At 70.3% G+C, this 57,671-nt stretch carries 51 protein-coding genes (2 of these 51 cut by a window edge); 21 read left to right on the top strand and 30 right to left on the bottom strand.

The features are described 5' to 3' along the window. The 4 genes in view from B118_RS0100875 to B118_RS0100860 are tightly spaced (at most 36 nt apart) and all read left to right on the top strand, a layout consistent with a single transcriptional unit that may run on beyond the window. Positions 1-849: the 3' portion of an AlkA N-terminal domain-containing protein gene (locus B118_RS0100875; RefSeq protein ID WP_028192264.1), read on the top strand. It extends 594 nt beyond the left edge of the window; the window shows 849 of its 1,443 coding nt (coding positions 595-1,443); its start codon lies beyond the left edge, outside the window; the stop codon is at positions 847-849. Continuing rightward, complete coding sequence (locus B118_RS0100870; RefSeq protein WP_028192263.1) at positions 846-1,358, top strand: methylated-DNA--[protein]-cysteine S-methyltransferase; 513 nt, start codon at positions 846-848, stop codon at positions 1,356-1,358. The genes B118_RS0100875 and B118_RS0100870 overlap by 4 nt, the downstream gene beginning before the upstream one ends. 36 nt (positions 1,359-1,394) lie before the next feature. Beyond that, positions 1,395-3,212, top strand: a complete 1,818-nt coding sequence (locus B118_RS0100865) for an ABC transporter ATP-binding protein (RefSeq protein WP_027647257.1) — start codon at positions 1,395-1,397, stop codon at positions 3,210-3,212. Continuing rightward, positions 3,209-5,107, top strand: a complete 1,899-nt coding sequence (locus tag B118_RS0100860; protein ID WP_028192262.1) for an ABC transporter ATP-binding protein — start codon at positions 3,209-3,211, stop codon at positions 5,105-5,107. The genes B118_RS0100865 and B118_RS0100860 overlap by 4 nt, the downstream gene beginning before the upstream one ends. Before the next feature lie 156 nt (positions 5,108-5,263). On the opposite strand, the gene B118_RS0100855 is transcribed toward B118_RS0100860, so the two are convergent. The 4 genes from B118_RS0100855 to B118_RS0100840 are packed head-to-tail and all read right to left on the bottom strand — an operon-like array spanning position 5,264 to position 8,716. After that, on the bottom strand, positions 5,264-5,974 hold the full coding sequence (locus B118_RS0100855; RefSeq protein ID WP_018222699.1) for an ABC transporter permease subunit: 711 nt from the start codon (positions 5,972-5,974) through the stop codon (positions 5,264-5,266). Positions 5,975-5,977: 3 nt separating this feature from the next. Further along, positions 5,978-6,934, bottom strand: coding sequence for an ABC transporter ATP-binding protein (locus tag B118_RS0100850; RefSeq protein ID WP_018222698.1), 957 nt, complete (start codon positions 6,932-6,934; stop codon positions 5,978-5,980). Beyond that, positions 6,931-7,809 carry an ABC transporter permease gene (locus tag B118_RS0100845; protein WP_018222697.1) on the bottom strand — a complete coding sequence of 293 codons (879 nt, stop codon included), beginning with the start codon at positions 7,807-7,809 and terminating at the stop codon, positions 6,931-6,933. The genes B118_RS0100850 and B118_RS0100845 overlap by 4 nt, the downstream gene beginning before the upstream one ends. Continuing rightward, positions 7,802-8,716, bottom strand: a complete 915-nt coding sequence (locus B118_RS0100840; RefSeq protein WP_018810141.1) for an ABC transporter ATP-binding protein — start codon at positions 8,714-8,716, stop codon at positions 7,802-7,804. The genes B118_RS0100845 and B118_RS0100840 overlap by 8 nt, the downstream gene beginning before the upstream one ends. A gap of 126 nt (positions 8,717-8,842) precedes the next feature. On the opposite strand from B118_RS0100840, the gene B118_RS0100835 reads away from it, so the two are divergent. Further along, positions 8,843-9,421, top strand: a complete 579-nt coding sequence (locus tag B118_RS0100835) for a DM13 domain-containing protein (protein ID WP_018810142.1) — start codon at positions 8,843-8,845, stop codon at positions 9,419-9,421. A gap of 90 nt (positions 9,422-9,511) precedes the next feature. Beyond that, complete coding sequence (gene cysC / locus B118_RS0100830) at positions 9,512-11,038, top strand: adenylyl-sulfate kinase (protein ID WP_028192261.1); 1,527 nt, start codon at positions 9,512-9,514, stop codon at positions 11,036-11,038. 265 nt (positions 11,039-11,303) lie between these two features. Here cysC and B118_RS0100825 read toward each other — a convergent pair whose 3' ends face one another. The 3 genes from B118_RS0100825 to B118_RS0100815 all read right to left on the bottom strand — a co-directional run bounded on the left by B118_RS0100825 (position 11,304) and on the right by B118_RS0100815 (position 14,612). Beyond that, positions 11,304-12,518 (bottom strand): NADP-dependent isocitrate dehydrogenase, encoded by a 1,215-nt coding sequence (locus B118_RS0100825; RefSeq protein WP_018222693.1) that lies wholly within the window; start codon positions 12,516-12,518, stop codon positions 11,304-11,306. Between the two features lie 160 nt (positions 12,519-12,678). Then, a complete protein-coding gene (locus tag B118_RS0100820) occupies positions 12,679-13,629 on the bottom strand; it encodes a malate dehydrogenase (protein WP_018222692.1) in 951 nt (316 codons plus the stop codon). Positions 13,630-13,751: 122 nt separating this feature from the next. Further along, the gene (locus B118_RS0100815) at positions 13,752-14,612 is read right to left on the bottom strand and encodes a bifunctional methylenetetrahydrofolate dehydrogenase/methenyltetrahydrofolate cyclohydrolase (RefSeq protein ID WP_018222691.1); all 861 of its coding nucleotides are present in this window, start codon (positions 14,610-14,612) and stop codon (positions 13,752-13,754) included. Positions 14,613-15,044: 432 nt separating this feature from the next. Here B118_RS0100815 and B118_RS0100810 point away from each other — a divergent pair, with 432 nt between their 5' ends. From B118_RS0100810 to B118_RS0100790, 5 genes are all read left to right on the top strand, one after another. Further along, positions 15,045-16,646 (top strand): peptide ABC transporter substrate-binding protein, encoded by a 1,602-nt coding sequence (locus B118_RS0100810; protein ID WP_018222690.1) that lies wholly within the window; start codon positions 15,045-15,047, stop codon positions 16,644-16,646. An 89-nt stretch (positions 16,647-16,735) separates the two neighbouring features. Next, entirely contained in the window at positions 16,736-17,674 is a 939-nt protein-coding gene (locus B118_RS0100805; protein WP_026185704.1) for an ABC transporter permease, read from the top strand. Next, positions 17,667-18,635, top strand: a complete 969-nt coding sequence (locus B118_RS0100800) for an ABC transporter permease (RefSeq protein ID WP_018222688.1) — start codon at positions 17,667-17,669, stop codon at positions 18,633-18,635. The genes B118_RS0100805 and B118_RS0100800 overlap by 8 nt, the downstream gene beginning before the upstream one ends. 5 nt (positions 18,636-18,640) lie before the next feature. Further along, complete coding sequence (locus B118_RS0100795; RefSeq protein ID WP_026270425.1) at positions 18,641-19,726, top strand: ABC transporter ATP-binding protein; 1,086 nt, start codon at positions 18,641-18,643, stop codon at positions 19,724-19,726. After that, a complete protein-coding gene (locus B118_RS0100790; protein WP_018222686.1) occupies positions 19,710-20,750 on the top strand; it encodes an ABC transporter ATP-binding protein in 1,041 nt (346 codons plus the stop codon). Before B118_RS0100795 ends, B118_RS0100790 begins: the two co-directional genes overlap by 17 nt. 123 nt (positions 20,751-20,873) lie before the next feature. Here B118_RS0100790 and B118_RS0100785 read toward each other — a convergent pair whose 3' ends face one another. Next, positions 20,874-21,275: an ArsR/SmtB family transcription factor gene (locus B118_RS0100785; RefSeq protein ID WP_018222685.1), complete on the bottom strand. Its 402-nt coding sequence runs from the start codon at positions 21,273-21,275 to the stop codon at positions 20,874-20,876. Between the two features lie 45 nt (positions 21,276-21,320). Here B118_RS0100785 and B118_RS0100780 point away from each other — a divergent pair, with 45 nt between their 5' ends. Beyond that, positions 21,321-22,085 carry an SDR family NAD(P)-dependent oxidoreductase gene (locus B118_RS0100780; RefSeq protein ID WP_018222684.1) on the top strand — a complete coding sequence of 255 codons (765 nt, stop codon included), beginning with the start codon at positions 21,321-21,323 and terminating at the stop codon, positions 22,083-22,085. Positions 22,086-22,091: 6 nt separating this feature from the next. Here the strand turns inward: B118_RS0100780 and purH are convergent, their stop codons facing one another. Both purH and purN read right to left on the bottom strand, forming a co-directional pair. Further along, positions 22,092-23,663, bottom strand: coding sequence for a bifunctional phosphoribosylaminoimidazolecarboxamide formyltransferase/IMP cyclohydrolase (gene purH / locus B118_RS0100775; RefSeq protein ID WP_018222683.1), 1,572 nt, complete (start codon positions 23,661-23,663; stop codon positions 22,092-22,094). Then, entirely contained in the window at positions 23,660-24,280 is a 621-nt protein-coding gene (gene purN, locus B118_RS0100770; protein ID WP_028192260.1) for a phosphoribosylglycinamide formyltransferase, read from the bottom strand. The genes purH and purN overlap by 4 nt, the downstream gene beginning before the upstream one ends. A 212-nt stretch (positions 24,281-24,492) precedes the next feature. Here purN and B118_RS27755 point away from each other — a divergent pair, with 212 nt between their 5' ends. After that, entirely contained in the window at positions 24,493-25,050 is a 558-nt protein-coding gene (locus tag B118_RS27755; protein ID WP_018810147.1) for a DUF4190 domain-containing protein, read from the top strand. Positions 25,051-25,063: 13 nt separating this feature from the next. On the opposite strand, the gene B118_RS0100760 is transcribed toward B118_RS27755, so the two are convergent. Then, the gene (locus B118_RS0100760) at positions 25,064-26,332 is read right to left on the bottom strand and encodes a cell division protein PerM (protein WP_026270426.1); all 1,269 of its coding nucleotides are present in this window, start codon (positions 26,330-26,332) and stop codon (positions 25,064-25,066) included. A gap of 223 nt (positions 26,333-26,555) precedes the next feature. Here B118_RS0100760 and B118_RS0100755 point away from each other — a divergent pair, with 223 nt between their 5' ends. Beyond that, positions 26,556-26,807: a hypothetical protein gene (locus B118_RS0100755; protein WP_018222679.1), complete on the top strand. Its 252-nt coding sequence runs from the start codon at positions 26,556-26,558 to the stop codon at positions 26,805-26,807. A 60-nt stretch (positions 26,808-26,867) separates the two neighbouring features. Here B118_RS0100755 and sucD read toward each other — a convergent pair whose 3' ends face one another. The 3 genes from sucD to B118_RS0100740 all read right to left on the bottom strand — a co-directional run bounded on the left by sucD (position 26,868) and on the right by B118_RS0100740 (position 29,754). Next, entirely contained in the window at positions 26,868-27,755 is an 888-nt protein-coding gene (gene sucD, locus B118_RS0100750; protein WP_018222678.1) for a succinate--CoA ligase subunit alpha, read from the bottom strand. 2 nt (positions 27,756-27,757) lie between these two features. Continuing rightward, positions 27,758-28,936, bottom strand: coding sequence for an ADP-forming succinate--CoA ligase subunit beta (gene sucC, locus B118_RS0100745; protein WP_018222677.1), 1,179 nt, complete (start codon positions 28,934-28,936; stop codon positions 27,758-27,760). A 413-nt stretch (positions 28,937-29,349) separates the two neighbouring features. Next, positions 29,350-29,754, bottom strand: a complete 405-nt coding sequence (locus B118_RS0100740) for a coenzyme B12-dependent isobutyryl CoA mutase small subunit (RefSeq protein WP_018222676.1) — start codon at positions 29,752-29,754, stop codon at positions 29,350-29,352. Between the two features lie 419 nt (positions 29,755-30,173). Between B118_RS0100740 and B118_RS0100735 the strand changes: the two genes are divergently transcribed. Both B118_RS0100735 and B118_RS0100730 read left to right on the top strand, forming a co-directional pair. Beyond that, on the top strand, positions 30,174-30,887 hold the full coding sequence (locus tag B118_RS0100735; RefSeq protein ID WP_033662193.1) for a M23 family metallopeptidase: 714 nt from the start codon (positions 30,174-30,176) through the stop codon (positions 30,885-30,887). Between the two features lie 274 nt (positions 30,888-31,161). After that, positions 31,162-31,986, top strand: coding sequence for a M23 family metallopeptidase (locus B118_RS0100730; RefSeq protein ID WP_028192259.1), 825 nt, complete (start codon positions 31,162-31,164; stop codon positions 31,984-31,986). Positions 31,987-32,037: 51 nt separating this feature from the next. Here B118_RS0100730 and pcrA read toward each other — a convergent pair whose 3' ends face one another. After that, a complete protein-coding gene (gene pcrA / locus B118_RS0100725; protein WP_026270428.1) occupies positions 32,038-34,425 on the bottom strand; it encodes a DNA helicase PcrA in 2,388 nt (795 codons plus the stop codon). 326 nt (positions 34,426-34,751) lie between these two features. On the opposite strand from pcrA, the gene B118_RS0100720 reads away from it, so the two are divergent. Further along, positions 34,752-35,090, top strand: coding sequence for a chorismate mutase (locus B118_RS0100720; protein WP_033667974.1), 339 nt, complete (start codon positions 34,752-34,754; stop codon positions 35,088-35,090). Between the two features lie 74 nt (positions 35,091-35,164). On the opposite strand, the gene B118_RS0100715 is transcribed toward B118_RS0100720, so the two are convergent. The 7 genes from B118_RS0100715 to B118_RS0100685 all read right to left on the bottom strand — a co-directional run bounded on the left by B118_RS0100715 (position 35,165) and on the right by B118_RS0100685 (position 43,120). After that, a complete protein-coding gene (locus B118_RS0100715; protein WP_018222671.1) occupies positions 35,165-36,175 on the bottom strand; it encodes an ABC transporter ATP-binding protein in 1,011 nt (336 codons plus the stop codon). Next, on the bottom strand, positions 36,168-37,205 hold the full coding sequence (locus B118_RS0100710) for an ABC transporter ATP-binding protein (RefSeq protein ID WP_018222670.1): 1,038 nt from the start codon (positions 37,203-37,205) through the stop codon (positions 36,168-36,170). The genes B118_RS0100715 and B118_RS0100710 overlap by 8 nt, the downstream gene beginning before the upstream one ends. Positions 37,206-37,210: 5 nt before the next feature. Further along, positions 37,211-38,128 carry an ABC transporter permease gene (locus B118_RS0100705; RefSeq protein WP_018810153.1) on the bottom strand — a complete coding sequence of 306 codons (918 nt, stop codon included), beginning with the start codon at positions 38,126-38,128 and terminating at the stop codon, positions 37,211-37,213. Positions 38,129-38,202: 74 nt separating this feature from the next. After that, a complete protein-coding gene (locus tag B118_RS0100700) occupies positions 38,203-39,213 on the bottom strand; it encodes an ABC transporter permease (RefSeq protein WP_018810154.1) in 1,011 nt (336 codons plus the stop codon). Between the two features lie 107 nt (positions 39,214-39,320). Further along, entirely contained in the window at positions 39,321-40,946 is a 1,626-nt protein-coding gene (locus B118_RS0100695) for a peptide ABC transporter substrate-binding protein (RefSeq protein ID WP_018810155.1), read from the bottom strand. A 240-nt stretch (positions 40,947-41,186) separates the two neighbouring features. Continuing rightward, complete coding sequence (locus tag B118_RS0100690) at positions 41,187-41,873, bottom strand: response regulator (protein WP_027647263.1); 687 nt, start codon at positions 41,871-41,873, stop codon at positions 41,187-41,189. Next, the gene (locus tag B118_RS0100685) at positions 41,873-43,120 is read right to left on the bottom strand and encodes a sensor histidine kinase (protein WP_018826232.1); all 1,248 of its coding nucleotides are present in this window, start codon (positions 43,118-43,120) and stop codon (positions 41,873-41,875) included. Before B118_RS0100685 ends, B118_RS0100690 begins: the two co-directional genes overlap by 1 nt. Before the next feature lie 195 nt (positions 43,121-43,315). Between B118_RS0100685 and B118_RS0100680 the strand changes: the two genes are divergently transcribed. The 3 genes from B118_RS0100680 (at position 43,316) to B118_RS0100670 (ending at position 46,363) form a co-directional block, all read left to right on the top strand. Next, complete coding sequence (locus B118_RS0100680) at positions 43,316-44,671, top strand: PspC domain-containing protein (RefSeq protein ID WP_027647264.1); 1,356 nt, start codon at positions 43,316-43,318, stop codon at positions 44,669-44,671. Continuing rightward, a complete protein-coding gene (locus B118_RS0100675; protein WP_027647265.1) occupies positions 44,668-44,937 on the top strand; it encodes a hypothetical protein in 270 nt (89 codons plus the stop codon). Before B118_RS0100680 ends, B118_RS0100675 begins: the two co-directional genes overlap by 4 nt. Before the next feature lie 172 nt (positions 44,938-45,109). After that, positions 45,110-46,363, top strand: a complete 1,254-nt coding sequence (locus B118_RS0100670) for a phosphatidylserine decarboxylase (protein WP_018810159.1) — start codon at positions 45,110-45,112, stop codon at positions 46,361-46,363. 73 nt (positions 46,364-46,436) lie between these two features. Here B118_RS0100670 and B118_RS0100665 read toward each other — a convergent pair whose 3' ends face one another. The 3 genes from B118_RS0100665 to B118_RS0100655 all read right to left on the bottom strand — a co-directional run bounded on the left by B118_RS0100665 (position 46,437) and on the right by B118_RS0100655 (position 49,753). Beyond that, positions 46,437-47,339: a CDP-alcohol phosphatidyltransferase family protein gene (locus B118_RS0100665; protein ID WP_018810160.1), complete on the bottom strand. Its 903-nt coding sequence runs from the start codon at positions 47,337-47,339 to the stop codon at positions 46,437-46,439. 438 nt (positions 47,340-47,777) lie between these two features. Further along, positions 47,778-48,728 carry an NUDIX hydrolase gene (locus B118_RS0100660; protein ID WP_018810161.1) on the bottom strand — a complete coding sequence of 317 codons (951 nt, stop codon included), beginning with the start codon at positions 48,726-48,728 and terminating at the stop codon, positions 47,778-47,780. A 77-nt stretch (positions 48,729-48,805) separates the two neighbouring features. Then, positions 48,806-49,753 (bottom strand): NUDIX hydrolase, encoded by a 948-nt coding sequence (locus tag B118_RS0100655; RefSeq protein WP_018222659.1) that lies wholly within the window; start codon positions 49,751-49,753, stop codon positions 48,806-48,808. 143 nt (positions 49,754-49,896) lie between these two features. On the opposite strand from B118_RS0100655, the gene B118_RS27750 reads away from it, so the two are divergent. Beyond that, positions 49,897-50,208: a PspC domain-containing protein gene (locus tag B118_RS27750; RefSeq protein WP_018222658.1), complete on the top strand. Its 312-nt coding sequence runs from the start codon at positions 49,897-49,899 to the stop codon at positions 50,206-50,208. A 7-nt stretch (positions 50,209-50,215) separates the two neighbouring features. On the opposite strand, the gene guaA is transcribed toward B118_RS27750, so the two are convergent. From guaA to guaB, 5 genes are all read right to left on the bottom strand, one after another. After that, positions 50,216-51,769 carry a glutamine-hydrolyzing GMP synthase gene (gene guaA / locus B118_RS0100645; RefSeq protein ID WP_018810163.1) on the bottom strand — a complete coding sequence of 518 codons (1,554 nt, stop codon included), beginning with the start codon at positions 51,767-51,769 and terminating at the stop codon, positions 50,216-50,218. A gap of 99 nt (positions 51,770-51,868) precedes the next feature. Next, on the bottom strand, positions 51,869-53,560 hold the full coding sequence (locus B118_RS0100640; RefSeq protein ID WP_018222656.1) for a GMC oxidoreductase: 1,692 nt from the start codon (positions 53,558-53,560) through the stop codon (positions 51,869-51,871). A gap of 43 nt (positions 53,561-53,603) precedes the next feature. Next, complete coding sequence (locus B118_RS0100635) at positions 53,604-55,022, bottom strand: M1 family metallopeptidase (RefSeq protein WP_018810164.1); 1,419 nt, start codon at positions 55,020-55,022, stop codon at positions 53,604-53,606. 49 nt (positions 55,023-55,071) lie between these two features. After that, a complete protein-coding gene (locus tag B118_RS0100630) occupies positions 55,072-56,235 on the bottom strand; it encodes a GuaB3 family IMP dehydrogenase-related protein (protein ID WP_018222654.1) in 1,164 nt (387 codons plus the stop codon). Between the two features lie 30 nt (positions 56,236-56,265). Further along, a protein-coding gene (gene guaB / locus B118_RS0100625; RefSeq protein ID WP_018810165.1) for an IMP dehydrogenase crosses the window boundary here: on the bottom strand, positions 56,266-57,671 show its 3' portion. Its footprint extends 157 nt past the window's final position; 1,406 of the gene's 1,563 nt are visible here — the last part of the coding sequence; the start codon falls outside the window, past its right edge; the stop codon is at positions 56,266-56,268.

Genomic DNA, 57,671 nt, shown 5'->3' with positions numbered 1-57,671 from the left:
ACGGTACGGCTGGCCTACCGCCCCCCACTGCACGTCGGGGCGCTGCTGGACTTCCTCGCCCCGCGGACACTGCCCGGGGTGGACGAGGTGCGCGCCGGTACCTACCACCGGGGCCTGCGGCTGCCCCACGGCACCGGCACGGCGGCGCTGACCCCGACGGAGCGGCACGTGGTGGCGACCCTGCGCCTGACCGACCTGCGGGACCTGGCACCGGCGGTGGCCCGGTGCCGGCGGCTGCTCGACCTCGATGCCGATCCCACCGCGGTGGACGCCGCCCTGGCCACCGATCCCGCACTGGCCCCGATGGTCACGGCGGAACCCGGGGTCCGGGTGCCCCGTGCGGTCGACGGTTTCGAGGTGGCCGTCCGTGCGGTCGTCGGCCAGCAGGTCTCGGTGGCCTCCGCCCGCACCACGCTCACCCGGCTCCTGCGCCAGCTCGCCACCCCGGTATCCGAGGCGGGAGGCGGGGAGTTGTCCGGGTTCCCCGCCGCCGCGGAGGTGCTTGCCGCGCCGGATTCGGCCTTCCGGATGCCGGCCGCCCGCCGGGAGACGCTGCGTCGGCTTGCGGCGGCGGTGGCCGCCGGGGAGATCGACCTGGAGCCGGGTGGGGATCGGCAGGAGACCCGGCGGCGGCTGCTGACCCTCCCCGGGATCGGGGCGTGGACCGCGGACTACGTCGCGCTCCGCGCGCTCGGCGACCCGGACGTCCTACTTCCCACCGATGTGGCCGTTCGCCGGGGCGCCGCCGCCCTCGGCCTCCCCACCAGCCCCGACACCCTGTACTCGTACGCCGACCGCTGGCGCCCCTGGCGCTCGTACGCGCTGAGCCGACTCTGGAGAGCAGCATGAACATGATCGACGCCACCGTCGCCGACACCCCGGCCGGCCCGCTCGGCATCCTCGCCGGACCGGACGGGGTGGTCCGAGCCGCCGGCTTCACCACCGACCTGCCCGCCCTGCTCACCCTGGTCCACCCACGCCTGCGTGGCCCGTTGCGCCAACGACGCGACCTCGGCCCGGTCACCGCCGCCGTCACGGCGTACCTGGATGGGGAGCTGACCGCGGTTGACGGGGTTCCGGTCGAGCAGCACACCGACGGCGCGTTCCTGGCCCACGCCTGGAACGTGCTGCGGGACCTGAAGCCGGGCGATCCGGTCACCTACACGGAGCTCGCCGGGCTGGCGGGTCGCCCAGCAGCGGTCCGCGCCGCCGCGGCGGCCTGCGCCCGGAACGCTGCCGCGCTCTTCGTCCCCTGTCACCGGGTGCTACGCACCGACGGAACGCTCGGTGGCTACCGCTGGGGCCTGGATGTGAAGGAGTGGCTGCTGAATCATGAGCGGCAGTTGACAACAAGCTGACACCGGCGACGGTCCTAAAAGACGTAACGTCGGGTAGTGCCCGCGGAGGTTGACGGTTATCCGGGCCCCACCACGGGCCGACATCCGCTCGACAGCCTCTGGCGGCTGCGGCACTACCTGCGCCCATACGCACCGGAGTTCGCCTGGCTCTTCCTCGCCGGCCTGGCCGCCGTGGCGGCGGGGATCGCCGTACCGCTGGTGGCCCAGCGGGTGGTGGACGGTCCGGTCGCTCGGCAGGATCCCGCCGGGCTGTTCCGCCTCGCCGGCCTGGCGCTGCTCTTCGGGCTCGCCGAAGCAGTGCTGATCTTCATCCGCCGCTGGGTGCAGTCCTCCTCCTCGCTGGGGATCGAGACGGCCATCCGGGCCGACATCTACGCCCACCTGCAACGGTTGCCGGCCAGCTTTCACGACCGGTGGCAGTCCGGCCAGCTCCTCTCCCGGATCACCACCGACCTTTCGGCGATCCGTCGGTTCCTCTCCTTCGGCCTGCTCTTCCTCGCCCTGAACCTGGTCACATACACCGTGGTGGTGGCGCTGCTGATCCGGCTACACCCCATGCTGGGCCTGGTCGTGGCGGTCAGCGCCATCCCGCTGTTCCTCGTCGCCCGGCGGTTCGCCCAGGCGTACCACGCCGCCTCCCGACGGATGCAGGACCAACAGGGCGACCTGGCCACGCTGGTGGAGGAGACCGCGCAGGGGCTACGCACGGCGAAGGCATACGGGCGCGGGCCGGAGCTGGCCGCCCGATTCGCCGTCAGCTCCCGAGCGTTGCACGACACCGCGGTCGGCAAGGGACGGCTGCTCGCCGACACCTCCGCCCGGCTCGACCTGGTGCCGAACCTGACCCTGGGCATCGTCCTCGTCGCTGGCGCGGGCGCCGCCGCGGCCGGCACGCTCACCATCGGCGAGCTGGTGGCCTTCGTCAGCCTCCAGCTCCTGCTGATCTGGCCGGTGCAGGGCCTGGGGTGGATCATCGCGGGCGGGCAGGAGGCGGCGACCGCGGCTGACCGGATCCGGGAGGTGTTGGACACCCCACCCGCGATCCTGGACGCTCCCGACGCCGCCGCCCCACCCCGCGCCCAGCTCCGCGGTCGGTTGCGGTTCTCCGGTGTCTCGTTCCGGTACCCGGATGCCCGCGAACCCGTGCTGCGCGACGTTGACCTCACCATCGAGCCGGGCGAGACGGTGGCGCTGGTCGGCGCGACCGGCTCCGGCAAGAGCACCCTGCTGTCGCTGGTGCCCCGGCTACACGACGTGACCGGCGGCCACATCACCATAGACGGGTACGACGTGCGGCACCTGCAGCTGGCGACGCTGCGCCGGCTGGTCGGGGTGGCCTTCGAGGAGCCGACGCTCTTTTCCATGTCGGTGTGGGAGAACGTGACCCTGGGCCGACCCGACGCCGGCGACGAGGAGGTCTGGGCCGCGCTCACGCTGGCGCAGGCCACCTTCGCCTACGACCTGCCGTGGGGGCTGGCGACCCGGGTCGGCGAGCAGGGCCTGTCCCTCTCCGGCGGGCAGCGGCAGCGGCTCGCGCTCGCCCGGACGGTGCTCAGCCGCCCCGCCCTGCTCCTGCTCGACGACCCCCTGTCCGCCCTCGACGTGCACACTGAGGCGCTGGTCGAGACGGCGCTCCGCCGGGCCCTGCCCGACACGACAACACTGGTCGTGGTGCACCGACCGGCCACGATCGCGCTCGCCGACCGGGTCGCCCTGCTGGAGGCCGGCCGGATCACCGCGCTGGGCCGGCACGCTGACCTGCTCGCCACCGTGCCGGCGTACCGTGCCCTGCTCGCGGCCGAACCGGGGCCGCCGGCGGGCGATCCGACCCCCAACGGCCTGGTGCGCTCGTGACCGACGGCGACAATCCGGGCGGTGACCCGCGGTCGGCCGTCCCCGTGCGGAGGCCACGGCCGGCCCAGGAGAACTGGCGGGGCATCGCGGTCGACCCGGACGCCGATCGCAGCCGCGCCGAAGACACCGATCCGGCGGCGGTGGCCCGGCTACGCGCCCGCAGCCGGGCGCTGCTGCGCAACCTGCTCCACCCGCACCGCCGACAGCTCGCCGTCGCCGTCGCGCTGCTACTCATCCAGAACGTGGCGGGAATGGCCGGACCGTATCTGGTGATGCTCGGCATCGACCGGGCCATTCCGCCGCTGCAGGCAGGTGACGCCGGACCGTTGACGTACATCGCGGCCGCGTTCGTCGTCGCCACGGTCGCCGAGTACGCTGCCCGCCGCGGCTTCCTGGTCCGCTCCGCCCGGATCGGTCAGGCGGTGCTACTCGACCTCCGACGCCGGGTGTACCGGCACTTCCTGCGCCTGTCGGTCACCTTCCACGAGCGGTACACCTCCGGGCGGATGGTCTCCCGGCTCACCAGCGACCTGGACTCCATCGGCGAGTTGGTCGGCGGCGGCATCGACAGCCTGGTCCTCGCCGCCCTGTCAATCCTGTCGGTGGCGGCGATCCTGCTCTGGCTGGACCTTCCGCTGGCCGCTGTGACACTACTGGCGTTCCCGTTCCTGTTCTGGCTGTCCCGCTGGTTCGCCCGCACCTCGGCCGTCGCGTACCGGTGGACCCGGGACACCATCGCCCTGGTTATCGTGCACACTGTCGAGTCGCTGCGCGGGATCCGGGCGGTGCAGGCGTTCCGCCGCGAGCCGCGCAACCAGCGGATCTTCACCCGGGTCAACGACGACTACCGACGGGCCAGCCTGCACGCGTTCCAGCTGATCGCCACCTACTCACCCGGGGTCAAGCTGATCGGCAACGTGACCATCGCGGCGGTGCTCTGCTACGGCGGGTGGCGCGTCCTCAACGGTCACGCGGAGGTCGGGGTGCTCGCCGCCTTCCTGCTCTACCTGCGTCGGTTCTTCGAGCCGATGCAGGAGCTGAGCCAGTTCTACAACTCGCTGCAGTCGGCCACCGCGGCGCTGGAGAAGCTCGCCGGGGTGCTGGACGAGCGACCGGAGGTGCCGGAGCCGGCCCGCCCGGTGCCACTGCCGGCCGTCGGGCGCGGTGCGGTCACCTTCCACTCGGTCTCCTTCGGGTACTACCCGCAGTCCCCGATCCTGCGCGGGCTGGACCTGGACATCCCCGCTGGACAGACAGTCGCGCTGATCGGACCGACCGGCGCCGGCAAGTCGACCATCGCCAAGCTGCTCGCCCGTTTCCACGACCCGAACACGGGCGCCGTTTCGCTGGGCGGCGTGGACCTGCGGGACGTCGCCGACGCCGACCTACGGCAGGCACTCGTCCTGGTCACGCAGGAAACCCACCTCTTCGGCGGCACGGTCGCGGAGAACATCCGCTTCGGCCGGCCGGACGCCGACGACGACGCGGTGGCGGCGGCGGCGAAGGCGATCGGCGCGGACGAGTTCATCACCGCGCTGCCCGACGGGTACGCCACCCAGGTGCATCGCCGCGGCAGCCGGCTCTCAGCCGGTCAACGGCAGCTCGTCGCGTTCGCCCGGGTGTTCCTGGCCGACCCGGCGGTGCTGATCCTCGACGAGGCAACCTCGTCCCTCGATGTCCCGACCGAACGAGCGGTCCAGCGGGCCCTGGCCACCATTCTGCGCGACCGCACCGCGTTGGTGATCGCGCACCGACTCTCCACCGTCGAGATCGCCGACCGGGTGGTGGTGCTGGAGTCGGGACGGATCGTCGAGGACGGTCCACCGGCGCGACTGGTCCACAGCGACGGGCGGTACGCCGCGCTACACCGCCAGTGGCTCGACTCCCTCAGCTGAGCAGGGGGCGGTTCGACGAGTCGCACCCCGCCGGGTTGGCACGCGATCGCCGCCCAGCCGCCCCGAGACGGGGCCAGCGGTGATCGACCAGCGCTCCATTGTTCGACCGTTTCCAGTCGCCACTCAGAAGCCTCCTCGCCGCTGCCCCGCCACTCCTCAGCTGGTTTCGCCGGCCACACTGAACGACCGGAGCCGATCAACCGCCAGGGCGGTGAAGCCGACCGCGATCAGCGTGCTCATCACCGCCGCGACCGGCACCGAGACATCGGTGCCGAGCAGCTCGGTCGGGGCGAACCGGTCGGCGAGCGCGATCACGTACTGCTGGATGGAGAGCACCTTCGTACCGCTGACGAAGTTGCCGAGCAGCCCCTCCCAGATCAGCACGTAAACCAACCCGAGCAGCACCGGGCGGCGCGTGACCAGGCTGAGCGCGAGGAAGAACGCGCAGTAGGCCAACGCGCCGATGGAGGCGGCGGCGGCGAGCGCCAGACCGACCCGGACCGAGCTGGCGAGCACACCGGCCACATACAGCGGCACGGCAACGGTGACCGCGGTGACCCCGGCCGCCACGGCCAGCTTGGGCAACACGATCTGCCAGCGCGGCAACGGCTTGGTGAGAAGGTGCACCACGGTGCCGTCATCGATCTCCGCGCCGAGCACCCCGGTCCCGACGATCAACGCGATCACCGGCAGCACCACGGCCAACCCGAGACCGACCAGCACCGGCGGCCCCCACTCGCCGGGATCCACCCCCAGCGCGCGGGAGAGCACCGCGAGCAGAATCAGCAGCACCGGGAGCGGGAACAGCAGCAGGAAGCGACGCCGCCCCAACAGCCCCCGGGCGGTGATCCAGGAAACAGTCGACATTGGTCAGGCCTCCACCAGGTAGGAGAACACGCTCTCCAGGGACTCGTCCTCGGGCACCAGCTGCCGCACCCGGATTCCCCGGGCCGGGGCGACCTTGGGCAGCACCCGGGTGAAGGCACCGTAGTCGCTCACCCGCACGGTCAGCCCGGCCTGGCCCAGCTCCACGCCGGTCACCGACGGCTCCGCCATCAGCGCCACGGCGAGCGCCCTGTCGTCGGTGGAGCGGACCGCGAAGACGTGGGGCCGGTTGGTCATCAGTCGGCGGATCGTCCGGAAGTCGCCGGAGGCGGCGAGCCGGCCGGCGACCATCACCTGCACCGTGCCGGAGAGCTGCTCGACCTCCTCCAGGATGTGCGAGCTGAACAGGATGGTGCGCCCGGCGCCGCCGAGGCGGTGCAGCAGGTCCATCATGTGCAGCCGCTGTCGCGGGTCCATCCCGTTGAACGGCTCGTCGAGCAGCAGCACCTGCGGATCGTGGACCAGCGCCGCCGCCACCCGCGCCCGCTGTCGCATGCCCTTGGAGTACGTGCCGATCCGGCGGGACTGCGCCCCCTCCAACTCGACCAGGGCGATCGCCCGGCGAGCCGCCTCCGCCGGGTCCGGCAGCTGGTGCAGCCGTGCGCTGGCCAGCACGAACTCGTACGCGGTGAGGAAGGTGTGCACGGCCTCCCGTTCACTGACCAGGCCCAGTCGCCGGTAGACCTCGGGGTTACGCCAGGTGGGCGCCCCGTCCAGGGTCACCGCGCCACGGGACGGCGCGAGGAAACCGGCCATCATGTGCAGCAGCGTCGTCTTGCCCGCACCGTTGGGGCCGAGCAGCCCGGTGACCCCCGGCCCCAGGATCATGCTGACGTCGTTTACGGCGACCACGTTGCCGTACCAGCGGGAGACCCCCGCCAGATCCAGTCGGCTGCCCGTGGGGGCCGACGTCGACCTCGGCTCCACACTGGTCACGCTCATCGGGTGGCCACCTTCCGGTAGCGGGCCAACAGGAGGACGACACAGCCGGCCACGAGCAGCACGGCCGCGAGGGCGTAGAGCGGACCGAACCCACCGATGGGCAGCCCACCCCCGCCCTCGAAGAGCAGGTCACCGAGCGCCCAGGTGCCCACGCCGTTGACCATGGTCATGGGGGAGGCGAGGAAGGCCAGCTCATTGATCGTCTGCGCGGGCAGGATGGCAAGGATGCCGACGATCGGCGTGGTCATCAAAAAGACCGCGACGATCCCGCCGGCGGCGAACGCCCGCTTGCCGGTGAGTGCGGCGATCAACAGGCCGATAGCGCCGAAGACCGCTGCCCAGAGACCGGCGTAGAGCAGGCCCGGCAGCAGGTCGAGCAGCTCGTTCCAGACCCCCCGTGGCCCCTCCTCGGTGGTGAAGGCGGCGCCAAGGAACATCACCAGCTGCGGACCGCCGAGTAGCAACCAGAGCGCGGTAACCAGGGCGAGGAGCTTGGCCAGCGGATAGTCCGACCGGGCCAGCGGCCGGGAGAAGTACAGCGGCAGCACTCCGCTGCGCAGGTCGCGACTGACCAGTTCGGGGGCGGCGACGGCGGCGAAGAAGATGATCAGCCAGCTCATCGTGTCGGCGAACTGCGCGTACGTGATCACCACCTGACCGATCTGGCTCCGGACGGCGGCGACCACCGCGGCGACCACGATCACGATGCCCACCACCAGCCAAGGGAAGATCTTCGCCTTGGCGCTGCGGCCGAAGCCGAAGACCGTACGCAGCCCGTGCAGGTAGAGCGCGGCGAAGACCGGACCACGGCCGAGGCGGGGGCCCTCGTAGCGCTGGTAGCCGATGTCGTGAATGACTCCGGTCGACTCAGACATGGCTGGGCTCCCTGGTGGCGAACAACTCGGCCACCCGGTGACGACGCTGGTCCAACCGATGCAGCGGCAGGTCCAGCTCGGCGACCGCGCCGAGGATCTGATCGTAGGTGTCGTCATCGGCCAGCTCGACGAGGAGTAGGCGGCCGTCCCGGCGGACCGGCAGCCGCAGCGCGGCCAGGTGGGCGGCCAGTTCCTCGGTGCCCTCGCTGACCTCCACCGCGAGCACGTCGGTGGCCGAGGTCATGGCGTCGATCCGGTCGGCCCGCAGCAGCCGGCCGCCGTCGATGGCGACCAGCGTGTCGCAGATCCGCTCGACCTCGCCGAGCAGGTGCGAGCAGACCAGCACCGAGATGCCGAACTCGGTGCCGATCCGGTGGATCAGGGCGAGCATCGCGTCCCGCCCGGCCGGGTCGAGCCCGTTGGTGGGCTCGTCGAGCAGGAGCAGGTCCGGGTCGTGCACCAGGGCCTGCGCGAGCTTCACCCGCTGCTTCATGCCGGTCGAGTAGCCGCCGACCGGGCGGTAGCGCTCCTCGTAGAGCCCGACGTGTCGCAGTGCCTCGCTGGCCCGTTCGCGGGCCACCGTCCGTGGCAGGCCGCTGACCCGGCCGAGGTGGGTGACCAACTCGGCGGCGGAGAGGTCGGGCGGCAGGGCCTCGTGCTCGGGCATGTAGCCGACCCGCGCCCGGACCTGGTCGGGCTGGGTGGTCGGATCCAGGCCGAGGACCCGGACCTGCCCGTTGGTCGGCGGGAGCAGGCCGAGCAGGATCTTGATCAGGGTGGACTTGCCGGCGCCGTTCGCGCCGACGAGACCGACGACGCCGGGCTCGACCACGACGGTCAGATCAGCCAGCGCGGTGACCCCACCCCGATAGGTTTTGGTCAGCGACTCGGTCGCAATGAGTGCCACGCTCCCAGCCTAGGCAGGCGCCGCCCGCTGCCGACACCCGACGCGCCCCTGATCAATCCCGTAGGGGGCGGCAGTCGTAAGGCTCCGGTAATTTCACCCACCGACCCCGGCCGGCAGACTGAACGTATGGCCTCAAGACTGCTGCGCGCCCCGCTCACCTGGGTCGCGGTCACCGTTCTCGCCGCCGGCACCGCCTTCGGTCTCTACTGGTTCCAGCCGTGGAAGCTGGTCACCGACACCGAGGTGAACGAAGAATTGTCGGTCGTGGCCACCGATGCGCCGTCATCGCCGGCCAACTCCACGCCAGGCGAAGGCTCCACTCCGGACGAGGACTCCGCCTCGGACACCGGCCCGGTAGTCGTGCGCAGCGGCGAGTTCGTCACCCACGAACACGACACCAGCGGCACCGCTCGGATCATCCGCACCGCCGATGGCAAGCTGCGGTTGGAACTGGTCGGCCTGGCAACCTCCAACGGTCCTGACCTGCGGGTGTGGTTGACCGACCAGCCGGTGCGGACCGGCGAGGCCGGGTGGCACGTGTTCGACGACGGCCACTGGGTCGAGCTGGGCCGGCTCAAGGGCAACCGCGGCGACCAGGCGTACGACATCCCGGCCGAGGTGAGGCTGGACGAGCTGACCAGCGTGTCAATCTGGTGCAAACGGTTCGCGGTGTCGTTCGGCGCCGCTCCCTTGGCCACTGCCTGAATCCGGCCGCACCCCCGTCTCCTGGAGTGGCACTCGACCGATCCCCCGGTTGGCTGAGAAACTAGTGCCGAACAGTGATTTGGGGGGTTCATGAGTAACGGTTGGGTGCCGCCCGACGAGGTGCTGCGGGACGCGCCGGCGTACTCGCCCCGCCCGGGTGAACTGGCCGACCTGGAGCTGCTCCTCACCGGGGCGTACACCCCGCTGACCGGCTTCATGACCCGCGCCGACCTGGTCTCGGTGCGCCGGCGGGGCCGGCTGGCCGACGACGTTTCCTGGTCGGTGCCGGTAACGCTCCAGGTGCCCACGGCCCTCGTCGAGCGGCTCGACGTCCACGATCCGGCCCGCCGCACGTTGGTACTGACCGACGGCGAGGGGGCCCCGATGGCCGCGCTGGAGGTTGCCGACGTCTGGCCGGTCCGCGACGGGGTGACGGGGGTCGGCGGTCCGGTTCGCCGGCTCGGTGACGGCGGGCACGGCCCGTTCCAGCGGCTGCGTCGCACCCCGGAGGAGATTCGCTCACTGCTGCCACCCGGCCGGGTGCTCGGGGTGGTCGCCAACCGGCCGCTACACCGGCCGCAGCTCGCCCAGATCGCCCACGCGACCCGTACCCTCGGCGCCCACCTGCTGGTGTTGATCCCGATCGGTGAGGACGGCGGCGAGTTGCCGCCGGAGGCCCTGGTTCGCAGCGTCTTCGCCGCCCGGGACCGAATGCCGCCAGCGACGCTGGTCGCCGTTCCGCTACCCCGCCGCCGCGAGGAGATCGCCGACGCGTTGCTCCGGGCGCGGGTCTCGGCGGCGTACGGGGTGACCCATCTGCTCTCCACCGGCGAGACGCTCTCCGGTGCCGGGCTGCGGGTGCTGGTCCCACGGGAGTTGGCCTACGACAACCGCGACGGGCAGTGGCGGTGGCGGGAGGACATCCCGCCGCGCAACCGGCGGCAGGCGCTGACCCAGGCCGAGATCGACGACCTGCTGGACCGGGGTTTCCCGCTGCCGGAGTGGCACACTCCACCGGCGGTGGCGAAGGAGTTGGTGCACGCCCGCCCACCCCGCCGCTACCGAGGACTGGTCATCTTCCTGACCGGCCTCTCCGGTTCCGGCAAGTCCACCATCGCCCGTGGTCTCACCGACGCCCTGCGGGAGCAGGGTGAACGGACGGTCACCCTGCTCGACGGCGATATCGTGCGCCGGGAGCTGTCGGCGGGGCTCGGCTTCAGCAAGGCCGATCGGGACACGAACATCCGCCGGATCAGCTGGGTGGCCGCCGAGATCGCCCGGCATCGGGGGGTGGCGATCTGCTGCCCGATCGCCCCCTACGAGCAGGCGCGGACCGCCGCTCGAAGGATGACGCTGGCCACCGGGGCGGGCTTCCTGCTGATCCACGTCTCCACCCCGCTGGAGGTCTGCGAGCAGCGGGACCGCAAGGGCCTGTACGCACGCGCCCGCGCCGGCCTGCTGACCGGGATGACCGGAGTGGACGACCCGTACGAGGAGCCGACCGACGCTGACCTGACACTCGACACGACCGACCTGTCGGTGGAGGAGGCGGTGCAGGCGGTCCTGCACCAGCTGGCCGAGACGGGCTGGGTCGAGCCCCGCCACCCGAGCGGATAGTTTCCCGGGAAGGGCCCGGAACCGGGGCGCGGGGGGCCCGGGACAGGGCCCCCCGCTGGGAAGGGACGGCTGGCTGTACGCGACAGCCGGGAAGCTGACGGGCGGCACACGTCGTGGGCGACCACGGTCAACTTTCCTGGACTCGACTGGCATCTCGTCCATCTGGGTCAACGAGGCGCGCCGAAGAAAGTCGCGCCACCCGCCGGCTCGACCCCGCCCCGCCGACTACCCATCGGTAGTCGGCGGCCCCGTCGGTCGGGATTGGTCAGGCGAGCTTGCGGGCCAGGTTCTCATCCAACGCGTTCATGAACTCGTCGGTGGTCAGCCACGGGGCGTCCCGCGAGATGAGCAGCGCGAGGTCCTTGGTCATCTGACCGCCTTCGACGGTCTCGATGATGACCTTCTCCAGCGTGTTGGCGAACTCGACAACCGCCGGGGTGCCGTCCAGCTTGCCCCGGTGGGCCAGGCCCCGGGTCCAGGCGTAGATCGAGGCGATCGGGTTGGTCGAGGTCTTCTCGCCCTTCTGGTACTGCCGGTAGTGCCGGGTGACGGTGCCGTGCGCGGCCTCGGCCTCGACGGTACGGCCGTCCGGGGTCATCAGCACGGACGTCATCAGGCCGAGCGAGCCGAAGCCCTGTGCGACGGTGTCGGACTGCACGTCACCGTCGTAGTTCTTGCAGGCCCAGACGAAGCCGCCCTCCCACTTGAGCGCCGCGGCGACCATGTCGTCGATCAGCCGGTGCTCGTAGCTGATGCCGGCCGCCTCGAAGTCGGCCTTGAACTCGGCCTCGTAGACCTCGGCGAAGATGTCCTTGAACCGGCCGTCGTACGCCTTGAGGATGGTGTTCTTGGTCGACAGGTAGACCGGGTAGCCACGGTCGAGGCCGTACCGCATGGAGGCGCGGGCGAAGTCCCGGATCGACTCGTCGAAGTTGTACATGCCCATGGCGACCCCGCCGCCGGGGAAGTTGGCGATCTCCATCTCGACCGGCTGGGTGCCGTCGGTCGGGGTGTAGGTGATGGTGACCTTGCCGGGCCCGGGGACGACGAAGTCGCTGGCCTTGTACTGGTCGCCGTGGGCGTGCCGACCGATGATGATCGGCTTCGTCCAGCCGGGCACCAGCCGCGGCACGTTGGACATGATGATCGGCTCACGGAAGACGACGCCGCCGAGGATGTTGCGGATGGTGCCGTTCGGCGACCGCCACATCTTCTTCAGCCCGAACTCCTCGACCCGCGCCTCGTCCGGAGTGATCGTGGCGCACTTGACGCCGACGCCGTGCTCCTTGATCGCGTTGGCGGCGTCAACGGTGGCCTGGTCGTCGGTCTCGTCCCGGTGCTGGATCGAGAGGTCGTAGTACCGCAGGTCGACGTCGAGGTAGGGCAGGATCAACTGCTCCCGGATCTGCTTCCAGATGATCCGGGTCATCTCGTCGCCGTCGAGCTCTACGACCGGGTTGTTTACCTTGATCTTCGCCATCGGCCGGCGCTCCTCTCGGGGGACACATGCTCAAGCAGTACGAGCGTACTGCAAACAATTCCGGTCTCCCCAGCCGGCCTCATTCCAGGGTCCCCGAGCCCTTGGTGAGGGCGACGGCAGGCCCGCGGCCGGGTGGCCACGGGGCCTGCCGTCGGGATGATCACATGCTGGCGACGTCGCCCTGCTTGGCGCGAACCGCCTCGGCGGCCTCCTTCAGCGCGGCCAGCTCATCGGCGTCCAGGTCGGTCTCGACGACCCGCCGAACTCCCTGCGCGCCGATCTCCGCCTCCACCCCGAGGTAGACGCCGGAGATGCCGTACTCCCCGTCCACCCAGGCGCAGACCGGCATGACCTCGCCGGAGTCCTCGGCGACGGCCTTCGCCATCCGGGCGGCGGCGGCCGACGGGGCGTAGTAGGCCGAGCCGGTCTTCAGCAGCGCCACCACCTCGGCGCCACCGTTGCGGGTCTTGACCACCAGCTCCTCGATCTGCTCCGCGGGCATCGCCTCACGCAGCGGCTTGCCGGCCACGCTGCTCTTCGACGGCACCGGGACCATGGTGTCCCCGTGCGAGCCCAGCGTCAGCGTCCGCACCGACGCCACCGGTACGCCGAGCGCCTCGGCCACGAAGTTGGTGAATCGGGCGGTGTCCAGCATGCCCGCCTGGCCGAGCACCCGGTTGTGCGGGAACTGGGTGGCGATCTGGGCCAGCGCGGTCATCTCGTCGAGCGGGTTGGAGACCACGATCACGACGGCGTTCGGCGCGTACCTGGCGACGTTCTCGGCGACCTGCCGGACGATCTTGGCGTTAGTCTCCAGCAGGTCCATCCGGCTCATGCCCGGCTTGCGCGGCAGACCGGCGGTGACAACGACGACATCCGAGCCCTCGATGGCCTCGTAGCCCTCGCCGTTGGGGCCGGTGGTCACGCCAACCAGCTTGGTCTCGAAGCCCTCGATGGCCCGCGACTGGTTGAGGTCCAGGGCTAGACCCGCCGGCTTACCCTCCACGATGTCGGTGATCACGACGGTGTCGAAGACGTCGTACTCGGCCAGACGCTGCGCGGTGGTGGAGCCGTAGAAGCCGGCCCCGACGACAGTGACCTTCTTACCCATTGACGTCCCACTCCCTGATACCAGTCGGTTTTTCCGGACCGTATCAGCCATCCTGGCACCGATCCGGTCAGGGGCGGACGGTTATGACCCCGATGCGCGCGCTGCGGTGCCGCTGCGGGACGTCAGCCGCGTTCGGCCCGCTCCACGACGTTGGTCAGCAGCATCGCGCGGGTCATCGGCCCCACTCCGCCGGGCATCGGGACCAGGGCCCCGGCCACCTCGGTGACGCCGGGATCCACGTCGCCGGTGTAGCGGCCCTTACCATCGGGGCCGATAACCCGGGTGATCCCGACATCCACCACGACCGCGCCCGGCGTGACCATGTCGGCGGTGAGTAGCCCCGGCACCCCGGCCGCGACGATCACGATGTCCGCGGCCCGGGTGTGCGCGGTGAGGTCGAGGGTGCCGGTGTGGCAGAGGGTGACGGTCGCGTTCTCGCTGCGCCGGGTGAGCAGCAGCCCGAGCGGGCGGCCGACCGTGTTACCGCGACCGACCACGACGACCCGGGCACCTCGCAGCGCCACGTCGTGCCGGCGGAGCAGCTCGACGATCCCGCGCGGAGTGCAGGGCAGCGGCCCCGGGTAGCCGAGCACCAGCCGGCCCAGGTTGACCGGGTGTAGACCGTCGGCGTCCTTGTCCGGATCGATCAGCTCCAGCACCCGCTGGGTGTCGAGGTGGCCGGGGAGCGGCAGTTGCACGATGTAGCCGTGACAGGTCGGGTCGGCGTTCAGGTCCGCCAGCACGGCGTCCACCTGCTCCTGCGTGGCGTCGGCCGGAAGCTCCCGACGAAGCGAGGCGACGCCGACCTCGGCGCAGTCCCGGTGCTTGCCGTTGACGTACGCCTGGGAGCCGGGATCGCCGCCGACCAGGACGGTGCCGAGACCGGGAGTGACACCCCGTTCCGCCAGAGCCTTCACGCGTACCCGCAGCTCGTCCTTGATCTGGGCTGCGGTCGCCTTGCCATCCAGAAGCGTCGCCGTCACCTCCAGATCGTCTCACGCCGGCCGCCGCGCGGAGCCGACGACCCGGGCAGCCGGCGGCGCGGCGCTGTTGTGACGGGGGGCACCCAGGGCTGCCAGTCACGTGCAATAAGTCACTCTGAGTAGCCTCAAATGACCCAAACCTGCACGACCAACTGCGGGCAGGGGCACGCCGGACGGGTCGGCGACGGCGGGTTCGGTGGTGCCGTTGCGGGTCGACACCCCCCACCCGGTCACCGATTCGTGAGACAAACGTGCAGTTCAGCCGCGGATCTGTAGCACGGAGGGCCGCCCCAGACAAGCCTCATCACCACCCTCCGTTACGGCTTCGCAACCCTTCCGTTGTCGATCGCTGACCGGCGGCCTACCGTTGCCGGTCGTTGCGCAGCGTTACCCAACGTCGGGTCCTGTGCAGCGTGAGGATGAGGAGGCTTCATGCGCGTTCGTAGACTCGCCGCCTGGACGGCCCTCCCGCTGGCGGTGACCCTGGGCCTGACGGCCTGCGGCTCCGGCAGCGGTGGTTCCGGCGGGACCGACCCCAACGCGGCCGTGCGGATCGAGATCGCCGAGCCGCAGCACCTGGTTCCGACCAACACCACTGAGACCAGCGGCTCGCAGGTGCTCGCTGCCCTGTTCAGCCCACTGGTCGACTACGACGACGCCCACCAGGCGTACGAGGTGGCAGCCGAGTCGGTGACGTCCGAGGACAACATCACCTGGACGATCACACTCAAGGACGGCTACACCTTCCACAACGGCGAGCCGGTCACCGCCGACAACTACATCGACGCCTGGAACTACGGCGCCTACGCCCCGAACGGCCAGGGCTCGAGCTACTTCTTCGAGAAGATCGCCGGCTACGAGGACCTTCAGGGCGAGACCCCGGCGGCGCAGACGCTGTCCGGCCTGGAGAAGGTTGACGACCTGACCTTCACCGTCACCCTGTCCGCGCCGTACTCCGACTTCCGGACCATGCTCGGGTACAACGCCTTCTACCCCCTGCCGAAGGCCGCGTTCTCGGAGCCGGGCGTGCTCGACGAGGGCTACGAGCAGGCACCGATCGGGCAGGGCCCGTTCCAGATGAAGGGCACCTGGCAGCACGACGCCCGGGTCGAGGTCGAGCGGTACGACGCCTTCCCCGGCGAGCAGCCGAAGGTGGCGGGCGTCGAGTTCCGGATCTACCAGCAGCCCGCCGCCGCGTACGCGGATGTCCTCTCGGACAACCTCGACGTGATCAAGGCGATCCCGACCGAGAACCTGTCGACCGCCCCCACGGACCTGGGGGAGCGGTTCCAGACCAGCCCCGCGTCGTCCTTCCAGTTCCTCTCCTTCCCGACCTACCAGGAGGAGTTCAGCAACCCGGACGTGCGTAAGGCGATCTCGATGGCGATCGACCGGGAGGAGATCACGAAGGCGGTCTTCAAGGACTCGCAGACGCCGGCCCGCTCGTTCGTCTCCCCGGTTGTCGCGGGCTACCGCGACAACACCATCGGCGACGCCGGCACCTTCGACCCGGCCAAAGCCAAGGCGCTCTACCAGAGCGTGGGCGGCCCGAGCCGGCTCGAGATCTCGTACAACGGCGACGGCGGCCACAAGGACTGGATCGACGCCACCTGCAACCAGCTCCGGGCGAACCTGGATGTGGAGTGCGTCGGCAGCGCCGAGCCGAAGTTCTCCGACCTGCTGACGAAGGTCAAGGCGGAGCAGCCGGTCGGCCTGTTCCGGATGGGTTGGGTCATGGACTACCCGTCCATGGAGAACTACCTGGGCCCGCTGTACAGCAGCAACGGCTCTGCGAACTTCTACGGCTACGAGAACCCCGAGTTCGACAAGCTGGTCGCCGAGGGTTCGGCGGCGGCCTCCGAGGAGGAGGCGATCGCGAAGTACCAGCAGGCCGAAGACCTGCTGGCCGAGGACCTGCCGGTGATCCCGCTGCGCTACGGCCAGCACGTCTTCGGGCACTCGAGCAAGGTCACGAACGTGGAGTTGGACCTCTTCAACCGGGTCGACCTGCTGAAGATCGAGGCAGTCCAGTAGTTCGGTAACGAGCGGCGTGGTCGGGTCACCGGGTAGCTGGTGACCCGACCACGCCTCCCCTTCGCCCTTTTTCAGAGAGACTGCCTAGTATGGTCCGCTTTATTCTGCGACGACTGCTCCAGATGGTCCTCGCCTTCTTCGGGACCACACTGATCGTCTACGCGCTGATGTTCGCCGGTCAGGGTGACCCCATCCAGGCGCTCGCCGGCGAACGCCCGGTCACCGAGGCCCAACGGGCGTACCTGACGGAGAAGTTCCACCTGGACCGGACCGGCATCGACGGCTTCTTCTACCGCTACTTCGACTACATCCGGAACCTTCTCCAGGGCGACCTCGGCGAATCCCTCACCGGACGGCAGATCGGCGACATCCTCGCCGCCGCCTGGCCGGTGACGATCAAGTTGGCCCTGATCGCGATGGCGGTTACCGTGCTCGTCGGGGTCACCGCCGGTGTGCTCGCCGGAGTTCGCCGGGCCAGCATCTTCGACAACTCGACGCTGCTGCTGACCCTGGTCGTCCTCGCCGTGCCGACCATCGTGCTGGCACCCATCGCGCAGTACCTCCTCGGCGTCCGGTGGCAGCTCTTCCCACCCACCGCCGGCGCCGACCCCGACTTCTACTCACTCCTACTGCCGGGGATCGTCCTCGGTTCCCTCTCCCTGGCCACCGCACTGCGGCTGACCCGGACCGCCGTAGCCGAGAACCTGCGCGCCGACTACGTCCGCACCGCCCGGTCGAAGGGCCTGGTCAAGCGACGGATCGTCGGCATTCACGTGCTGCGCAACTCACTCATCCCGGTGGTCACCTTCCTCGGCGTCGAGTTGGGCAACCTGATGGGCGGCGCGATCATCACCGAAGGGGTGTTCAACATCCCCGGGGTCGGTTTCAACCTCTTCCGCGCCATCCGCACCGAGGACGGTCCGCTGGTGGTGGGGATCGTCAGCGTGCTGGTCGTGGTCTACCTCATCGCCAACCTGGTGGTGGACGTGCTCTACGCCGTACTCGACCCGAGGATCCGCTATGAGTGATTTCGAGACGGTGGCCGCGTCGGAGGATCCCCACGCCCGGCGCGGCCCCTCCGGCGAACCCAACGCGCCGAACCAGATCGGCGGCACCTCCGTCACCCCCGGCCGACCGCGCAGCCTCGCTGGCGACGCCTGGCGGGACCTACGGCGAAAGCCGATCTTCTGGATCAGCTCCGCCCTGGTCCTGGTGGTCACCGCGATGGCCGCCGTGCCCGCGCTGTTCACCACCGCCGACCCCGCCGACTGCCTACTCTCCCGGCAGCACGCCGGCCCCTCCGGCGGAGCGATCTTCGGGTACGACTTCCAGGGCTGCAACACGTACGCCCGAGCGGTCTACGGCGCTCGCGCCTCGCTCCTGGTCGGCGCCCTCTCGGCGCTGCTCACCGGACTGATCGCGCTCACCGTCGGCATGCTCGCCGGCTACTTCGGCCGATGGATCGACGCCGTCCTCTCCCGGGTGATCGACATCGTGCTCGGTATCCCACTGCTGCTCGCCGCGATCGTGCTGCTCAAGCGAGTCGCCAGCGACAGCGCGACGATCCGGATCGCGGCCGTCATCTTCGTCCTGGCGGTGCTCGGCTGGACGACGACGGCCCGGGTGGTCCGCTCGTCGGTGATCACCGCGAAGGAGCAGGACTACGTCTCCGCCGCCCGGATGCTCGGCGCGAGCAACAGCCGAATCATGTGGCGACACATCCTGCCCAACACGCTCGCCCCCGCGATCGTGGTGCTGACCATCGCCCTCGGATCGTTCATCGCGGCCGAGGCGACGCTCTCCTTCCTCGGCATCGGGCTCAAGGAACCCACGATCTCCTGGGGCATCGACATCAACAACGGCCGGGTGCACATGCGGGAGTCGGCCACCCCGCTGATGGTCCCGTCGACCTTCCTCGCGCTGACCGTGCTGGCGTTCATCATGCTCGGCGACGCGATCCGAGACGCCTTCGACCCGAAACTCCGGTGAGCCCCATGCGCGGGAACCGGCCCACCCGTGGCAGCGAGCGAAAGGCAGGCGCTGTGTCCCAGTCCGCAGTCCAACCCACGCCCGCCTCCCCCACTCCGGAGGGCGGCCACCTGCTTGAGGTACGGGACCTGCACGTCGAGTTCCGCACCGGAGAAGGTGTGGCGAAGGTGATCAACGGTGTCTCGTACCACCTGGACGCCGGGGAGACCCTCGCCGTGCTCGGTGAGTCCGGCTCCGGCAAGTCAGTCACCGCCCAGGCGATCATGGGCATCCTGGACACCCCGCCCGCGGTGATCCGCTCCGGGCAGATCCGCTACCAGGGCCGCGACCTGCTCGCCCAGTCCGAGGAGCAACGCCGGCAGGTGCGCGGCACCGAGATCGCCATGATCTTCCAGGATGCCCTCTCCGCACTGAACCCGACCTTCCCGGTCGGCTGGCAGATCGGCGAGACGCTGCGCCAACGGGCCGGGATGTCCCGCGGCGACGCCCGCCGGCGGGCGATCGAACTGATGGAGCTGGTCAAGATCCCGGCCGCGGCCAGCCGGCTCGGCGACTACCCGCACCAGTTCTCCGGCGGCATGCGGCAACGCGTCATGATCGCCATGGCGTTGGCACTGAACCCGAAGGTTCTCATCGCCGACGAGCCGACCACCGCGCTGGACGTGACCGTGCAGGCCCAGATCATGGACCTCCTGTCCGACCTGCGCCGAGACCTCCGCATGGCGATGATCCTGATCACCCACGACCTCGGCGTGGTAGCCGGCGTCGCCGACCGGATCGCCGTCATGTACGCCGGGCGGATCGTCGAACACGCCGACGTCCGGTCGCTGTACAAGACACCCGCCCACCCGTACACCAAGGGGCTGTTGGAATCGATCCCCCGGCTGGACTTCCACGGCCAGCAGCTGTCCACCATCCGGGGCCTGCCACCGAACCTGATGCGGATTCCCTCCGGCTGCCCCTTCCACCCCCGATGCCCGTACGTCCAGCAGGTCTGCGTGGACGTCGTTCCGCACGACCTGGTCCTCGGCGACGGCCGGACCAGCGCGTGCCACTTCGCGCAGGAGGTCCGCGATGACCGCGCCCGCTAGCCCGCCGAAGAAGGTACGCGGCGAGCCGATCCTGGCCGTCGAGAACCTGGTAAAGCACTTTCCGATCACCCGGGGCGTCGTCTTCCAACGCCAGATCGGAGCGGTCCGTGCCGTGGACGGGGTCAGCTTCGACCTGCGCCGTGGGGAGACCCTCGGCATCGTCGGCGAGTCCGGCTGCGGGAAGTCCACGTTGGCCCGGCTGCTGATGCGGCTGGAGATCCCGACCTCCGGAGTGGCGACCCTGGAGGGGCGGGACCTCTTCGCCGCCCGCGGCGGGGAGTTGCGCCGGCTACGCCGCAACATGCAGATGGTCCTCCAGGATCCGTACACCTCGCTGAACCCGCGCATGACCGTCGGCGACATCATCGGGGAGCCCTTCGAGATCCACCCGGAGGCGGCGCCCAGGGGCAGCCGACAGCGGCGAGTCCAGGAACTGCTGGACATGGTCGGGCTCAGCCCCGAGCACATCAACCGGTACCCACACCAGTTCTCCGGCGGCCAGCGACAGCGCATCGGCATCGCCCGCGCGCTCGCGCTGCGCCCCGAGGTGATCGTCTGTGACGAGCCGGTCTCCGCGCTGGACGTCTCGATCCAGGCACAGGTGATCAACCTGCTTGAGCAGCTGCAGGACGAGCTCGGCCTCTCGTACATCTTCATCGCCCACGACCTGTCGGTGGTACGGCACATCTGCGACCGGGTCGCGGTGATGTACCTGGGTCGGATCGTCGAGCTCGGCACCGAGGAGGAGATCTACCAGCGGGCCACCCACCCGTACACCCAGGCGCTACTGTCGGCGGTGCCGGTGCCCGACCCGGAACAGCGGGACAACCAGAACATGATCCGCCTGATCGGCGACGTGCCGAGCCCGGCGAACCCGCCGAGCGGCTGCCGGTTTCGCACCCGGTGCTGGAAGGCGCAGGATGTCTGCGCCACCCAGGACCCGGACACCGTGCCGCGCGCCGCCGACCCGCACCCGTCGGCCTGCCACTTCGCCGAACTCCGCGAACCGGCGTCCCCCTCCTGACGACCGCATCCCAGGGCGCCGGGATCAACCGGTCCGGCGGGCGCCGCCCGTGGCGCCCAGCTTCCTGGTGCCCACCCGAGGGTTTCGATCTGCGAGGCACCCGACTTTCGATCTGCGGGGCCTTCAGCTTTCGATCTGCGGGGCTCCAGGCTTTCGATCTGCGAGGGGCTCGGGTAGGCCGGCTACGACGCCGACGTGACCGCCCACGTCGTCGCGGTCGGCGGCACCGAGGACGGCGCCCAGCAGCCCGGGGAAGCGGGCGTCGAGGTCGCCGCCACGAAGTTCGACGAAGCAGCGGGTGCCTTCCTGTCGGGTGCGGGTGATCCCAGCATCGCGGAGCACGCGCAGGTGATGACTGAGGGTGGACTTGGCGACCGGCACGCGAAGTTCGCCCCACCCGCGTTCCCGGCCATCGGCGAGCACCCGCACCAGGCCGACCCGGATGGGGTCGTTGAGGGCCCCCAGCACGTCGATCAGGGAGATCTCGTCCGGGTCGGGATGTCGTGCCTTTCTCATGGCGACCATGCTACCTTGTTCGACGTTTTACGAACATCGAACATTGGGGTGACAGTGAACGCCAGACCCTGCACCGATCTCACCGCACACGTCGTTGTCGTCACCGGGGCCGGATCCGGCATCGGCCGCGCGACAGCACACGCGTTCGCCCACGCGGGCGCCCGGGTGCTGGGTGTCGGCCGCCGCAAGGACGCGCTCGCGGAGACCGCCGCCGGACACCCCGCGATCGCCGTCCACCCGGCCGACCTGAACGAGCCCTCAGCACCGCAGGAAGTGGTTGACGCCGCAGTCGACCGCTGGGGACAACTGGATGTCCTGGTCAACAACGCCGGCGCCACCAAGATCATGCCGTTGGCACACACCACCGCCGCGGGCATCGCCGCCCTGTTCGACCTCAACGTCGTCGCGCCCAGCCTGCTGGCGCACGCGGCCCTACCGCACCTGCGCCGAAGCCGCGGATCGATCGTCAACGTCTCCAGTACCTACGGCCACCGACCCCTGCCAGGCGCCGCCCACTACGCGGCCTCCAAAGCCGCCCTCGAACAGCTCACCCGGAGCTGGGCGGCAGAACTCGCGGCGGGCGGGATTCGGGTCAACGCCCTCGCTCCCGGCCCGACCGAGAGCCCGGCGCTGGCCGCCGCCGGACTCTCCGACGCGGCCATCGAGGAGATCAAACGAGAAGAGGCTGCCCGCATCCCCCTCGGTCGCCGCGGTAATCCCGAGGAGGTCGCCGCGTGGATCCTGCGCCTGGCCGACCCGGCCAGCACCTGGCTGACCGGGCAGGTCCTCACTGTCGACGGCGGGCTGGAACTGACCTGACCTCGGTCAGTGGAAGAAGTGCCGGGTGCCGGTCAGGTACATGGTCACGCCGGCCGCCTCGGCGGCGGCGATGACCTCCTCGTCCCGGATCGAGCCGCCGGGCTGGACGATCGCCCGCACTCCGGCGGCGAAGAGGATCTTCGGCCCGTCGGCGAACGGGAAGAACGCGTCGGAGGCGCACACCGCCCCGCGCGCCCGTTCGGCACCGGCCCGCTCCACCGCCAGCCGGGCCGAGTCGACCCGATTGACCTGCCCCATGCCGACGCCGACGGTCGCGCCGTCGCGGGCCAGCAAGATCGCGTTGCTCTTCACCGCTCGAACCGCCCGCCAGGCAAAGGCCAGGTCCCGCAGGGTCGCCTCGTCGGCGGCGTCGCCGGTCGCCAGCTGCCAGGTGGCCGGGTCGTCGCCCGTGGCGTCCACCCGGTCCCGCACCTGTACCAGCATCCCACCGGTGACCGGTCGCCACTCCGCCGACGCCGGGGCGTAGGCCGGGGCGCGCAGCAGCCGCACGTTCTTCTTGCCCCGCAGCACCTCAAGCGCGTCGGGTTCGAACTCCGGCGCGACAACCACCTCGGTGAACACCTCCGCCACCTGCCCGGCGAGCTCGACGCCGACCGGCCGGTTCACGGCGATCACGCCACCGAAGGCGGACACCGGGTCACAGGCGTGTGCCCTACGGTGCGCCTCGGCGACGTCCGCGCCCACCGCGATGCCACACGGGTTGGCGTGCTTGATGATCGCCACCGCCGGCTGGTCGGGGAAGTCGTTGGCGGCCCGCCAGGCGGCGTCGGCGTCAACATAGTTGTTGTACGACATCTCCTTGCCGTGCAGCTGCTCGGCCTGGGCGAGCCCGGCCGGGCTCGACGGGTCGGTGTAGAGGGCGGCCGGCTGGTGCGGGTTCTCCCCGTACCGCAGCACCGCGTCGCGGCGCAGCGCCAGGCCGGCGAAGCCCGGCCACGGCGCGTCCTCCTCGACCAGTTCCCGCGCGCACCACTCGGCGACAGCCACGTCGTAGTCGGCGATCACCGCGAACGCCCGGGCCGCGAGCGCCCGGCGCTGCGCCAGGGTGAAGCCACCCGCCCGTACCGCCGCCAGCAGCTGGGGGTAGCCCGACGGGTCGGTCACCACGGCGACCGAGGCGTGGTTCTTGGCGGCGGCCCGCACCATCGCCGGGCCACCGATGTCGATCTGCTCGACGCACTCGTCCTGCCCCGCCCCGGAGGCGACGGTGGCCTGGAACGGGTACAGGTTGGACACCAGCAGGTCGATCGCTCCGATGCCGTGCTCGGCGAGCTGCCCAACGTGCGATTCCTTGCGCAGGTCCGCGAGGAGACCGCCGTGGATCTTGGGGTGCAGCGTCTTGACCCGGCCGTCGAGGATCTCCGGGAACCCGGTCACCGAGTCCACCGCGGTGACCGGCACACCGGCACCGGCGATGGCCGACGCGGTGCTTCCGGTCGAGACGATCTCCACGCCGGCGTCGTGCAACGCCTGGGCCAGCTCGGCCAGACCGGCCTTGTCGTAGACGCTGACCAGCGCCCGCCGGATCGGGCGGCGCTCGTCCTGACTGGAACTCACGGAACCGTGACCTTTCTTCCGGTGATCGTCCAACCTGCACGGACCAGGCGGCCCACCTGCTCGACGAGCTGGCGGCGCTCGGCCTCTTTGATGCGCTCGGTGAGCGTCTGCTCGTCGTCGCCGTCCCGGACCGGCACCGCGACCTGGGCGACGATTGGGCCGGTGTCCGTGCCCGCGTCGACGAAGAAGAGGGTGGCCCCGGTGATCTTCACCCCGTAGGCGAGCGCGTCGCGGGGCCCGTGAATGCCGGGGAAGGCCGGCAGCAGGGTGTTGTGGGTGTTCAGATAGCGGTCGCCGAACGCGGCGAGGAAGTGCGGGCCGACCAGCTTCAGGAAGCCGGCGGAGACGACCAGGTCGGGGGTGTGCTCGGCGACCCGCGCGGTGAGCGCGGCGTCCCAGTCGGAGCGGGTCGGATAGTCCTTCACCCGCTCAACGAAGGTCGGCGCCCCCACCGCCGCGGCCCGGTCCAGCCCGGCGATGCCGTCGCGGTCCGCCCCGACCGCGACCACCCGGGCCCCGTACCCGGGATCGGTGCCGGCGTCGAGCAACGCCTGAAGGTTGCTGCCGGAGCCGGAGACGAGAACGACGATACGGGCGGCAGACGCGGGCGCAGGCACCGGACAACCCTATCGGGGTGGCCCGGCCGCCGGTCCGCTGGGCGGCAAGCCGACGCTGAACCCTCGACCGGACCCGGTACGCTGCCGGTCGCTCCCACGCGCACCGATGGCGACAGTCGTCCCGATGCCGCACCCGTTCGAAGGAGTATCGAGAGATGCAGCCCGCGATCCCGCCCCAGTCCTCGAACTCCTACTGATTTACCGGGGAAACCATGCAGCCCGACCCATCCACCCCGCAGTCCGACCCATCCACTCCACCGGCCGACCCATCCACCCCACCAGCGGACCCGTTCCACCCACCAGTCGACCCGTGGGCGCCACCGGCCGACCCGTACGCCCCACCGGCTACCCCGGTTTCCAAGCAGCCGTACCCTCCGCCGCCGGTGAACCCGTACGCCGCGCCCACCACACCGCCGAGCCCACCACCACCGGACCCGTACGCTGCGCCCACCGCTCCGCCGTACCCGGGGCCCTACGGTGGGGTGCAGCTGTACCCGAACGCGGGTTACCCGCTCCCGGCGGGAAGGCAGAACTCGCTCGGACTACTGTCCATGATCCTCGGCATCGCGTCGGTCCCGCTGGCCTGCTGCTATGTCGGCCTTCCGGTGGGCATCGCCGCGGTGGTGACCGGATGGCTCGGCCAGCAAAAGGTCGAGCAGGGGCTCGCGGACAATCGTGATCAGGCCATGGCCGGGATGATCTGTGGAGCGATCGGGGCGCTGCTGGGCCTGGGCTGGGGTGTCCTGAACATCATCGGGCTCGCCCTCTAGTCGCCTCGACGGGTCAGCCGCGGGACAGGAACCGGGCCGCCACCACGCCGCCCAGCACGCCGGTCCCGGTCACCACGGTCGCCACCACCGCCACCTGCCACGGCACCGGTCCGACCTCCGCCAGCCGGCCCGCACCGAGCGGGCCGGCGGACGCCGCCGCCGCGGCCCCCACCAGTAGGCCCACCACCGGGCCGGCGAGCACCACCGGGCGCAGCAGCGGCCCCCACTCTCCCCGGGCACTGTCGCTGCCGGACCGCAGCACCCGACGGGTCAACGACCAGCCCGCCACCATCCCGACCAGAACCGGCGCCGCGAGCAGGCCCGTCCCCAGGCCGTCCACCGGTCCACCGGGGAGGCCCGCCACCAGCGGCAGGGCCGGCAGTGCCCCCACTGTCACCTCGCTGGTCTGCACCGTGGTGTCGACGCCAACCGCAAACCCGGGGCCGAGCAGGTAGCTGGTTGACCAGATCGCCGCGTTCGGGGCGTACGCCAGGTTGACCAGGGTGATCCCGGCCTGCCCCGCCACCCCGGTGTGGTAGGCCGCGATCAGGTCGGCCGCGTCACCGCCACCGGTCGCCACCGCCAGCCCCGCCACGCCGGCCCCCGCCGCAAGTAGCAGCAGCGCCGCGACCAGACCGGTCCGGATCCCCTCCCGCAGCGCTAGCGGCGCCCGCGCGGCGAGCAGGTCACCGAGCCCGCTCGTGCGAACCGCCCCGACGAGGGCGGCAACGGTGGCGACCGCGGCGAGGGTCAGGCCGGTCCGTACCGGCGACACATCCAATGTCCCACCGGCTACCAGCAGGGCGGCGAGCACTCCGAGGAGGGTGTAAGCGATCCCGACCGCCCCGGCGGCGACGAACGCACGCTTCGGTGACCTGCTGCCCCGGGCGCCGATGGCCCGGGTGACGTGCACTCCGGCCCGGATGAGTCGCCAGCCGGCGAGCAGGGTCACCGCCAGCGGGGCGAGCCCGAGCGGACCGGCGTCCGTCGTCAGCGGGACGCCGTGCCCGAGCAACCAGCCGGCCAGCCCGACCCGGACCGCGTCCGGCAGGTTCGACGCACCCGCACCGAGTTGGAAGAACCAGAGCACAACTGCCACCGGTAGCCAGGAGGTGAGCGCCGCACCGACCGCGGCGACGCCCGCGGCGACGGCCAGCGGCGGACGGCTCGGCGGCCCGCCCGCCCGTGGCGCGGGTACCCGGCGAGCCGGCCCGGGTCGCCCCGGCGGACGGGCGCCCATCCGGGGGGCTCGGCCGGGCTGGTCGGGGGTGACAGAGGACATCAGGTCTACTCTGACATGCCGTGGGGGTGGCAGCAGGTCGATAAACCCCCCGGGCGGGTTCGAGTTGCGCGATCCACCGTCTCCTGCCTCCGATCCGGTCTAGCCTCGGCCACAGGACGCCACCGTGGCCGACCGGTGGGTCAAGTGGGGACCTCCACCACCGGAGGTGTTGACCGTGCCCCCGCAGCCCGGCGGGCGCGGCACCGATGCGAGGAGGCACGCCGTGACCGCTGCATATCCGCCGTCCGGCACGGCGGCGGGCAAGGATCGGACGACGCTCTGGGGCGTACTCGGCATCGTCGTCGGCCTGCTCTGCTGCGGCGTACTCGGGATCGTCTTCGGCTACCTGTCAATCCGCGATGCGCGGCGCTTCGGTAACTCGCCGGTGCTCGGTTGGTTGGGCATCGCCTTCGGCGTGTTCAACATCATCGCCAACGGCTTCTTCTACCTGGGCGGCAGTAATCCGTTCAGCTGAGTTGACGACCGGAGGGACCAGCCGTGGGCGGCTGACCCCTCCAGCGGTCGTCGCCGGGGCTCAGCCCGCGGACATGATCTCCCGCATCAGCCGGGCCGTCTCGGTCGGAGTCTTGCCGACCTTGACGCCGACTGCTTCCAGCGCTGTCTTCTTGGCCTCCGCGGTGCCGGCCGAGCCGGAGATGATCGCACCCGCGTGCCCCATCGTCTTCCCGGGCGGTGCGGTGAAGCCGGCGATGTAACCGACCACCGGCTTGGTGACGTTCGCCTTGATGAACTCGGCAGCCCGCTCCTCGGCGTCGCCACCGATCTCACCGATCATGACGATCGCGTCGGTGTCCGGGTCGTTCTCGAACGCGGCCAGCGCATCGATGTGCGTGGTGCCGATGATCGGGTCACCGCCGATACCGACACAGGTGGAGAAGCCGATGTCGCGCAGCTCGTACATCATCTGGTAGGTCAGCGTGCCGCTCTTGCTGACCAGGCCGATCCGGCCGGCGCCGGTGATGTCGGCTGGGATGATGCCGGCGTTGGCGGCGCCCGGCGACACGATCCCCGGGCAGTTCGGCCCGATGATTCGGGTCCGCTCACCCTGCGCCACGTTGTACGCCCAGAAGGCGGCGGTGTCGTGTACCGGCACGCCCTCGGTGATCACCACGGCGAGCGGGATGCCGGCGTCGATCGCCTCGATCACCGCACCCTTGGTGAACTGCGGCGGCACGAAGATGACCGTCACGTTGGCGCCGGTCTCCCGCATCGCGTCGGCGACGTTCGCGAAGACCGGCAGCTGGGCGCCGTCGAAGTCAACGGTGGTGCCCGCCTTGCGCGGGTTCACCCCACCGACGATGTCGGTGCCCGCGGCGAGCATCCGCCGGGTGTGCTTGGAACCCTCGGAACCGGTCATCCCCTGCACGATGACCTTCGAGTCCTTGGTCAGCCAGATCGCCATTGTCAGACCCCCGCAGCGGCCAGCTCGGCGGCCCGCTCGGCCGCACCATCCATCGTGTCGACCCGCTGGATCAGCGGGTTGTTCGCGCCGTCGAGAATCGCCCGACCGGCCTCCGCGTTGTTGCCGTCCAGGCGGACGACCAGCGGCCTGGTCACCTGCTCGCCCCGCTGCTCGAGCAGGGCCAGCGCCTGCACGATGCCGTTGGCGACCGCGTCGCAGGCGGTGATCCCGCCGAAGACGTTGACGAATACGCTCTTCACCGCGGGGTCGGAGAGCACGATCTCGAGGCCGTTGGCCATCACCGCGGCGCTCGCACCGCCACCGATATCGAGGAAGTTCGCCGGCTTCACGCCGCCGTGCCGCTCACCGGCGTACGCGACCACGTCGAGGGTCGACATGACCAGTCCGGCGCCGTTGCCGATGATGCCGACCTCACCGTCGAGCTTGACGTAGTTGAGGTCCTTCTCCTTGGCGGCCTGCTCAAGGGGGTCCACCGCGGCCTGGTCAACCAGCGCCTCGTGGTCCGGGTGCCGGAACGCCGCGTTCTCGTCCAGGCTGACCTTGGCGTCGAGCAGGAGCAGCCCGCCCTCGGCGGTCTTGGCGAGCGGGTTCACCTCGACCAGCGTCGCGTCCTCGGCGACGAACGCCTGCCACAGGTCCACCGCGATCTCAACGGCCTGGTCGGTAACCTCGGCCGGGAAGCCGGCCTGGGTGACGATCCGCCGGGCCGTCGCCGCGTCCACGCCGACGTTCGCGTCGATGGGCGCCTTGACGACCTTCTCCGGCGTCTCGGCGGCCACCTGCTCGATGTCCATCCCACCGGCGACACTGGCGATGCAGAGGAAGGTGCGGTTCGCCCGGTCCAACAGGTAGGAGAAGTAGTACTCCTCGGCCACGTCCGCGGTCACGGTGATCATGACCTTATGGACGGTGTGCCCCTTGATGTCCATGCCGAGGATGTCGGTGGCCCGGGCCACCGTCTCCTCCGCGCCCTCGGTCAGCTTCACCCCGCCGGCCTTGCCCCGGCCACCGACCTTCACCTGCGCCTTGACAACCACCCGACCGCCGAGGCGTTCGGCGATCGCGCGGGCCTCCTCCGGGGTCGTGGCGACGCCGCCGGCGAGCACGGGCAACCCGTGCCGCTCGAACAGGTCCCGCCCCTGGTACTCGTACAGGTCCACGATTGCGCGTCCCGTCCCGTCTCCGCGGCGCGCCGTCGCGCCGCCACCAGCGTATGGAAAACAGTTTGACGCCTGTCATCAGTTGTAACAGGCCATTGAAGTCAGCCTAGCGAGGTCGACACCACCAACGACCAAGCGGGTACGTGGTGTGCGGTTCTACACAGCTGACTGGCCCGCACCCGCCGTTTGGCCGAGTGTCAACCTTCCGGACGATGTTTTCCCCGGCACGTAACCCCGGGGGTTCAGGCCTCGTTGAGTCAGATGTCGAAGCGCTGATCAGCGCGGCGACGAGACGGCCGATGCCCTGTCGGTCGAGGGGTGGCGGCGGGGCATCGTGCATAGAGGGGCCGGGCGTGTGAGGGGTGCGTCCGGCCTCTCCCCCTGCCCGCCCGCGAAACCCCCCGGGCCGATCGTCAGGCGACGGCCTGCGCCACGTTCTGCCGGACCCAGTCCACGATCGACCCCGTGGTGGCCCCCGGAGTGAAAATCTTCGCCACGCCTATCTGCTGCAGTTCCGGGATATCGGTGTCCGGGATGATGCCCCCGCCAAAGACGACGATGTCTCGCGCGTCTCGCTCGGTAAGGAGCTCCAACACCCGCCGGAAAAGGGTCATGTGCGCCCCGGACAGAACGGAAAGTCCGACCGCGTCGGCGTCCTCCTGGATCGCGGTCTCCACAATCTGCTCCGGGGTCTGATGCAGACCGGTGTAGATGACCTCCATCCCGGCGTCCCGGAGGGCACGCGCGACGACCTTTGCGCCGCGGTCATGGCCGTCCAGGCCCGGCTTGGCGACGACGACCCGAACACGAGAGCTCATCTGCGCATCCCTTTCACCGGCTCCGCGGCTTGACCTTAACGAACGGTAACCCGACCGGTCCGGGCCGCGGAATCCGGGCCGCCGAACACCCCCGCCACCTCGGTGCCCGTCCAGCCAGCGGAACCAGGGATGCCCCGAGTAAGTCAAGTCGGACGGCTCCACCTTTCGGTCACCCTACGCGACGAACGGGATGAGATTGGGGACACCTTCACCGGCTTAGGCCCAGGACAATAGTGGATACAAACGGACAGAACATCACACCAATTTAGCGATGCGGCTTGTGACGGACGTGGTGGTTGGTTACCGTGTCCAACGGTTGTCATCAGGTCCATGGACGGGTGACGACGCGGTCGGCGGAGTTCATCCAGCTTCGCGAACCCCGCCCGATCGCCTCGATACCCCGACAACGGAGGGTGTGCGTGCGCCAGCGCCTGTCGTCTGAGCCCGATAGATATCGCGGCCGCCGCCGCGTACCCACCCCACCGCGGAGCCGCTACGCCGCAGTGGTTACCACTGCCCTCGTCGGCGCCAGCGGGGTCGCCCTCTTCGCCGGCAGCGCCCTTCCCGACGCCAAGAGCGTCAGCCCGACAGTACTGGACGAGCTCAAGGCGGCTTCGGCGCTGAGCGAGGACGCCGCAGAGCGCGCCAACGCCGCCGACCGCTCGTCGCGGGACGGCGAGCGGTTGAGCTCGGAGGCGGAGTCCGGAGTCTGGTGCCTCCCGCTGAAGGACTACGACTTCAACTCCCCATACGGCGTTCAGGGTGAAGAGCTGCATACCGGCGTGGACCTGGTCGCCCCGGAGGGCACCCCCTACGTCTCCGTCCATGACGGCACCGTCACCAAGGCCGGCTGGTTCGGCGGCTACGGCTACACGGTGATCGTCGCGCACGCCGACGGCAGCGAGGCCATCTACGGCCACTCCTCCACCCTCAGCGTGCAGGAGGGACAGCAGGTCAAGGCCGGCGACCAGCTCGGCCTGGTTGGCAACACCGGCCTCTCCTACGGCTCCCACCTACACCTTGAGGTCCATGTCAAGGGCGAACCGCTCGACCCGGTGCCCTGGCTGATGGAGCGCGGAGTGGACATCAAACTCCAGATGGAACCTTTCTACAGCGATGTAGCCATTCCCTGACGCTGTGTAGTGCCCTACCGCCGCCCGGATCGAAGGATCCGGGCGGTTTTTCTCTCTCCACCAGCCGGCGAAGGTGTTTGGGGTCACTGCCAACAGTGTGACTGAACCCACGTACGAGCCGGGGTCGCTGCCGCCGCTATTCGCGACACGGGCCGACATAGCTCCGCTGATCGCACCGGACCGAGCCCGCCCGCCGGCCCCTCGTCTCCGGCCGGCTCCGGACGGACCTCAGGATGTCGAGGTCACGTGCCCCTACGAGCAGTGAAGGTCCGCTGTGCAGAACGACACCTCCCGCTCGCGCAGGAACACCGCCCCGGCCCGCCATCGGCGACCGATCAACACCCGAGGTCGGATACTGCGGGCCACGGCCACCGCGGTAGCCGGACTCGCCCTCGCCGGAGTCGCGTTAACAACGATCACCGGCGATGACCAGGACGCCACCCCGAACGATGCCGTCAACGTCGACCTGCAAGCCCAAGCCGAGGCCCGGGCCAAGGCCGAGGCCGCCGCTGAAGCCGAGGCCGCCGCCCGCACCGCGGCAGCCGCCCGCGCCGATCGCTCCGCCCGAAAGTCGGCGAGCAGCAGTCCGAGCCCGATCGCCTCGGCGAGCCCGAGCGCCTCGGCGAGCCCCACGGCGCAGCCCTCGGCCAGCACGACACCGAAGGTGACAGCCAAGCCGACAACCACCGCGTCGACACCGACCTGGGTCATCCCGATGGCTGACGCCACCATCACCTCCTGTTACGGCCCCCGGGGAGGAATGCTGCACGCCGGCATCGACTTCGCCCTGCCCGCCGGCACCCCGGTCCGCGCCGCTTTCGGCGGCACCGTGACGAAAGCCGGCGACGCCGGTGACGGGTACGGCATCTCGGTCGTCATCGACCACGGCACCGGATATCTGACCCACTACGCCCACCTGAGCACCGCGAAAGTGAGCATCGGCGACCCGGTCGACGCCGGTGACACCATCGGCCTGGAGGGCTCCACCGGCGACTCCACCGGCCCGCACCTGCACTTCGAGGTGCATCAGGGCCAGCTGTGGAACCAGATCGACCCGGCGCCGTTCCTCCGCGAACGCGGCGTCGACGTGGCCTGCTGACCGAGCGCCTCCCGGGGCCGACGGCGGCCGAACAGCACCCGGGCCGTCCGCTCAGAGTCGATCGATCGGTGCGTGCCGGAGCACCAGCCAGACTGTCTGGTCGCCGAAGTCGATCTGGGCACGGGCGCCAGGGCCGTGTCCTTCCACCGCGAGCACCCGACCCAGCCCGTACCGCTGGTGGTTGACCCGGTCCCCGACCGCGACCCGCGGGGGCGCCGACGGCAACTCGCTGGCCGTGGCGAGGCGGCTACCGTCCACGCCGAGCCGACGCGCCAGCTGCGTGGCCTTCGGCGTGCCCCCGGTGAAGCCGCCCTGCCCCCGGTCCGCGCGACCGCCCACGCCCCCACCGCCGCCGGCCCACGAGGTGTACGAGCCCTCGGTGCGCTCCCAGCGCACCAACTCCACGGGCAGTTCCGCAAGGAACCGGGACGGCGCGTTGTAGGCCGGCTGGCCCCACGCCGAGCGGGTGACCGCCCGGGACAGGTAGAGCCGCTGCCGGGCCCGGGTGATCCCCACGTACGCCAGGCGCCGTTCCTCCTCCAGCTCATGGTTGTCGCCGAAGGTACGGGCGTGCGGGAAGACCCCGTCCTCCAAACCGGTCAGGAACACCACCGGAAACTCCAGCCCCTTGGCGGTGTGCAGCGTCATCAGGGTCACCACCCCCTGGTGCTCCGGGTCGTCGGCGGGCAACTGGTCCGCGTCGGCCACCAGCGCGACCTGCTCCAGGAAGCCGGCGACGGTGGCTCGCTCGCCCTCCTCGCCCAGGCCCTCCACCCGCTCCGTGTACTCCCGGGCCACGCTGACCAGCTCCTGGAGGTTGTCGACCCGGCCGGCATCCTGCGGGTCCAGGCTCTCCTCCAGCTCGGTCAGGTACCCCGACCGGTTGAGCAACGCCTCCAGCACCTCCTCGGGTGCGCTGGTCTCCGCGACCTCCCGGGCACCATCGAGCAGCGCGATGAACTCCGCGATGCCGTTCGCCGCCCGGGTGGAGATGCCCGGCGCGTCCTTGGCCCGGCGCAGAGCCGCGCCGAAGGAGATCCGGTCCCGGCTGGCCAGCGCCTCGACACACGCCTCGGCGCGGTCCCCGACGCCCCGGCGTGGAGTGTTCAGCACCCGACGAAGGCTGACCGTGTCGTCCTCGTTGACCAACGCCCGCAGGTAGGCCAGGGCGTCCCGGACCTCCTTCCGCTCGTAGAAGCGGACCCCACCGACGACCTTGTAGGGGAGGCCGACGCGGATGAACACCTCCTCGAAGACCCGGGACTGGGCGTTGGTGCGGTAGAAGACCGCCACGTCCCCCGGCCGGGTGTCACCGTCGTCCACGAGCCGGTCAATCTCCCGGGCCACCCAGTCGGCCTCGGTGTGCTCGGTGTCGGCGACGTAGCCGACGATCGGGTCACCGGTCCCGGCCTCGCTCCAGAGCCGCTTGGGCTTACGGGAGGTGTTTCGGTCGATCACGGCGTTGGCCGCGTTCAGGATGGTCTGGGTGGAGCGGTAGTTCTGCTCCAGCAGGATTGTCCGGGCATCGAGGAAGTCCCGCTCGAACTCCAGGATGTTGCGGATCGTCGCGCCCCGAAACGCGTAGATCGACTGGTCGGCGTCGCCCACCACGCAGAGCTCCGCCGGGTCGAGCCCGTCGGTACCCGACACCAGCTCCTTGATCAACACGTACTGGGCGTGGTTGGTGTCCTGATACTCGTCAACCAGCACGTGCCGGAACCGACGCCGGTAGGTCTCCGCGACGTGCGGATGCGACTGGAGCAGGTGCACCGTGGTCATGATCAGATCGTCGAAGTCCAGTGCGTGCGCCTCCCGGAGCCGCCGCTGATAGAGCGAGTACGCCTCGGCGAGCGCCCGCTCGTTCGGCCCCTTGGCCCGGGCGGCGAACTCCTCGGGGTCAACAAGTTCGTTCTTCAGATTGGAGACCTGGGCGGCCAGCCCCCGCGCTGGGTAGCGCTTCGGGTCTAGGTCCAGCTCCCGGGTGACCAGCTGCATCAGCCGACGGGAGTCGTCGGCGTCATAGATCGAGAAGGTCGACTTCAGGCCGGCGTGTTCGTGCTCGGCCCGCAGGATGCGGACACACGCGGAGTGGAAGGTCGAGACCCACATCAACCGAGCGCGCGGCCCGACCAACTGGGCCACCCGCTCCTTCATCTCGCCCGCGGCCTTGTTGGTGAAGGTGATCGCGATGATCTCGCCTGGGTGCACCTGTCGCTCCGCGAGCAGGTACGCGATCCGATGGGTGAGCACCCGGGTCTTGCCGGAGCCGGCCCCGGCCACGATGAGCAGCGGTGACCCGGCGTGGGTGACCGCCTCCCGCTGGGGGCCATTCAGCCCGTTGAGCAGCTCCTGCGGGTCGAGGCGCACCGGAGTGGGCCGGCGCGGCGGAGCAGGGTCGGGCGCGGACGAGGACACGGGAAGGTCAAAGAGAGGATGCATCGCACGGCGAGTCTATGCCGTCGCCCCGACGAATCCCTTCGGCCACGGCCCGGATGTGCGACGGCGCGCCCGCCGCGCCCCGGTCCTCCCCTTCGGGTGGCACCGGCCTCCCCGGCCCGGGCTTTCCTTGCGCCCTCAGGCGGGAGCGGGCATACTCGGGTCCGTGTTCGATCAGCGCGACTACTTTTACTACGGCCCGGAGAGTCCGGTAGCCGTGGGTCACGCTTGATCAACCAAGACCTACGAAAAGGCCCCGGGCTCGCGAGCCCGGGGCCTTTTCGTCTCGGGATCCGGGCACCAGCGCCCGACACCCGAAGGGTACGACGATGATGACAGGCGTGGCGGAGCAGAACGGCAACACGGACGGAACGAATGGCGCGGCGGGCACCGATGGCCGCGACGCCGGCACGAAGGAACCGTTGGCTGCAGCGCAAATCGCGAATATCCGGCAGCGGATCGACGAGATCGACGGCGCCCTGATCGACCTCTGGCAGGAGCGGGCCCGGCTCTCCCAGCAGGTCGGCATGACCCGGATGGCCTCCGGTGGCACCCGCCTGGTGCTCTCCCGGGAGCGGGAGATCCTGGAACGCTTCCGGTCCGCGCTGGGGGCGGATGGTACCCAGGTCGCTCTCCTGCTGCTTCGTGCCGGTCGTGGCCCGCTCTGATCCGGCGGCCGGGTAGCGGAACGGAACCGGGGCGTCGGCCAGGAATGGCCAACGCCCCGGTCACCGTAGCGCCGCTACCGCTGCGCGTGCACCACGTCCCGAACCTCGGCGAAGTGGCAGGCACTCGGGTGGGCCGAACTCTGCCGGACAGCCAGCGCCGGCTCCTGCTGGGCGCAGATCTCCTGTGCCTTCCAGCAGCGGGTCCGGAACCGGCAGCCGGAGGGCGGGTTGGCCGGCGACGGAACATCGCCGGTCAGCACGATCTGGTCCCGCAGACCCCGAAGCTTCGGATCCGGCACCGGCACCGCCGAGAGCAGCGCCTGCGTGTACGGGTGGGTGGGGTTCTCGTAGATCTGGTCCTCGGTACCGATCTCAACGACCCGACCGAGGTACATCACCGCGACCCGGTCGGCGATGTGCCGAACCACGGACAGATCGTGTGCGATGAAGATGTACGAGAGCCCCAACTCGTCCTGAAGCTTCTCCAGCAGGTTGATCACCTGCGCCTGGATCGACACGTCCAGGGCGGAGACCGGCTCATCACACAAGATGATCTCCGGGTTGAGCGCCAGGGCGCGGGCGATACCGATGCGCTGGCGCTGGCCGCCGGAGAACTGGTGCGGGTACCGGTTGATGTGATCGGGGTTCAGGCCGACCAGATCCAGCAGCTCCTGAACCCGGGCCCGCCGCTTGGGCTTCGCCAACACCTCGGGGTGCACCTCGAACGGCTCGCCGACGATGTCGCCGACGGTCATCCGCGGGTTGAGCGACGTGTACGGATCCTGCATCACCAGCTGGATGTTGCGCCGGCCACGACGCCGCTCGGCGCCACCGACCTTCGCCATGTTCCGGCCCTGCACGAACAGGTCACCGGAGGTGGGCGTCTCCAGCCCCACCAGCATCCGGGCCAGGGTCGACTTGCCACAGCCGGACTCGCCGACGATGCCGAGAGTCTCGCCCCGGCGCAGCTGCAGGTTGATCCCATCGACCGCGCGGACCGCGCCGATCTGCCGCTTGAAGAGGATCCCCTGGGTAAGCGGGAAGTGCTTCACCAGGTCACGGGCCTCCAACACGATGTCAGACATCGGCCTTGACCTCCTTCCAGAAGTGGCAGGCGGAGCTTCGGGACGGCGCCACCTGATACAGCGGCGGCACCGGGTCCCGACGGCAGGCGTCCTGCGCGTACCGGCACCGGGGGTTGAAGGCGCATCCCTTCGGGATGTCGGTCAGCAGCGGCGGCAGCCCCTTGATGGCGGAGAGTTCCTGGCCCTTGAGGTCCAGGCGGGGAATCGACTCCAGCAGACCCTTGGTGTACGGGTGGGAGGGGCTCTCGTAGATCTCCCGGACCGGAGCCTCCTCAATGACCCGGCCGGCGTACATCACCGAGATCTGGTCCGCCACGTCGGCGACCACACCCATGTCGTGGGTGATCAGCAGCAGGCCCATGTTCCGTTCCCGCTGCAGCTCGGCGAGGAGGGACATGATCTGGGCCTGCACGGTGACGTCCAGGGCGGTGGTCGGCTCGTCGGCGATCAACACCTCCGGGTCGAGCGCCAACGCCATGGCGATCATGACACGCTGCCGCATACCGCCGGAGAACTGGTGCGGGTACTCGTTCACCCGTTGCTTCGCCGCCGGAATCTTGACCAGGTCAAGCAGCTCGACGGCGCGCACCTTGCTGTCCGCCCGGGACATGCCCCGGTGCTTACGGAACAGCTCGCCGAGCTGGAAGCCGACCGTGAAGACCGGATTCAGCGCGGAGAGGGCGTCCTGGAAGATCATCGCGATCCGGTTGGCGCGGACCTTACGCCGCTGCGCCTCCCGGAGCTTGAGCAGGTCAACACCGCGGTAGCGGATCTCCCCGCCGGTGACGAACCCGGGTGGGCTGTCCAGGATGCCCATGATCGCCTGAGCGGTGACGCTCTTACCGCAGCCGGACTCACCGAGAATCGCTCGGGTCTCGCCGGCCCGCAGGCTGAAGTTGACGCCGTTGACCGCGCGGGCGATGCCGTTGCGAGTGCGGAACTCCACCTGCAGATTCTTGACCTCAAGCGGCAGGGCATCCGCGTCAAGGCCGGGCAGGGCGTCCAGCTTGACGTTCACATCAGTGCTCATGGCGCTCACCGGAACTTCGGGTCGAGGGCGTCACGCAGGGCGTCACCCATGAGAATGAAGGACAGCACCGTGCCAATCAACAGTCCGCAGGGGAAGAGCAGCAGCCACGGATCCTCCAGGAAGTAGACCTGGTGGGCCGAGATCATGATGCCCCAGGACTGCGTCGGCGGCTGGAGCCCGATACCGAGGAAGGTCAGCGTGGCCTCCGCGGCGACGAACGAGCCCAGCACGATCGTGGCGTACACCAACATCGGCGCGATCGCGTTCGGCAGGATGTGCCGGAACATCAACCGGCCGTTACCCGCCCCGACCGCCTTGGCGGCCTGCACATAGTCCAGGTCCTTTGAGGAGATGACGCTACCGCGGATGATCCGGGCGATCGTCGGCCAGCTCAGCAGGAACAGCACCAGGGCGATGGTGAAGATGTTCTGCTGCTTGATCACGGTCAGGAAGACGATCGCGCCGAGCAGGAACGGCAGCGAGAAGAAGATGTCCATCAGCCGGGAGATGAGCCCGTCCACCCAGCCGCCGTAGTAGCCGGCGAGGAGGCCCATCAGGCCGCCGAAGAGCACGATGCCCCCGGTAGCCATGATCGCAATCACCATTGATGGCCGGGCGCCATAGATGGCGTGCGAGTAGTAGTCGCAGCCCTGGATGTTGAAGCCAAACGGGTGCTCCCAGCTCGGCGCGATCCGAGACTGGTCGGTGTGGCACGCCCGCGGGTCCTGACCGGTCCAGAGCTTCGGGAAGGCCGCCATCGTGCTGACCACCACGATGTAGAGCACGGCGAGCATGAAGACCGGGTCGCGGACCAGCTGCCGGCGGGCATCCGCCCACAGGCTGGCGTTGCGCTCCTTGCCGCTCTTGCTCGTCTTCCCGGGGGCACCGCCGACGGCGGTGCCGGCACTCGTCGCGTCACTCATGTCCCACCTCGTTTCGCTTCGCCCTGCCGCGGATCGCCGGTGTCACCGGCCCCCGGTTACTGACCACGGTGCCGTCACTCATAGCGGATCCTCGGGTCGAGCACGGCGTACAGGAGGTCAACCAACAGGTTGGCGAGCAGAACGACCAACACCAGCATGGTCACCACGCCGATGACCACGGACGACTCTCCCTCCCGGGCGGCAGCCGTCACCAGCCGACCGATACCGGGCACGTTGAAGATGGTCTCGGTAACCACCGCACCGGCCATCGCCGAACCGATGTCGACGCCGAGGTACGTGATCACCGGGATCAGCGAGTTACGCAGCGTGTGCACGCCGATGACCCGCTTGTTGGCCAAGCCCTTTGCCCGGGCGGTCCGGACGAAGTCCGCCCGAATGTTCTCCATGATGCTGGTCCGGGTCAGCCGCGCGGTGGTGGCGAGCGCGACCGAGCCGAGCACCATGCCGGGAATCAGGAGGCTGGCGAAGGGGTAGTCCGGCTTGAAGCCGGGGCTGAAGAACCCGTACGCGACAACGTCGGGGAGCCACTCCTGATCACGCAGAATGTTGCCGAACTTGACCCCGATGAACTCTCGCACCACCACGCCGAGCACGAAGATCGGCACAGAGATCACGAAGACGGTGCTGATCTTCACCAGGTTGTCGGCGAAGCTGCCGCCCCGCAGACCCGCCCAGACGCCGGCGGCGATACCCACGACCGCCTCGAAGACGATCGCGATCACCAGCAGCTTCAGGGTGTACGGAATGGCATTGGCAACCAGCTCGGTTACCTCCTGCTCCCGCAGGTCGATGCCGAAGTCGAAGCTTAGGAAGACTCCGCTCACCCGGTCGAGGAAGAGCCCGAAGCAGGGGTTGCCCTTCTGCTCGAGGCAGGGGTCACCGTAGCCGAGGCGTTCGGTGATCGACTGGAGTAGGGCCGGCGGCGGGGTCCGGTCGCCGAAGATGGCACGGACCGGGTTCCCACTGAACTGAATCGCCAGCGAGGTCATGTAGTGGAGCAGGAACATGGTGCCCAGCACGGTCGGAATGAACTGGAGCAACCGTCGAATGACGTAGCGCCCCATGTCGGGGTCTCCTCTCGGCGCTGATACGGCGGCAACGATCACCCTGGTGGGGTGACCGTTGCCGCCACATCCTGGTTACGGCGGGATCAGATAGCCGAAGCTCAGTTCTACTTCAGCGCGGTCGCACCGTAGTCGGCGCCCGCGACCTTGTTCCAGACAAAGTTGTCGACGTGCTCGCTGTAGATCGCCGCTTCCTTACGCCAGAACATCGGGATGACCGGCAGTTCCTCGGCCAGGATGTCCTCGGCCTGCTGGTAGAAGGGGATGGCCTCCTCCACGCTCGGGGCGGAGTCACCCTGCTTCAGCAGGCTGTCAAAATCAGCGTTGCTGAAGGTGGTGTAGTTGCTCTTGGCGCCGGTGCCGTAGGTCGGGGTCAGGTAGGTCTCCAGGTACGGGTAGTCCGGACCCCAGCCGAGCCGGAACGGGCCGGTGAACTCCCGGTTGTCCGCCTTCTCCAGGTACTCGGCGAACTGCAGGTTGACCTTCAGTTCGTAGTCGATGCCCAGCACGGCCTTGATCTGGTCGCCGACCGCCTGCAGCCAGGCGTCGTGGCCGGCGCCCGCGTTGGCCCACAGGGTCAGCTTCTTCCCCTCCGGCCAGCCGCCGGCCTCTTCGAGCAGCTTCTTGGCCGCCTCGACGTCCTTCGTGCAGTAGGTGCAGACACCCTCGCGAGCACCCTGGAAGGTCGGCGCGACGAAGCCGGTGGCGGGAGTCCACCGGCCGTCGAAGACGGCGTCCACGATGGACTCCCGGTCGACCGCCATCGAGATCGCCTGACGGATCCGCTTGTCCTGGAAGCTCTCGTCGTACAGGGGCAGCCCGACGTAGTTGAGGCTGCCGCTCGCCTGCTCGTACAGCCGGTCGCCGTAGCTGGCCTTGGCCTCCTTGAAGCGCGCCGGCGGGATCGTGTACATCACGTCCAGCTCGCCGGCCTGGAAGGCGGCGTAGGCCGCGTCCACGTCCCCGAAGATCCGGTAGTTGATCGCAGCGGGCTTACCCGCCTCGCCCTTCCAGCTGTCGCTACGGACCAGGTTGATCTCGACGTCGTGCTTCCAGCTACCGTCGATCTTGTATGGGCCGTTGCCGATCGGGGTCTCGTTACAGGCATCCGTGTCGTCCAGGCAGGCCTGGGCCATCGGCGAGAAGCCCGGGTAGCCAACCACGATCGGGAAGCCGCTGAACGGCTCGCTGAGCTCGACGGTGAAGGTCAGGTCGTCGACCTTCTTCAGGCCGGACAGCGTCTCGGCCGTCGGCTCCGGGGCCTTCTCCGGGCCGTCACCGTCCGGGTCCTTGGGCAGGACCTCGTCGATACCGGCGATCCGCGTCATGAAGGAGCCGTTGTTCTGGGCGTTCGGCGCGTAGGCGGCGAAGTTCCACGACCGGATGAAGGCGTCGGCGTCGACCGGCTCACCGTTGTCGAAGGTGTAGCCGTCCTTCAGCTTGATCGTCCAGAGCTTCTGGTCGTCCGAGTCGATCGACTCGGCCAGATCCATCTCTGGATCACCGGTCTCGGCGTTGTACTTGACCAGACCGCGGTAGAGCTGGCGAACCACATAGATCGACGGCTCGTCGTTGGCATTCGACGGCAGCAGGTACGCCGGCTCGGATGCATATACCCGAAGCGTGCCGCCGGCGGCGTCGTCGCCAGCATCGCTCGAGTCGCTGCCACAGGCGGTGGCCAACATAGCGGTGGCGGTCGCCGCGACCGCCACCTTCAGGAATTTCCCACGCATGGGAGTGCCTCCTCAGGCGCTCAGCTCACGAGGGGGTGTGAGGTGCCTGCCACTGTGACACCAGACGCGCGCTAGCGGGAAGGCGTGTTATCAACCCGATACCCGGCCGGGACGGTGTGTACATCCACCCATAGGTGTGTACATCGACCCCGGGCAAGCGTGGTAAGAGTCGGAAAAACTACATCGACAGTAGCCAGTCCTGTCACGTTGAGCAACCCGTCGTCACAGCCGATCGTCGGCTCAGACGAGCCGACGATCCGCCGCCCAGCGCGACAACTCGTAGCGGCTGGACATCTGGAGCTTGCGGAGGACGTTCGACACGTGCGTCTCGACCGTCTTGATCGAGATGTACAGCTCCCTGGCGATCTCCTTGTACGCGTACCCCCGAGCGAGTAGACGCAACACCTCCCGTTCCCGGTTGGTCAACAGGTCCAGCTCGGGGTCCGAGACCGGCACGTCCGGCCGGGCGGCGAAGGCGTCCAGTACGAAACCGGCCAGCCGGGGACTGAAGACGGCGTCGCCCTCGGCGACTCGGCGGACCGCCGCCGCCAACTCGTCCGGTGAGATCGTCTTGGTGACATAGCCCCGGGCGCCAGCGCGGATCAGCCCGATCACGTCCTCGGCCGCGTCCGAGACGCTGAGCGCGAGGAACCGCACGTACGGGTGCGTACGCCGGATGGCCTCAAGCACCGCCCGGCCACCCCCCTCCGGCATGTGCACATCAAGCAGCACCACATCGGGCTCGGTGGCGGCGATCCGACTGACCGCCTCCGCCACCGTGCTCGCCTCGCCCACCACGTCGACATGCGCACCCAGCTCGGCACGGACTCCGGCCCGGAACATCACATGATCGTCAACGAGGAAGACCCGCAGCCGCCGCGCGGCCACACCCGCCTCCACCACTGAATCCGGCGTCTGGTCCGCCATCACCTACTCCTCTCCGCCGTGGACCCGTCACGGGAGATCGGCAGGATCAACCGGATCTCGGTCCCTTCCCCGGGCCCGGAGCGGATCTCCGCCCGGCCACCGTGTCGCTTCATCCGGCCGATAATCGAGCCCCGAACGCCGTGCCGGCGTTCCTCCACCGTAGCCGGATCGAAACCCCTCCCCCGATCCCGGACGAAGACACTGACCTGCTCCGGTTCGACCTCGGCGTAGAGCGAGACGGTCTGCACCCCAGCATGCCGGCCCGCGTTCACCAACGCCTCGCGAGCGGCGGCCACCAACGCGCCGACCCGCTCGTCGGTCTCCCGGTCACCGACGACCACCGTCTCCACCGTGACCGCGTAGGTGTCCTCCACCTCGGCCGCCACCAGCTCCAGCGCTGCCGCGAAGCGCTCCGTCGGCGAGGCAGTCGGCCGGTAGAGCCAGTTGCGCAGCGAGCGCTCCTGCCCCCGGGCCAGCCGCGTCACCGTCTTCCCGTCGCCGGCGTTGCGTTGGATCAACGCGAGGGTGTGCAGCACCTGGTCATGCACCATGGCAGCCAGTTCGGCCCGTTCCTGCTCCCGGATCCGCCCTTCCCGCTCCGACCGAAGCTGGTTCCAGGTTCGCCAGAGCACCGGCGCGGCCACCACCCCGACCCCCGCCAGACCGACCAAGGCGAAGATCACGCCGTTGAGCACCGCGTCGAAGTTCTGCGTCGGGGAGTACACCGCCGCGACCCCGATCACCCCCACCGCGACCAGGATTCCGCCGCCGATGAAGCGAAGCACGAACGCCCGCCGGTCACTCTCCTCCACCACCGCGCTCAGCCAGGGCACCGGCAGCGTCCCGTCCCACTGCCGTCGCCGCTGCGGTGCGGACTGGTGCCAGATCAGCCCGGCCCCGACCGCGATGATCGTGACAAGCCAGCCGGCGGTGCCCGCAACACCGGTCGCACCCACCGCATCAAAGAAGATCACCTGGAAGATCAGCACCCCCAGGCCGATCGCCACAAACGGCAGCAGCTGAGCCACATCACGACGGGGCGGGGTGGCGGTGTCCCCCGGTCGCAGCGGCACCACCGCCCAGAGGGCCGCGTACAACAGCAACCCGAGGCCGTTGAAGCCGAGCAACACCAGGAACGCGACCCGGACCCAGAGCACCGGGATGCGAAGGTGCCCGGCGATCCCCGCCGCCACCCCAGCAGCGATCCGGTGCTCGCGGGCGCGATAGAGGCGCGGGGGGTTGGTCACGACACTGATCGGGGCTCCCTAGCTAGTCGCGGCGGTTCTTCCGGCGAGCGGCACGCGCCGCTGGTTCCGATCGTCACACGCCAGGTAAGCACTCGACCACGGGGGCGTCCCGGAGATCCTGCTGCCCTGATCTCAGGGTGAGGTCAGGGTCTCCGCCGGAGGCCGACGAGGCGACGAGGGAGCAGGATCGAGGTCATGACCGAGGAAGCCGCCCAGCACCAGCCAGCCGCGGCGACGCCACCACCTGCGGCGCCGGCGGGTGAACCGCCACCACCCACGGGTCCGCCCACCCCGCCGCCGCCCGGGAGCCCGCCCACCCCGCCGCCGCTCGGGGGCGGCGGCTTCACCTCGCGGTACGGGCTGGTCCGTCCGCGCGACGGCCGCTATCTGGCTGGCGTCTGCGCGGCGATCGGCCGGGCGACGAACACCGATCCGGTGCTGTGGCGGGTGCTGCTCGCGGTGCTCGGCTTCTTCGGCGGCGTCGGCATCCTGGTGTACATCTCCGCCTGGCTGATCATCCCGGGCGAGGGCGACACCGCCTCACCGGTCGAGTCGATGTTGGGTCGGGGACGCTCCAGCATGTCCCCGGTCACCGTGATCGTGCTCGGCATCCTGGTGGCGGTCAGCTTCGCCTTCATCGTCACCGACGCGTTCCGGGCCATGCTGCTCGGCGCGGCGATCCTGATCAGCGGGGCGCTGTTACTCAACCGCGAACGTCCGGGCCAACCCGGCCCGCCCGTTGCCCCGCCGCCGGCCTGGCCGACCTCGGCACCGCCGCCGCCCTGGCCAACCTCGGCACCGCCGCCGGCCTGGCCGACAGCGCCCGAGGCTCCACCTGGCGGCGTCCGCCTGCCGTTCGCCCCACATGGGCCGTACGCCTCACCGACCCCGCCGCCCGCACCACCGGCCCCGCGGCCGGAGCGGAAACGACCGCGGGAACGCTCCGCGCTCGGTGGGGTGACCTTCTCGCTGGTCTTCCTCGTCCTCGGGTTGCTGACCCTCCTCGATCTGACCGGCGTACCCGCCCTCGGCGCGTCCGCGTACTTCGCGGCCGTCCTGGCCACCATCGGCCTCGGCCTACTCGTCGGCGCCTGGTTCGGCCGGGCCCGCTGGCTCATCGCGCTCGGCCTGATCACCGCCGCCGCACTGGGGGTGGCCACGGTGGCCGAGTCCGACCGGTTCCGAACGGTGAACCAGGCGGTGACCTGGGCGCCGGCCAGCCATGCCGAGCTCGCCAACCGCTACGAGAACCTCTCCGGCAACTCACTACTCGACCTACGCTCGGTGGATTTCACCGGAAAGCGCAGCGAGGTCACGGTGACGGTCACCGCCGGGAAGGCCACCGTGATCTTGCCCCCGGACGTCGACGCCACCGTCACCGCGACCGTCACCGTCGGCGACGCGGTCGTCTTCGACCAGGGCGTCGCCAAGCGCAGCGGCTCCACCGGTTCGCGCCACGAAAGCACCGACCTGGGGGCGGACGGCCCCGGCGGCGGAACGCTACGCCTCTCCGTTCACGTTGACGTCGGCACGCTGGAGGTGACCCGGTGAAACCCCATCGCACCGACTCGGTGTCGTTGATCTTCGGGCTGATCTTCCTTCTCCTTGCCGCCTGGTGGCTGGTCGCCCGGTTGCTCGAACTCACGCTCCCCCCGGTGGGCTGGTTCCTGGCCGGCGCGCTGCTACTGATCGGTGTACTGGGGCTGGTCGGGGCGCTTCGCGCGGCCCGGTTCGGCAGCCCGGCCGCTCCGGAGGCGGAGGCGCCGCCAACCGGTGCGACGCCGGAGCCCGGGCCAGCCGAGGGGGATCGGCGCTGAGCGCAACGCCGGCTCGACCCGGCTCGGGGCATATGCTGGCCGGTGGCGCCCGCCCCGCCACGCACTCGCCGGTTCGACCCGGCAGCGCGCCCACGGGCGATGCCGAGCGACCCGACGCCGATCGCGCCGATCTCACCGACCCGTCGTCCCGACCGTCAGGAGCTTGTCCGACATGACCCAGTCCCCCGCCGTGCCTCCCACCGGCCGCTCCGGTCCGGTCCGTATCGGCGAGCGCGCCGCCCGTGTCCTCGTCTCGGAACTCGCCCGGATCAACGCGCCGAAGGCCGCCCTGCTGGTCGACGCCAGCCTGGAGTCCCCGGTACTCGCCGCGGCGATCGAGGCGCTGTTGCCCGGTGACACGCTCACCGTCGTACCGGCCGGCTGGTCGGACGCCGAGATGCTGCGCGCGCACGTAGCCGCCCAGGGCCCCTGGGTCGCCGAGCGGGTCCGGGTCGTTGACGCGCTGGCCGACGCCGAGGCCGCAGCGGTGGCGATCATCGGTGAACCGCTCACCGGGACGATGGAGGAGACCCGCGCCACCCTCGACGGGCTCGGCAAGTACCTCGACAACGGGGCCACGTTGAGCCTCGCCACCCCCGCCATCGCCAGGCGCACCGGCGGCGCGAGCGACGAACTGGCCCGCCAGGCCGCGCTGCACGGCGTCGGTAGCGACCTGCTGCTGCGCAACAACCCACCGCTGCGGGTGCACCGGCTCCGCTTCAGCCCGGCCACCGCGGCGGCGGCGGTGGGGCTGGCCCCGGCGTACCGACCCGCCAGCGTGCCGCTGACCCGCACGATGCACATCGACAGCAACGGGGTGGCCGCCGCCGGGATCGCCCTCGGGCTGGCGGCGGTGGCCCGTGTCGCCCGGCCGACCTCCAAGCTGTGGCTGCTGCCGGCCCTTGCCGCCGCACCGGTCGCCGCCTTCTTCCGGGACCCGGAGCGGGAGGTGCCAGCGGATCCGTCCGCGGTGGTCGCCTCGGCCGATGGCAGGGTGCTCTCGGTACAACGCCTCTCCGACGAGCGGTTCGGCGACGGCGAATGGCTGCGGATCGCCGTGTTCCTGTCGGTGCTCGACGTCCACATCAACCGCTCCCCGGTGGCGGGCAAGGTGGTCGACCACTTCGTGACCGACGGCGGCTTCGCCAACGCGATGAAGCCCGATGCGGAACACAACGTCGCCGCGTACACGGTGTTGGACACCACCAACGGAACGGTGGTCGTGGCGCAACGTACCGGATTGATCGCCCGGCGGATCGTGCAGCGGGCGCCCATCGGTTCGCTGCTGGCCAAGGGCGAGCGGTTTGGGCTGATCAGGTTCGGCTCACGCACCGATGTCTACCTGCCGGCCGAGGCGGCGCAGCCACTGGTCGGGCCCGGCGACCGGGTCGTCGGCGGGTCGTCGGTCATCGCCCGCTGGCACTGACCGCGTCGCACGGGCGCCGGAAGGAGCGGTGGCGGGGCGCCGGGAAACCACGGTGCCCCGCCGGGAAGCCGAATCAGACGGTACGGCGCTGCCGCAGCCAGAGCACCGGACCGCTGAGCAGGTAGCCCACCACGACCAGGGCGAAGGTGAGCCGGATGTCGACCAGCGCGCCGACCAGCGGAGCCAGCCAGACCCAGGGTGGCAGCTTCACCAGGCGAGCGAGCTTCGCGTACGGAAAGCTGGAGACCATCGCGAAGGCGAGCAGCGCCACCCCGCCGAGCAGGACCAGCCCGGACACCGGCAGCCCGATGGCGACGGTCAGGGCCAGCATGGCGGCCGCCATGGTGGTGGGCACCCCGCAGAAGAAGCGGCTGTCCTTCGGCGAGACATTGAACCGGGCGAGACGGATCGCGGCACAGGACGCGACGAGCGCACAGGCCACCGCTGCGGCGGCCGGGGGCACCGAGCCAGCCAGGGAGGCATAGACCACGACCGGGGCGGCGAGGCCGAAGGAGCACATGTCGGCCAACGAGTCCATCTGGGCGCCGAACGGGCTGGCCACGCCGAGTCGGCGGGCGAGGGCACCGTCGAGACCGTCGAAGGCGACGCAGGCGATCAGGCAGAGCGCCGCGGGCCGCACCTCGCCCTGCATGGCCAGGAAGATCGCCAGCATGCCGAGGGTGAGGCTGGCGAGGGTACAGCCGTTGACCAGCACGAATTTCATCCGCCGGGCCGGCGTCCGGGCACCGGGAAGGAGCGGAGTCGAGATCGCCACCGCTTCGTCCACCGGCGGCGCCGGGGCGACAGCAGGGCTGACCGGGACGATCGCCTCCACCTCGGCGTCGTACCGCGGGTAGCGGCGCTGCGGGAACCGGCGCTCGATCAGCGGCCGGTCAACGCCGCCACGGAGGCCACCGTCCGGGCGGCCCGCCCGAACCCACAGCACCTGACGGGCGATTGTGCCGCTGCGCCGCAACGGGCCTGCCCATCGACGCCCTGCAGGACGTGGACTGTCTGTCGTACGACGCCGGCGCCAGGGGGCTCTCGGCACGTTCCCTCCATCACCGGATCGGCGCACCGCCGCGGTGGCAGGGCGTCCGGCTGTCTCGTGCCAGACCTTCTTGGCCCGGCAGCCGTTTTGCGGGGTACACCATCGCACAGGCAAACGGGGCTTGGCGATAGCTGCCGGCGGTACTTAAAACTCCCTTAAACCGCGCGAACCGCCCTCATACTCCTAATCCGGATCGCATCGCCCGTTACACCGTTAACTCCCCACACTCAAATGTACCGGAGTCCAGCGGCATCACATGATGAGCACTCTTCAGCGTCCGCAATGCCCCAATTACAGCTAAATTGGGATCGCATTTCCAACCGAGTCACCCGCCCGGGGCCAACACACACCGGACCAGGATGGTCAGCGGAGCTCAGCGACCGTCCGGGCAGCGATATCGCTGAGCCGCAGCCCGCTGAGCTCGTCAACGCCAAACCAGCTCGCCCGTGCGGTTGACCCCCCAGCCAGCTCCAGCACCCGCGCCTCGGTCGGCTCCTCCACCACCACCGTGTAGATGGCCCGAACGGTGTGCCAGTCCAACGGACGCCCCTCCGGCCCGACCCTGCTGGGGTGGTGAAAGCTGTCCACACCGATCAATCTGACGACCCGTCCGACCTGACCGGACTCCTCCACCAACTCGCGGAGCAGCCCCGTCTCCGGCGCCTCACCGTAGTCGGTGCCACCGCCGGGCAGGTGCCAGCTGCCAGCGCCCGGGTAGCCCTCCGCGATCAGCGTCAGCAGCACCCGCCCAGCCGGGTCGGTGACCAGCCCGTACGCACCGAAACGGTGCCGCAGAGCGGTCGGCCCCGGAGCCGTTGCCGCCGGAACCGTTGCGGCCGAGGTCATCGGCGCCGGAGCCATCGGCGCCGACGGCAGCACCCGGGACGACCCCGAAGGCAGGGGCGCGCCCGACAGGCCGAGCAACTCCGCCGTGAACGGCAGCACGGGCGCCGCCGCCGCTGATTCGGGCGTGAACCACCCCAGCCTGGCACTGCCACCGCCCTGCTCCGGCCGGAGTACGCCATCCGTCGCGGTCACGTCGAACACCAGCCGATCGGTGTGCAGCCCGGATCCGGCGGCGTAGGTGGCCACATCGGCTACCGCCGCCCGGACCCCGGCCACCGTCACGGCCAACCCGGTCTCCGCGGCGAACCCGCGGACGACCGTGGCGGCGGGATGCTCGGCGTGCCGAAGGTCGCCGCCCGGCAGCCGCCAGGCACCCCGATCCGGGCTCCCGTCCCCACCCCGTACGAGTAGCACCTGCCCACCGTCATCCCGCAGCACCCCATATGCCGCCGTCCGCCGCTGCTGCACCCTGCCCCCGCCCTACGCCGAATCGATGAGAAGTTGCCGCGACCGACGATAGCTGCGGGAACGTCAGGCTGGGGCGGTCAGGTCAGCCGAGCGGCCTGGACCGCCTCGGCCGTCACCTCGGTCAGCCGATCGGCCGGGAGGGCGCCCAGTTCCTCCTTCGCGAACCAGCGAGCCTCGCAGGTGGAACCGCCGACGTCGATCACGGTTGGCGGGGCGGGGCGGTCGACCACGACCCGGTAGAAGGCCCGAACCCCGTGCCAGTCGATCGGGTAGCCCTCCGGACCGAGCGAGGCGGCGTCCCGGTGACTCGCCACGCCGAGGAGCTCAACCAGCCGCCCGGTCTGCCCGGTCTCCTCAACCAGCTCACGGATCAGCGCCGCGCCCGGCTGCTCACCGTAGTCCGTCCCGCCACCCGGCAGGTGCCAACAACCGGCACCCGGGTACCCGTCCGAGACCCGGGTGAGCAGGACCCGCTCGTCGGGGTCGGTGACGACGGCGTACGCGGCGAAGCGCTGTGCCCGATGCAGACCGTCGGGCCCCTCGACCGCGTAGAAGGACGGAAACTCGGGCGGTTCGTCCGGCACGATGTCCGCCGCCGAGGCGGGCAGGCCGAGGGCGCGCGCCGTGAACGAGCGTAGGGGCAGCTCGCGGGCCTGCTCAAGGGAGAACCAGCGGACCAGGTCGGTGGGCTGGTCGGCGCGGTCGGCGAGCGTCCCGCCCCGCACCGAGACCTGGTAGAGCAGGCGGTCGGTGTGGATCGTAATGCCCCGCTCGGGCAACGCTCGCATGTCGGCGAGCACGTCGGCGAGGGTGGCCACGCTGACCGACAGCCCGGTCTCGGCGGCGGTCTCCCGCACGACCGTGTCGCAGGGGTCCTCGCCGTGGTCGACCGCGCCCCCGGGCAGCGACCAGGCGCCGGGGGTCCCGGAGCGCTGCGACGCACGGACCAGCAGCACCTGACCGACCGAGTTGGTACAAACCGCGTACGCCGCAATCCTACGAAGCGGCTCCAGCATGAGGGTCACAGAGCCAAATTCTCCCCGTTCCCCGCCACCAACGCCGAAAAGGGTCGGAATAATGACTCCCGGCTCGCGGGCAAGGGGCAGATCAGGGTAAGGCCCGGGAAATCACCGAGGTCGGCCGGAGCCGGGCGACGCACCATGAGGAGATGACAAGCACCGGAACTGCCCAGCCCCCGTACAAACAGCTCCGTCGCCCCACCACCGACCGAATGATCGCCGGAGTGGCCAGTGGCGTCGGCCGCTACTTCAACCTCGACCCCACGCTGATTCGGGTCATCTTCGCGGTGACCGGCCTGCTCACCGGCGGGATCGCGGTGCTCGCGTACCCGATCATGTGGTTCCTGATCCCGGCGGAGCCGGCGGGCGCGCCGGCCTGGCCGCACCCGACGGCACCCGGGGCGACCACCGCCACCCCCACCTGGCCGGGGCCGCAGCCGCCGGCTCCCCCCGTCAGTTGAACGCGACTCACTCCCACTCGATGGTGCCCGGCGGCTTACTGGTGACATCCAGCGCCACCCGGTTCACCTCAGCGACCTCGTTGGTGATCCGGGTGGAGATCCGGGCAATCAGGTCGTACGGCAGCCGCGACCAGTCGGCCGTCATCGCGTCCTCGCTGGAGACCGGGCGCAGCACCACGGGGTGCCCGTAGCTGCGTCCGTCCCCCTGCACACCCACACTGCGTACGTCGGCCAGGAGGACCACCGGGAACTGCCACACGCCGCGGTCCAGGCCAGCAGCGCTGAGCTCCTGCCGGGCGATGAAGTCGGCCCGACGGAGCACATCGAGCCGCTCCCGGTCCACCGCGCCGATGATCCGGATCGCGAGCCCCGGACCGGGGAACGGGTGCCGCCAGACCATCGCCTCCGGCAGGCCCAGTTGGAGGCCGAGTGCGCGAACCTCGTCCTTGAAGAGCGTGCGCAGCGGCTCGACCAGGGAGAATCCGAGATCCTCCGGAAGCCCGCCAACGTTGTGATGGCTCTTGATGCTGGCCGTGCCCGCACCGCCGCCGGACTCCACCACGTCCGGATAGAGGGTGCCCTGCACCAGGAACTCCACATCGCCGTGGGCGGCGATGTCCCGGGCAGCGGCCTCGAAGGTCCGGATGAACTCCCGGCCAATGATCTTGCGCTTCCGCTCCGGATCGGTCACCCCGGCCAACGCGGTCAGGAACTGGTCCGCCGCGTCAACCACCCGCAGCTTGATTCCGGTGGCGGCGACGTAGTCCTTCTCCACCTGCTCCGCCTCGCCCGCCCGAAGCAGACCGTGGTCAACGAAGACACAGGTCAACTGGTCGCCGATGGCCCGGTGCACCAGCGCCGCGGCGACCGCGGAGTCAACGCCGCCGCTGAGACCGCAGATGACCTCCTTGGCACCCACCTGCTCCCGGATCCGGGCCACCTGCTCGTCGATGATGTTCTCCGGCGTCCAGGTGGGCTCGATGCCGGCGATGTCGTAGAGGAAACGGGTCAGCATCTCCTGGCCGTGCGCCGTGTGCCCGACCTCCGGGTGGAACTGCACCCCGGCCCGGCGCCCGGCCCGATCCTCGAAGGCCGCCACCGGGGCCCCCGCTGACTCGGCGGTCACCGCGAAGCCAGCCGGCGCCTCCGTCACACAGTCGCCGTGGCTCATCCAAACCGGAAGATCATCAGGGAGATCGCGCAGCAGCATCCCGGCTTCCGGCCGCTGGCGCAACACCGTGCCGCCGTACTCCCGATTGCCGGTCTGCGCGACCGTGCCCCCGAGTGCCTGCGCCATCGCCTGGAAGCCGTAACAGATGCCGAAGACCGGCACCCCGGCCTCGAACACGCCGGCGTCGACACCGGGCGCGTCGGGCGCGTAGACGCTGGACGGGCCACCCGAGAGGATGATCGCTGCCGGGTCCTTCGCCAGCATCTCGGCCACCGACATCGTGTGCGGGACGATCTCCGAGTAGACCCGGGCCTCCCGCACCCGACGTGCGATGAGCTGGGCGTACTGGGCTCCGAAGTCCACCACCAGGACAGGGCGCGGGGTGCTCATGTGCAGAAAGCCTACCCACCGACACGCCCGACGCCGACCCGGGACCCGAGTCGGCGCAGCGGCCCCGCCGACCGCGCCGTGCCGCGGTCTCCCCCGGTGCTACCGCAGCGCACCAGGGGCATGCGCCGGCACCGCCGGATGGCGCGGGGCCACCGGGGTCAGCCGCACGTACGGGGCGCCGAGCGGAGGGCGGGGATCCGGCTCCCCCTGGTTCGGCCAGAACGACATGGCCCGCTCGGCCTGGGCGGTGATGGTCAGGCTTGGGTTCACCCCGAGATTGGCCGAGACCGCCGCGCCGTCAACGACGTGCAGCCCGGGGTGCCCGTACACCCGCTGCCACGGGTCCACCACGCCGTCCTCCTCGGTGGCGCCGATCACCGCGCCGCCCAGGATGTGCGCGGTCACCGGGATGTTGAACGGTTCGGTGAGCGCACCGCCCGGCACCCCGTTGATCTCCTCGGCCAGGAGCCGAACCGCCCGGTTGCCGGCCGGTATCCAGGTCGGATTCGGCTCCCCGTGACCCGGTTCGCAGACGAGTCGACGACCGCCGAGCCCACGGCGTAGCCGGGTGGTCAACGAATTATCCGCCGACTGCATGACCAGGGCGATGACCGTGCGCTCGGACCAGTTGCGGACCGACAACATCTGCGCCGCCGCACGCGGCCGCCGCACGAGCGCGCCCAGCCAGCGACGTATCCGGCGCGGGCCGCCGTCTACCAACAGGGTCTGGAGCAGCCCCATCGCGTTCGAGCCCCGGCCGTAGCGGACCGGCTCGATGTGGGTCTGCGAATCAGGGTGGAACGAGCTTGTGATCGCCACCCCCTCGGTGAAGTCGACCCCCGCCGCCCGCGCCGCCCGTCGGGACACCGACGCGCCGAGAACCGCCTCCGAATTGGTACGGGTCAACGCGCCGAGGCGGGACGAGAGCCGCGGCAGCGCCCCAGCCACCTTCATCCCGTGCAGCAGACGCTGGGTACCCAACGCACCGGCGGCGAACACCACCTGGTCGGCGTGGATCACCTGCGAACGCCCCCGCAGCCAGGAACCGGTGCGCCGGGTCTGCACCGCGTACCCGCCCCCCTCGACCGGCGTGACCGCGGTCACGGTCGTCAACGGATGCACCTGTGCACCGAGCCGCTCGGCCAGCCACAGATAGTTCTTGGCCAGCGTGTTCTTCGCGCCGTACCGGCAACCCGTCATGCAGGCGCCGCAGTGCGTGCAGCCGGTTCGCTCCGGCCCCGCCCCGCCGAAGTAGGGATCGGGCACCCGCTGTCCCGGCTGGCCGAGGTGCACGCCGACGGGGGTGGCCCGGAAGGTGTGCCCGACCCCCATCCGCTCCGCCACCGCCCGCATCGCCCGGTCCGCCCCGGTGGTTCCCGGGTACGTGCTGACGCCGAGCATCCGCTTCGCCTGATCGAAGTGGCGGGTCAACTCCTCCCGCCAGTCGGTGATGTCCCGCCACTGCGGATCTTGGAAGAAGGCGTCCAGCGGCTCGTACAGGGTGTTCGCGTAGACCAGGGAACCGCCGCCCACCCCGGCGCCGGAGAGCGCCAGCACGCCACCGGCCCGGCGCCGGCCCGCCCGCAGCAGGGTGATCCGCTGTATGCCGTAGCAGCCCAGCCACGGTGCCCAGACGAAGCGGCGCAGCTGCCAGGAGGTCTGTGGGAAGTCGCCGTCGGCGAAGCGTCGGCCCGCCTCCAGCACCCCGACCCGGTAGCCCTTCTCGGCCAGCCGCAGCGCGGCGACGCCCCCGCCGAAGCCGGACCCGATGACGACCACGTCGTACCGCATAGCTGCATCATTACCGACCGGTAGCAATCGCGCCAGAGGCAGCTCAGCCCGGTTCGGGGAGAGCGGGCCGGGTGGTGCCGGAGAGCCAGGCGTCGAAGAAGTCGTCGAGCTGCGCCCCGGAGACCCGCTCAGCCAGTTCGATGAAGTCACCGGTGGTGCCGTAGCCGTCACGCCGCTCGGCCGTCCAGGCCCGCAGGATGGCGAAGAAGGCGTCGTCGCCGACCGTCCGCCGCAGCGCGTGCACGGTCAGTGCTCCGCGCTGGTAGACGGCGGTGCCGAACATCTGCTCCGGCCCCGGGTCCAGGGCCGGCAGCGACCAGTCCGTCACGGCGTAGAGCTCCTCGAACGCGCGCTGCAACGACCGACCCTCCTCGTGCTCCGCCCAGAGCCACTCGGCGTAGGTGGCGAAGCCCTCGTTCAGCCAGATGTCCCGCCACCGGGTCACCGCCACGCTGTTGCCGAACCACTGGTGCGCCAGTTCGTGGACGACCACATCGAAGTTGGGCCGCCCACCGAGGAAGAAGGCAGGGCCGTACACGGGACGGGACTGCGTCTCCAACGCGTACCCCACCCGTGGGTCGGCGACCACCACCCCGCCGTAGGAGTCGAACGGGTACGGCCCGAAGCGGTCGGCCAGGAAGTCGGCGATCTCGCCCGTACGGGCCAGCGAGACGGCCTCCGGGCCGGTCTCCGCGAGCGACTCCGGCACGGCCGTGACGATCGGCTTCCCGGCGTGGGTGCCGGTCTCCACCCGGTAGGCGCCGATCACCAGGGTGGTCAGATAGCTCGCCATCGGGGCCCGCTGCGCCCAGCGCCAGGTGGTCCGGCCGTCGGCGCTGCTCTGCTCCCCGGGCACCCCGTTGCTGAGCGCGGCGAGCCCGTCCGGGACGGCGACCTCGATGTCGTACGTCGCCTTGTCGCTCGGGTGGTCGTTCACCGGGAACCAGGCGGCGGCCGAGTAGGGCTGGCCGAGCACGATCGCACCGTCCTCGGTGTGCAGGAAACCACCGCCGCCCAGCGGACCGTTCGGCCGGGTGCCGGGGCGGCCGGCGTACTCGACCGTGACGGTGAAGCGGTTGCCCTGGGCCAGCCCCCGCGCCGGCGTCACCACCAGCTCGTCGCCGTCGCGGTGGTGCCGGGCCCGGTCCCCATCCACCCCGACCGCCGTGACCTCCAGACCCTGTAGATCCAGGTTGAACCGGGACAGCGGTTGGGTGGCGACGGCGGTGACCGCCGCCTGTCCCCGGAGCCGGTCGCTGGCCGGGTCGTAGTCGACGGCGAGCCGGTAGTGCTCCACGTCGTATCCGCCGTTGCCCGCGCCCGGCACGTACGGGTCACCCAGCTCGGAGGCGCCCGGGCGGAAGTCGTCGCCCGGGCTCGCGGAGGAGCAGCCGGTGAGCAGGGCCGCCGCCACGACGGCGGCGGCGAGGCCGGGTCGAACCCGGGCGGAGGTGGAACGCACCGGTCGAGCCTAACCACCCGACCGGCGCGATGATGTCCCTCCGCGCTGGTTAGCGATCCAGGACCAGGCCGACCTTCTGGAACTCCTTGAGGTCACGGTAGCCGCACTTGGCCATCGCCCGGCGCAGCCCACCGAAGAGGTTGAGCTGGCCATCCGGCTCGTCGGCCGGGCCGTACAGCAGCCGTTCCATCGAGCCGACCGGCTCGCCGGCGGCCTCGAAGGCGCCCCGGGGCAGTGCCGGGTGGCTGGCGGCCGAGTGCCACCAGGCGCCGCCGGCCGGCGCCTCCGGGCAGAGCGAGAGCGGCTCGCCCAGCATCACCGCGTCGGCGCCGCAGCCAAGCGCCTTGGCGATGTCACCGGAGGTCCGAATATCGCCGTCGGCGATCAGGTGGACGTAGCGGCCGCCGGTCTCGTCCAGGTAGTCGCGGCGCGCCGCCGCGGCGTCGGCGATCGCGGTGGCCATCGGCACCCGGATGCCGAGCACCGACTCGGTGGTTGACCAGTCGTCACCGCCGATCCCCACGATCACCCCGGCGGCGCCGGTGCGCATCAGGTGCAGGGCGGTCTTGTAGTCGGTGCAGCCGCCGACGACCACCGGTAGGTCGAGGTCGGCGATGAACTCCTTGAGGTTCAGCGGCTCGTCGGTGGTGGAGACGTGCTCGGCGGAGACGATGGTGCCCTGGATCACCAGGATGTCCACCCCGGCGTCGAGGATCACCGGGGCGAGCGCCAGGGTGTGCTGCGGCGAGACACGTACCGCCACCGTCTGGCCGCCGGCCCGCAGCTCACGAACCCGCTCGGCGATCAGGTCCGCGCGGATCGGCTCGGCGTACACCTCCTGAAGCCGCCGGGTGTGGTGCAGCCCGGTCGCGCCGGCGCGGGTGGGGCGGGGCGACGGGCCGGTGGCGTCCGCGCCCAGGCTCGCCAGCTCCGCGAGCACCTTCGCCGGGTTCTCGTACCGGGTCCACAGACCCTCCACGTTGAGCACACCGAGGCCGCCGAGCTGGCCGAGCCGCACCGCCGAGGCCGGGCTCATCGTCGCGTCGGAGGGGTGGCCGACGCAGGGGATGCCGAACGGGTACGCGTCGAGCTGCCAGGCCGTCGACACGTCATCGACGTCCCGGGTACGGCGGCTCGGCACGATCGCGATGTCGTCCAGGTGGTAGCCGCGCTGCGCGGTCTTGCCCAGCCCGATCTCGACCACGTCACGCATGAGGACTCCAGACGGTAGGGGGTGGTGGGGTCAGCGGGTGTGGTAGTTGGGCGCCTCAGCGACCATCTGGATGTCGTGCGGATGGCTCTCCTTGAGCCCGGCCGCGGTGATCCGAATGAGCTGTCCGCGCTGGTGCAGCTCGGCAACGCTCTCCGCGCCGGCGTACCCCATCGCCAGCCGCAACCCGCCGACCAGCTGATGGGCGACCTGGGCGAGCGGGCCACGGTACGGCACCTGACCCTCGACGCCCTCGGGGACGAGCTTCTCGTCGCTGGTGACATCCTGCTGGAAGTAGCGGTCCTTCGAGTACGACCGGACCTGACCCCGGGACTGCATCGCGCCCAGCGAACCCATCCCCCGGTAGGCCTTGTACTGCTTGCCGTTGATGAAGATCAGCTCACCGGGGCTCTCCGCGCAGCCAGCGAGCAGGCCGCCCAGCATCACCGTGTCGGCACCGGCCACGAGCGCCTTGGCGATGTCGCCGGAGTACTGGATGCCACCGTCACCGATGACCGGAACGCCGGCCGGCCGGGCCGCCCGGGCCGCCTCCATGATCGCGGTCACCTGCGGCACACCGACACCGGCCACGATCCGCGTCGTGCAGATCGCCCCCGGCCCGACCCCGACCTTGACCCCGTCCACACCGGCCTCGACGAGCGCCTTCGCCCCCGCGTACGTGGCGACGTTACCGCCGACGACATCGACCCGGACATCCTTCTTGATCCGGGCCACCATCTCCAGCACCGCCCGCTGGTGACCGTGCGCGGTGTCCACGATCAATACGTCCACGCCGGCGTCCACCAGGGCGCGGGCCCGCTTGTACGCGTCCTCGCCCACGCCGACGGCGGCGGCGACGCGAAGCCGGCCGGCGGAGTCCTTGGTGGCGTTCGGGTACTGCTCGCTCTTGGTGAAGTCCTTGACGGTGATCAGGCCCCGCAGCTTGCCGGCGCCGTCAACGATCGGCAGCTTCTCGACCTTGTGCTGCCGCAGCAGGCCGAGCGCGTCCTCCTTGCTGACGCCGACCGGGGCGGTGACCAGCGGGGTCCGGGTCATGATCTCGCGGACCGGCGTGGCCGGGTCGGAGACGAAGCGCATGTCGCGATTGGTGACGATGCCGACCAGTTGCCCGTCGCCGTCCACCACCGGCACCCCGGAGATCCGGTACTGCCCACAGAGCGTGTCCACGTCCTGCAGGGTGTCGTTCGGGCCCGCGGTCACCGGATTGGTGATCATGCCCGACTCGGAGCGCTTCACCAGATCGACCTGGAGCGCCTGGTCCTCCACGGAGAGGTTGCGGTGTAGCACGCCGATTCCGCCCTGGCGGGCCATCGCGATCGCCATCCGGCCCTCTGTCACCGTGTCCATCGCGCTGGACAGCAGTGGGATGTTCAGCTCCACGGTGCGGGTCAGCATCGTGCGGGTGTTCACCCGGCTCG

It is taken from the genome of Salinispora pacifica CNR114, from assembly GCF_000514775.1.
Classification (GTDB): Bacteria; Actinomycetota; Actinomycetes; order Mycobacteriales; family Micromonosporaceae; genus Micromonospora; species Micromonospora pacifica.
Note: the sequence above shows the minus strand (reverse complement) of the source record. Positions and strands in the feature narration are given on the sequence as shown.

Bases quoted from the DNA above. Each gene is read 5' to 3' on its own strand.
- B118_RS0100850 (WP_018222698.1), bottom strand. From the start codon at position 6,934: ATGAGCGTGACCAGTGTGGAGCCGAGGTCGACGTCGGCCCCCACGGGC.
- guaA (WP_018810163.1), bottom strand. From the start codon at position 51,769: ATGAGCACCCCGCGCCCTGTCCTGGTGGTGGACTTCGGAGCCCAGTAC.
- B118_RS0100630 (WP_018222654.1), bottom strand. From the start codon at position 56,235: ATGCGTGACGTGGTCGAGATCGGGCTGGGCAAGACCGCGCAGCGCGGC.
- B118_RS0100715 (WP_018222671.1), bottom strand. From the start codon at position 36,175: ATGTCTGACATCGTGTTGGAGGCCCGTGACCTGGTGAAGCACTTCCCG.
- B118_RS0100760 (WP_026270426.1), bottom strand. From the start codon at position 26,332: ATGTCCTCTGTCACCCCCGACCAGCCCGGCCGAGCCCCCCGGATGGGC.
- B118_RS0100800 (WP_018222688.1), top strand. From the start codon at position 17,667: ATGAGTGATTTCGAGACGGTGGCCGCGTCGGAGGATCCCCACGCCCGG.
- B118_RS0100870 (WP_028192263.1), top strand. From the start codon at position 846: ATGAACATGATCGACGCCACCGTCGCCGACACCCCGGCCGGCCCGCTC.
- B118_RS0100690 (WP_027647263.1), bottom strand. From the start codon at position 41,873: ATGGCGGACCAGACGCCGGATTCAGTGGTGGAGGCGGGTGTGGCCGCG.
- B118_RS0100855 (WP_018222699.1), bottom strand. From the start codon at position 5,974: ATGTCGACTGTTTCCTGGATCACCGCCCGGGGGCTGTTGGGGCGGCGT.
- B118_RS0100785 (WP_018222685.1), bottom strand. From the start codon at position 21,275: ATGGTCGCCATGAGAAAGGCACGACATCCCGACCCGGACGAGATCTCC.
- B118_RS0100680 (WP_027647264.1), top strand. From the start codon at position 43,316: ATGACCGAGGAAGCCGCCCAGCACCAGCCAGCCGCGGCGACGCCACCA.
- B118_RS0100640 (WP_018222656.1), bottom strand. From the start codon at position 53,560: ATGCGGTACGACGTGGTCGTCATCGGGTCCGGCTTCGGCGGGGGCGTC.
- B118_RS0100805 (WP_026185704.1), top strand. From the start codon at position 16,736: ATGGTCCGCTTTATTCTGCGACGACTGCTCCAGATGGTCCTCGCCTTC.
- B118_RS0100710 (WP_018222670.1), bottom strand. From the start codon at position 37,205: ATGAGCACTGATGTGAACGTCAAGCTGGACGCCCTGCCCGGCCTTGAC.
- B118_RS0100845 (WP_018222697.1), bottom strand. From the start codon at position 7,809: ATGTCTGAGTCGACCGGAGTCATTCACGACATCGGCTACCAGCGCTAC.
- B118_RS0100825 (WP_018222693.1), bottom strand. From the start codon at position 12,518: ATGGCGAAGATCAAGGTAAACAACCCGGTCGTAGAGCTCGACGGCGAC.
- sucD (WP_018222678.1), bottom strand. From the start codon at position 27,755: ATGGCGATCTGGCTGACCAAGGACTCGAAGGTCATCGTGCAGGGGATG.
- B118_RS27755 (WP_018810147.1), top strand. From the start codon at position 24,493: ATGCAGCCCGACCCATCCACCCCGCAGTCCGACCCATCCACTCCACCG.
- B118_RS0100835 (WP_018810142.1), top strand. From the start codon at position 8,843: ATGGCCTCAAGACTGCTGCGCGCCCCGCTCACCTGGGTCGCGGTCACC.
- pcrA (WP_026270428.1), bottom strand. From the start codon at position 34,425: ATGCATCCTCTCTTTGACCTTCCCGTGTCCTCGTCCGCGCCCGACCCT.
- B118_RS0100740 (WP_018222676.1), bottom strand. From the start codon at position 29,754: ATGAGCTCTCGTGTTCGGGTCGTCGTCGCCAAGCCGGGCCTGGACGGC.
- B118_RS0100790 (WP_018222686.1), top strand. From the start codon at position 19,710: ATGACCGCGCCCGCTAGCCCGCCGAAGAAGGTACGCGGCGAGCCGATC.
- B118_RS0100810 (WP_018222690.1), top strand. From the start codon at position 15,045: ATGCGCGTTCGTAGACTCGCCGCCTGGACGGCCCTCCCGCTGGCGGTG.
- B118_RS27750 (WP_018222658.1), top strand. From the start codon at position 49,897: ATGACAAGCACCGGAACTGCCCAGCCCCCGTACAAACAGCTCCGTCGC.
- cysC (WP_028192261.1), top strand. From the start codon at position 9,512: ATGAGTAACGGTTGGGTGCCGCCCGACGAGGTGCTGCGGGACGCGCCG.
- B118_RS0100820 (WP_018222692.1), bottom strand. From the start codon at position 13,629: ATGGGTAAGAAGGTCACTGTCGTCGGGGCCGGCTTCTACGGCTCCACC.
- B118_RS0100705 (WP_018810153.1), bottom strand. From the start codon at position 38,128: ATGAGTGACGCGACGAGTGCCGGCACCGCCGTCGGCGGTGCCCCCGGG.
- B118_RS0100695 (WP_018810155.1), bottom strand. From the start codon at position 40,946: ATGCGTGGGAAATTCCTGAAGGTGGCGGTCGCGGCGACCGCCACCGCT.
- B118_RS0100670 (WP_018810159.1), top strand. From the start codon at position 45,110: ATGACCCAGTCCCCCGCCGTGCCTCCCACCGGCCGCTCCGGTCCGGTC.
- B118_RS0100720 (WP_033667974.1), top strand. From the start codon at position 34,752: ATGATGACAGGCGTGGCGGAGCAGAACGGCAACACGGACGGAACGAAT.
- B118_RS0100700 (WP_018810154.1), bottom strand. From the start codon at position 39,213: ATGGGGCGCTACGTCATTCGACGGTTGCTCCAGTTCATTCCGACCGTG.
- B118_RS0100795 (WP_026270425.1), top strand. From the start codon at position 18,641: ATGCGCGGGAACCGGCCCACCCGTGGCAGCGAGCGAAAGGCAGGCGCT.